Raw genomic sequence first — 55474 nt, 5'->3', positions numbered from 1 at the left:
CGTTCGGCCGGCGCAGGGCGGAAACCGATATCGACGCCTTCCTCGACCGGTTGCCGGAGCGGGCGCTTATCCTTGCCGGCTGCGGCATTTCCAATCACGACAATATCGGTTCGATGTTCCGCAACGCTGCCGCCTTCGGGGCCGACGCGGTACTGCTGGACGAAACCTGCTGTGATCCGCTGTATCGCAAGGCGCTGCGCGTGTCGGTGGGCTCGGTGCTGACTGTCCCATATTGCCGTCAACTGAGCGATGTCGATCTGCTCACGGCGCTGGCGGGGCGCGGTTTTTCGGTCTGGAGCCTGTCTCCTCGCGGTGAGGTTGATATTCGCGCCGTTCCCCCGGCTGACCGCATGGCGCTGGTGGTCGGTACCGAAGGGGAGGGGCTGCCGGAGAAGATCCTGTCGACCTTTGGCAGCCTGCGGATACCGCAGGCGCCGGGCCTCGACAGCTTGAACGTGGCAACGGCGAGCGGCATCGCGCTCTTTGCGCTGGCGTCCCTGGTCAAACGCCTCTGAATTTTCAGTATCGAGCCCTTATTGCTGTTTGGGCAGTAGCGCGGCAGCGCGTTCGGCAAGGCTGATGCGTCCGCCTTGCTCGGCAGCGCTCGCTTCTTTGGGCAGGAAGTCGAAGATTGGCGATTTCTCGCCTTCTCTCAATGCTGTTAGCGCCACCATGTTGGCAGCGATGGTGGCGATCTCCTCGCGCATGGCCTGGTCATGCGAGGGAGAGCGGGATTTGAGCAGGCGGTCGGAAAGAGCTGCGGCACGGTTGCGCGCCTCTTCCGTCATCTGAGCGATATCGTCTTCCACTTTGCGCTCCGTTACGGCTGCGTCGGCCCCATTGTCGGCAATCTCTACGACCTTCGGTCCGGCCGGTGGCTCCGAGCCCTTGGTCTGCTTGCCGGACGGGACAAGACCGGCGGCCCGCAGCACACGGCGGGCTTCCTGCGCCTCGGCGCTGCTCGTTTCCAGCTTCTCCTTCAGGCGCGCCACATCCTGAACGTGGCGTTCGATCGCAGTTTCCTTGTCGGCATTGTCGGCGATCTCGCGGTCCAGCCGCTCCTCAAGCCGCTGAGCCTTGTCGCTTTCCTGGCCTAGCCGCAATTCTGCATCTTTTGCACGCAGGCTTGCAAGGTTCAGGTCGTGGCGCAGCGTGTCGCGCTCGTCCCGCAACGTGTTGATACGGAGCTTCAGGCTTTCGATTTCAGTCTCCCGGGTCGCGAGATCGATCTTCATATTGTCTGCGTCGGAGGCCATCTTCGTCATGCGCTTGCGCAAAGTGTCGATGTCGGCATCCTTTTCGGCGCTGACCTGTTCAGCCGCATGGATGCCGGATTTCAGCTGGCTGATATAGCTTTCCTCGCGGCGCAGGCGCGAGCGCAGCTCACCGGCTTCGACCTCCATGTCGTCGATCCGCGTCCGCAATTCACTGTTTTCAGAGGCGTAGCGACCGGCTTCCTGCTGAAGCCTGCCGTTGTGAATCTGCAAGGCGACGCTCTTGTCGCGTTCCTGCGTCAGCGCTTGTTCGGTTTTGGCGTTTTCAGCGGCAAAGAGGGCACGCGCCATGTCCTTCTGCGCCCGCACCTCCTGCGGGCTCAGCGGCATGGTCGCTTTCAGCCGTTTTTCTGTGAACCAGACGATGCGGCGGTGAACCGCGGGCGCGATGAGGAAGACCAGAAAGGCGGCGGTCAGAAAGCCCAATCCAAACAACAGAGCGAATTCAATCACGGCGCAGCCAGCATCTAGGAGTTGTTTTCGGTCTCGACAAAGTGGTTAAGCAAATGATTAAGCATGGGGCCGGCACGCGGGCAAGCATTTAAATCGAATATGGTTTATCGGCGGGCCGGAGCGTTGTCACAAGAAAAGGCCCGCGATCTGCGCGGGCCAGGCAACGATCTAAGCGGGGATATCGTCCCGGAGATCAGAACGGATTCCACGTCGGGCTCGGCGTAACCTTGAGGTAGCCGAGGTTGACGCCGAGGCGGGCGCCGAGGCCGGTGCGGATCGGCACCAGCACGATGTCGTTGTTCTTCAGCACGGTCATGCCCACGCCGGCGACGACGAAGGCCTGGCCGCTGACGCCGCCAAAGCGGGTGTAGACGCTGTTGACGCTCGGCAGATCGTAGACCAGCATCATGACGCGGGTGCCCTGACCGCCGTAATCGAGGCCGAGCGAGGGACCCTGCCAATAAAGCGGGTGCTCGCCGGCATTCTTGGTGTTGAGCTGGCCTTCGCCATAGGTCAGTCCGGCGATGAAGGCACCAGAACCCTCCTGGCCGAGAATATAACCATTCGGCAGGCCATATTGCTGAAAGGCCCGTTCGACCACCTTGGCGAGGCCGCCGCTGGTCGAGCCGAAGAAGGAGTGGCCCGCGTCGACGATTTCCTGCATCGAATATTCGTTGCTGGCCGCAGCCGCTGCCTGACGAACCGGCAACGCGAAGCTTACCAATGCAACGAGGGCTAAGATCAGCCCGAGGCCGACCGTTCTCGTGCCGAGGCTTGGCATTCTCTTCGGGAGTTGATAGCGCATGACAGTTATCCGTTCATCATGGTCGGGACAATGGGGAGCGGATGCGCCGCGCATTCGCAAGAACGCGCCGAATACACCTCGCTCCTCAGTCCAGACCGTTCCGTCCATGTTCCGCACGGCGAATCGCGCACGAAAGGGTCTGGTGGTGATGAATGCATTTTGCGTCGATCATCTTAACAATCGGTTTACCAAATATGGTGTCTTTATGGCGTGCGGTACGCCGCCTGCGGCAATCCTCGGGCAATCTTGCCGTGGCAACGTAGAATCATACTGCGTTCCGCCTTTGTCAGCATTCAGGAGACAATGAATGTCGAAGAATCCGAACCTCGCCTTGACCGGACCTGATCTGGCCGCGCTGCTATGCAGCCGCGTTTGCCATGATGTGATCTCTCCGGTCGGTGCAATCAACAACGGCCTCGAACTGCTCGACGAGGGTGGCGCCGATGCCGATGCGATGGAGCTGATCCGCACCAGCGCCCTCAATGCCTCCGTCCGTCTCAAATTCGCACGTCTTGCCTTCGGCGCATCGGGCTCGGTCGGTGCCTCGATCGATACGGGCGAGGCCGAACGCGCCGCCAAGGATTTCGCTGCCGCCGAAAAGAAGACCGAAGTCAGCTGGATCGGCCCGCGCGCCATCATCGCTAAAAACCGCGTGAAATTGCTACTCAACCTCTTCCTCGTCGCCTATGGCTCGATTCCACGCGGCGGCAATATCGAAGTGACGCTGGAAAATCCCGATCTCGATGCGAAGTTCACGATTACGGCCAAGGGCCGCCTGATGCGCGTGCCGCCAAAATTCGCGGAGATCTGCTCGGGTACGCTGGAAGAGGCAGTCGATGCTCACTCTATCCAGCCCTATTACACGGTGCTTCTGGCCGATGAGAGCGGCATGGAACTTTCCTACAACGCCACGCCGGAAGAGCTGACTTTTATCGCCGCCATGCGCGGCGAATAGGCATTGGTTGCACGAGTTATGACGATGATCCCGCAGCCGGATGTCCTGCTGCGGGATTATCATTACGTGTATCGCTCATCTCTCGCAGTCTTTCGGTTGTCTGCGCAATTAAGAATACATTGGTAACGAATCCTTAGCCTCGTACGCCTATCGTCCCAATTTGAGGTGGTGCCCGATCGATGGCAACCGGGCGCGAAGGAGCTGACAATGCAGCGGTTCATGATTACGGATACGTCGGATGTCGTACGCAAGGTCGGTAAACGAATTCTGTCCGAGCTCGATTTTCTTGTCTGCGAAGCCGGCGATGCCCGCGAGGCGCTGACGCGCTGCCAGGCCGAACTCCCCGATTACCTGATCGTCGACGCCGGCATGGAAGGCGCCCTCGATCTGATCGCCAGCATCCGCGCCATGCCGAACGGCAAGGACGTGAAAATCTATTATTGTGTCGTCGAAGCGGACCTGCGCAAGCTGATGGCTGGCAAACGGGCCGGCGCGACTGATTTCCTGCTGAAGCCCTTCGACCGCAAGATCCTGACCGCCGTCTTCGGCAATCGCGCTGTTGCCGCCTGATCATATTCGCGGACTGCTGAGCGCATGACGGCCGCCTCTCTGGCGGCCTTATTTTTTTTATGTTTGAAATGGAAACACAAAAATCCCGCCTCGAAGGGCGGGATTTTGTCGGGTCGGCGATAAGGGATGGGCGGTTCAGGCGCTCTCGGCGAAATCGTTGCTGTCGGGTTCGCGCAGCACGTAACCACGGCCCCAGACGGTTTCGATATAGTTGGCGCCGCCGGCAGCATTGGCGAGCTTCTTGCGCAGTTTGCAGATGAAGACGTCGATGATCTTCAATTCCGGCTCGTCCATGCCGCCATACAGGTGGTTGAGGAACATTTCCTTGGTGAGTGTGGTGCCCTTGCGGAGCGAAAGCAGCTCCAGCATCTGGTATTCCTTGCCGGTCAGATGCACGCGCTGGCCACCGACTTCGACGGTCTTGGCGTCGAGATTGACGATCAGTTCGCCGGTCAGGATCACCGACTGAGCGTGCCCCTTGGAGCGGCGGACGATAGCGTGAATTCGCGCGACCAGCTCATCCTTGTGGAACGGCTTGGTCATATAGTCGTCGGCGCCGAAGCCGAGACCGCGAACCTTGTCTTCAATACCGGCCATGCCGGAGAGGATGAGGATCGGCGTCTTGACCTTCGAGAGGCGCAGCGTGCGAAGCACTTCGTAGCCGGACATGTCGGGAAGGTTAAGATCGAGCAGAATGATATCGTAGTCGTAGAGCTTTCCGAGATCGACGCCTTCTTCACCGAGATCGGTGGTATAAACGTTGAAACTTTCGGATTTGAGCATCAGTTCGATGCTCTGCGCTGTCGCGCTATCGTCTTCAATAAGTAAAACCCGCATAATTATCCCCTTTACCGCCGCCGAAAGGTCGTCAGCCCCCTTACGCGATACCGATCAAATCACTGCCTGATTTGGAAGCTGCCACGGAATGGTTAACAAATTCTGATTCACTCTGGCAAGACGTATCGAATTTATTAAATAATTTTTCCATTGCACTGTTTTCCAAAGACAATCGGCAAATATCATTCCTAAAGTGTTGCATTAAGAAGACACGCCAAGTGATTCATTCGACTCACCAATGCCGACATTTCGAATTCCGACTGTGACATTTACTGACCCTTAAATGATCGTCCCTATCATTAACGATGCCCGTAAACGAAAGGTTACCAGCGGTAGGTTTTTATTAAGATCGCTGGAAATTTTTTTAACCAAGCCGTTTCAAAGCGGTGCGGCGGGTCAACAAATAGAGAGCCGGGGTCTCGCATCACGGGAGTAATGCGTATGAAGTCACGTGAGAGCCTAACGCGCCTGAAGGAGTTTCAGGTGAACGAAAAACGTCGTCAGCTGCAGCAACTGCAGATGATGATGGCGGAATTCGACCGCATGACGAAGGATCTGGAAAACCAGATCGTGCTGGAAGAGAAAAAGTCCGGCATTTCCGATCCCAACCACTTCGCCTATCCGACCTTTGCCAAGGCCGCACGTCAGCGTGCGGACAACCTGCAGGTGTCGATCCGGGAGTTGCAGGTGCAGGAGGAGGCGCTGGAAACATCGCTGGAAGAAATGCAGGCCGAATACGCCAAAGCCGCAGCGCTCGAAGAGCGCGATGGTTCGGGCCCGGTGAGGGCACGCGCCTGAATTAACCATTCCGTCGCGCTTACTTGAGGCCGCGTAGTCCCGTTCCGAAACCGGAACGATTTTCGGGATTGTGCGAGAAGCGGCGGAACCGGCTCGAGAGCCGTGCATGACTGGCCATGGTGGGTGGCCGGCCATGCACGGCTTTTGGCGTTTTCAAATGGAGATACCAACCATCTCTGGCGGGGTGCCTACATGTTCACCACGTCGCGCCATTCCTCGTGACGCAGGGCCTGCGCCTTGAAAAACGGGCAGAGCGGGATGATCTTCCAACCGCCACGGCGAGCTTCCTCGACGGCGTGAAGGGCAAGAGCTTGGCCCACTCCCTTGCCGCGGAGCGCTTCCGGAACGCCGGTATGATCGATGATGATGAGCGTGGGGGAGGCGCGGGAAAAGGTCATTTCCGCCTCGTGGCCTTCGACGGTTGCGACATAGCGGCCGCCCGACGCATTGTCTTCGTTGCGGATATCCATGATTTTCCTTTTGACTTCCAATGTTTTCGGTTCGACGACGATTAACGATTTGTCTTGGGTCGATGCTAACAAACCTGTTGCCGGTGGCAAGCGGCGGACGCGTGCAGCCTTTCACCGTTCGAAAATCGATTTGGATTCCCGATCTTATGCGCTATGCGGCTGTGATAGCGGCGAAGCAACCAGTAGGGAGGTTTCAGGCACCAATGCGCAATTTGCAAGCCGTGCTTCTGGTTACTGTCCCGTTCCTGCTGGCTTTCGGCCTGGTATTGCCGCTGGTCCGCCTCGAAAAGTTTTATTTCTTTAGCGATACACCGTCTTTGCTCGGGATCATCAGTTCTCTCTGGCAGACCGAGAACTATCTTCTTGCCGCGATCGTCGCGCTGGTCTCGGTGGCGCTGCCGATCCTGAAGACCGTGAGCCTCGCGGTTGAAGCGATGGGGACGCGGAGAAAGAGCGAAGGCGGGTTCTTTTTCGACCATGTCGTGCCGCATTTGGCGCGGTGGTCGATGGCGGATGTTCTGCTGGTGGCAATCGTCATCGCCGCCGCCAAGACCAGCGGGCTCGCCACTGCCTTTACGCAGCCGGGCCTTTGGTTCTATGCGGGCTCCACCATGGTTTCGGGCCTTCTTCATATCCTGTTGAGGAAGGAAAAAGGCCCGAACTGAAGATCATCGAATGTCGCGTCTGGGTGCAGTCGTCAGTGACGATACTGCTGTATGCGGGTCGTCCGGAGGCCGGCGAGGCCATGGGTATTGATGGACGACTGCCAGGAGAGGAATTCTTCTACGGTGAGCGTATAACGCTCGCAAGCTTCTTCCAAGCTCAGCAGACCACCGCGCACGGCCGCGACAACCTCGGCCTTACGACGGATAACCCAGCGGCGCGTATTTGGCGGCGGCAGGTCGGCAATCGTAAGCGGGCTGCCATCGGGGCCGATGACATACTTTACTCGGGGACGTATCATTTCGGTCATTGGACTCTCTACACATACTCAAGACCACGAGAGTCACTCTAACTTGCCACATTTAAAAATTGCCTAAGCGCTTAGTAACACTTTGCTAAGAATTTTAAGGAACGCCGATAGAGGGTGATTTGCCTGTTTCACGGCATCGCCACAAGCCATACAATCCGCTGTTATTGCAGCGGAAAAAGCCGTTTTCATGTGATTTTTTGTCAGTGATAACTTACGCTTTTGAGCCGAAGGTCAGACGCCGACCAAGCTTTTCTTGCCGCCCCAGCAGATGAAATTGGGGTTGGCGAAATCGCAGTCATCGCTCTGATCGGTCTTGCCGTAGGAGAGCGGACGGCCATCGAGAGTGAGCGTCGAGCCACCTGCCGCGCGCAGTATCGCGTCGCCGGCGGCCGTGTCCCACTCCATCGTACGGGTGAAGCGCGGATAGACGTCGGCCTTGCCTTCGGCAAGGAGACAGAATTTCAGCGAAGAGCCGATCGAGGTGCAAGCGGAGACGGCATTGTCCGCCAGGAAACTATCCGTCTTTGGACTGCCGTGGCAGCGGCTTGCAAGCGCCAGCAAATTCTCAGGTCGCGCGCGCACCGCAATGACGGAACGGTCGGCAATGGTGAATTGATCAGTGATGACGAGCTTCCGCGCCTTGCCGGGCTCGCCGGTAAAGGCGATGCTGAGAGCGGGCGCGTAAACGATCCCGGCGACAGGAACGCCGTTCTGAATATAGGCGATGTTGACGGTGAACTCGTCGCGATGCTCTATGAATTCACGTGTGCCGTCGAGCGGATCAACGAGAAAGAAGGGGCGGCCGCCAATATCGGGAACCTTGCCGGCGGCCACCGATTCCTCGGCAATTGCGGGAATGTCCGGAAAGTCGCGCGCCAGATGTTCGAGAATAATGCGCTCGGCGCGCTCGTCGGCGATGGTGACGGGGCTCATGTCCTGCTTCAAGGCGACAGTATAGCCCGCACGGTAGACCTCCAATATGGCCTTACCTGCCTCAAGGGCCGCTTTTTCAAATGTCGCGAGCATTGGCCTCTTCGTCTTTCCCCAACTCGTCAGCGTATCGAGCTTGACGATATATTAGTTAAGAAGCCTCCACTATGAAGTTTAGACCTCGCTCCGATCACGTTTTTAGCGCCTAGCGCTTGCATCGTGACTTCGCAACACAGCTTTGCCTCCATGCGCCGATCTCGACAGTATCCGCGCGTGCCGCGTGTCCTTTGGGATACAGTCCTCCGCCATTGCAGCGCATTCGGGAAAGAACATGTTCTGTTTGCGAAGGTTTTCCGTCCTTTCCAGACTTGTCGTTTTTGTTGCATATGCGAATGTGTGGCCGCGTATAGACCGGGATTCATACATGCGTTATTCGGCATATCAGGTTCTGAAGCAGGCGCTTTCAGGAAACCGTCATTGGCAGTCTGTCTGGCGAACGCCGGAGCCGAAACCGCATTATGATGTGATCATCGTCGGCGGCGGCGGGCATGGACTGGCGACGGCTTATTATCTCGCCAAGGAGTTCGGCATCACCAATGTTGCCGTGTTGGAAAAGAGCTATCTCGGCTCCGGCAACGTCGGCCGTAACACCACGATCATCCGCTCCAATTATCTCCTGCCCGGCAACGAGCCATTCTACGAATTTTCGATGAAGCTTTGGGAAGGGCTGGAGCAGGACTTCAACTACAACGCCATGGTCTCCCAACGCGGCATCATCAATCTCTTTCATTCCGACGGACAGCGCGACGAGTATGCCCGGCGCGGCAACGCCATGCGCATGCACGGCGTCGATGCGGAACTCTTGAGCCGCGAGCAGGTTCGCAAGATGATGCCCTATCTCAATTTCGATCATGCGCGTTTTCCGATCTTCGGTGGGCTGCTTCAGGCGCGTGGCGGCACGGCGCGGCACGATGCTGTCGCCTGGGGTTATGCGCGCGGCGCCGACAGCCGCGGCGTGGATCTCATCCAGCAATGCGAGGTGATCGGCATCCGTCGGGAAGGTGGTGCCGTGACCGGTGTCGAGACCACGCGCGGCTTCATCGGCTGCGATAAGCTGGCGTTGGCGGCCGCAGGCCACACCTCGATCCTCGGCCGCATGGCGGATCTGGAACTGCCGATCGAAACCCACGTTCTGCAGGCGTTCGTCTCCGAAGGGCTGAAGCCGGTGATCGATCACGTCATCACCTACGGCGCCGGCCACTTTTATATATCGCAATCGGACAAGGGCGGCTTGGTCTTCGGCGCCGATATCGATTATTACAGCTCCTACGCCCAGCGCGGCAATCTCGCCACTGTCGAGCATACGATGGAGGAGGGGGTCTCGCTGATTCCCGGCCTGTCGCGAGTCCGCGTGCTGCGTAGCTGGGGCGGCGTGATGGATATGAGCATGGATGGCTCGCCGATCATCGACCGGACGCCGATCGACAATCTCTATCTGAACTGCGGCTGGAACTATGGCGGCTTCAAAGCGACGCCAGCCTCCGGCTTCTGCTTCGCGCACTTGATCGCCAAGGGCGAGAGCCACGATGTCAGCCGCTTCATGCGTCTGGACCGTTTCGCACGCGGTTTTGCGATCGACGAAGGCGGCAAGGGTCCGCAGCCGAATCTGCATTGAGGGCACGAAACCAATGGCAAGCTTGATCACCTGCCCGCATTGCGGCGCGCGCCCGAAAGAAGAATTCACCATTCGAGGCTCCGCATCCGTTGTCCGTCCGGCGCCATCCGCCCCGGATGAAGACTGGCATCGCTATGTCTATGTCCGCGACAACGAGCGCGGGCGCATTCTAGAATATTGGCATCATGCGGCCGGTTGCCGCCGCTGGCTGGTGGTCGACCGCAGCAATGTCACGCACGAGGTCTTCTCCGTCACCGATGCGGCTGGCAAGACGCGGGAGGCTGCGCAATGACAGCCTATCGTCTTTCCTCCGGTGGGCTCGTCAATCGCAGCCGACCGCTGTCGTTCAAGTTCGACGGCAAGGATATGAAGGGGATGGAGGGCGACACACTCGCCGCTGCCCTTCTCGCCAACGACCAATTGCTGGTCGGCCGCAGTTTCAAATATCACCGTCCGCGTGGCATCCTGACGGCGGGCTCCGCCGAACCGAACGCGCTCGTGACGATCGGCAAGGACGGACGCACGGAGCCGAACACCCGAGCCACTGTCGCCGAACTCTATCAGGGCATGAGCGCGGTCAGCCAAAACCGCTGGCCGTCGCTGAAGTATGACTTTGCCTCGATCAACGGCCTGTTTTCGCCCTTCTTCGGTGCAGGCTTCTACTACAAGACCTTCATGTGGCCGGCAGCTTTCTGGGAGAAGGTCTATGAACCGCTGATCCGCCGTGCCGCCGGTCTCGGCAAAGCGGCTATGCAGACCGATCCCGATCGTTATGAGAAGGCCTGGGCACATTGCGATCTGTTGGTGATTGGGTCAGGCCCGGCGGGGCTGATGGCGGCGCTGACCGCGGCGCGCGCCGGACTGCGTGTCATCCTCGCCGACGAAGGATTTCGCCTAGGCGGATCGCTGCTGTCGGAGAGGTTGTCAATCGGCGGCGTTTCGGCAGAGGCCTTTGTGCATGCAGCCCTCGATGAGCTTCAGGGCTTCGGGAATGTCACTTTGATGCCGCGCACCACGGTGTTCGGCTGGTATGACGACAATGTCTTCGGCGCGGTCGAAAAGGTACAGAAGCATGTGGCGATGCCGTCGCCCGATTTGCCGGTCGAGCGTCTGTGGCGCATCGCCGCCAAGCGCGCGATCCTGGCCACCGGCGCGGAAGAGCGGCCCCTGGTTTTCGGCGGCAATGACAAGCCCGGCGTGATGATGGCCGGCGCCATGCGCAGCTATCTCAACCGCTATGGCGTGGTGGCGGGGCAGAAAGTGGCGGTGTTTACCAATGGCGGATCCGGTTATCGCACGGCGCTGGATCTGGCGGCGGAAGGCGTCGAAGTATCGGCCATCGTCGATACCCGCGGCGCTTCCTCCGATGCGGCGCCGAAGGGCGTTCGTATCATTCATGGCGGTACGATACAGGCCACGAAGGGCCGGCATCGTATTCGCGGCGTGATTGCCGATCGCGGCGGCCTGGACGAGCTTATCGGCTGCGATGCGCTTGCCATGTCCGGCGGCTGGTCGCCGGTTATCCACCTCGCCTGTCAGCGCGGCGCAAAGCCCGTTTGGTCGGAAGAGAAACAGGCCTTCATGGCGTCGACGGTAGGCGGCGAACTGGAGATCGCCGGAGCGGCCGGCGGAATCGACAGCGTTTCGGGCTGTTTTGCCGATGGCGCCAGAAAAGCGCGACTGGTCGTCGAAAGCCTCGGGCACACGGCACATGACGCCGAGATGCCGGAGGTCGAAGGCGATTACGCTTCGTCCTTCGCGGCCATTTGGCATGTGCCGGGCGCCAAGGATAAAGCCTTCGTCGACTTCCAGAACGATGTCCACTCCAAGGATCTGGGGCTGGCTCTGCGCGAAGGCTTTGGTCATGCGGAGCACGCCAAGCGTTATACGACAAGCGGCATGGCGACGGATCAGGGCAAGCTCGGCAATGTCAACGCCGCCGGTATCATCGCCGGTATGCGCGGCGTCAGTCCCGCTGCCGTCGGCACGACGACGTTCCGGCCTTTCTACACGCCGGTCTCGTTCGGCGCCCTCGCAGGTACGGCGCGCGACAAGCATGCGCAGCCGGTGCGGGAATCGCCGCTGCATGGCTGGGCGAAGAAAAATGGCGCGACTTTTGTCGAAGCCAGCCTTTGGTATCGCTCGGCCTGGTTTGCGCGCCCTGGCGAGAAGACCTGGCGCGACAGCGTCGACCGCGAGGTGGTGAATGTCCGCAACAATGTCGGGCTTTGCGATGTCTCGACGCTTGGCAAGATAGAAGTGTTCGGCAAGGATGCCGCAGAATTTCTCAACCGGCTCTATTCCAATGCCTTCCTGAAACTGCCGATCGGCAAGGCGCGCTACGGGCTGATGTTGCGCGAGGACGGAATGGTGTTCGATGACGGCACGACTAGCCGCCTTTCGCCGAACCATTTCTTCCTGACCACCACGACCGCCATGGCAGGCGAAGTCATGACCCATATGGAATTCTGCGCCCAAACCCTTTGGCCGCAGCTCGACGTGCGGTTCGTTTCCTCGTCCGATCAATGGGCGCAGATGGCGGTTGCCGGGCCGAAGGCGCGGCTGGTTCTGGAGCAGATTGTCGAAGATGATATCTCCGACGAATTCTTCCCGTTCCTCTCTGCCTCGGAGGTGATGCTGAAGGGCGGGCTGAAGGCCAGACTGTTCCGCATCTCCTTTTCCGGCGAACTGGCCTATGAGCTCGCGGTGCCCGCCGGCCACGGCGAGGCGGTCGCGGACGCGATCATGGCGGCGGGCAAGGCGCATGGTATCTGTGCTTACGGCGTCGAGGCGCTGAATGTGCTCCGCATCGAGAAGGGTCATGTCACCCATAGCGAACTGGACGGCCGCACCACGCCAGACGATGTCGGCCTCGGCCGGATGATGGCGACGCAGAAGCCCGATTTCATCGGCAAGCGGCTCTCGACCCGCTTCGGCCTCACGGCGGCCGATCGCGTCCAGCTTGTCGGGCTGAAGCCGGTCGATGCCACCAAGGAGATCCGCGCGGGCGCTCATCTATTGAAGGAAGGCGCCAAGCCTTCGACACTCAATGACCAGGGCCATGTTTCTTCCGCCTGCTTCTCCCCGGTTCTCGGCCATTTCATCGCATTGGCTTTCCTCAAATCGGGCCGCGAACGGATTGGCGAACATCTGGTGGTCTGGGATGGGCTGCGTGGCGAAGAGGTGGTTGCGGAGGTCTGCAATCCGGTCTTCGTCGATCCTGACAACAAGAAACTTTTGGGGTGAGGATCGATGAGCGTCTCATATCAAAACCGGCATGTGCTGGAAGATCATATTTCCGGCTTCGAGGGTGAGCCAAATCCGAATCATCTTGCCGTGGTCCGTCGCCCCGTCATTTTCTCCGTGCTTGCTCATGCCGGACAGGAAGAATGGACACTGGCGGCGCTGAAGGCGATGTCGGACATTTCGGTGCGTCATGCCGGGCCGGACGAGTGGCTGGCGGTATCGGAAGTGCTGGGGGCCGAAAGCCTGGCGCGCGATCTTGCTATTCTGGACGCCGATCGCGTTTCCTTCGTCGAACAGAGCGATGGCCGGGTGATCTTGCGCATCTCGGGCCCGAGCGTTCGTCGCATCCTGGCGAAATGCGTCGCTGTGGACCTGCATCCGCAAGTCTTCGCCGAGGGACAGTCGGCCAATATGCTGTGCTGCCACGTCAGTGCCAATCTGGCCCGTACCGGTCCCGACCATTTCGAGATCATCGTCCCGCGGTCCTATGCCGGCAGCGTGTTCGAAGAGCTGATGGAGATGGGTCGGGAATTCGCGCTGACGACCGGGTTTGCCGACTAGACGCATAAGCCGGAAAGGGTCCAGGGTGGTTTTGCGAAGGGCTTGTGCGCTGGGAACGGAATGGCGCGATCCGAACAATTGCGATGGCGCAAACAGGCAGATCGGCTTCGCAGATCGGGCTATTTGGCCTTCCGGATAGTCTCTAGGCTGCCCCGCAAATACGGCCGGTTGCACGGGAAAACTCTCGCAGACTTCGCGCCGAACACAGGGGATTTTTAGATGAAAAGCCATGCCAAAGTCGTCGTCATCGGCGGCGGGGTCGTCGGATGTTCGGTGCTTTATCACCTGACGAAATTCGGCTGGACGGATGTCGTGCTGCTCGAACGTTCCGAGCTGACCTCCGGGTCGACCTGGCACGCGGCCGGCGGCATGCACACGATCAACGGCGATCCCAATGTCGCCAAGCTGCAGAAATACACGGTCGAACTCTATAAGGAGATCCAGGACTATTCCGGCCAGGATATCGGGCTGCATATGACATCCGGCCTGATGTTGGCGGCGACGCCGCAGCGTTTCGACTGGCTGAAATCGATCCTCGCCAAGGGCCGCTACAACGGCCTGGAGGCGACGTTGCTGACGCCGAAGGAAGCGCATGAGATGATGCCGCTCCTCGATCCCGACCAATTCGTCGGCGCGCTCTACGATCCCGTCGAAGGTCATCTCGATCCCTATGGCACCACCCATGCCTATGCCCGCTCGGCGAAGAAGAACGGCGCTGAGATCTATCTGCACACCAAGGTGGAAGAGCTGGTGAGCCGCGAGGACGGTTCCTGGCGCGTCATTACCAACCAGGGCGAGATCGTCGCCGAGCATGTCGTCAACGCCGCCGGTCTCTGGGCGCGCGAGGTCGGACGCATGGTCGGGCTGGAGCTGCCGGTGCTCGCCATGGAGCATATGTATCTGATCACCGAGGACATGCCGGAGGTTGCCGACTTCAACAAGGCGACCGGCAAGGAGCTGATGCACTGCGTCGATTTCGACGGAGAGATCTACCTGCGCCAGGAGCGGCAGGGCATGTTGATGGGCACCTACGAAAAGGCCTGCCGTCCCTGGTCGCCGGTGACGACGCCCTGGGATTTCGGCCATGAACTGCTGGCCGAGGACATCGAGCGCATCACGCCGGAGCTCGAAGTCGGCTTCCGGCATTTCCCGGCCTTCAACAAGGCCGGCATCAAGAAGATCATCAACGGCCCTTTCACCTTCTCGCCGGACGGCAATCCGCTGGTCGGGCCTGTGCGGGGGTTGACGAACTACTGGTCGGCCTGCGCCGTCATGGCCGGCTTCAGCCAGGGCGGCGGTGTGGGATTGGCGCTCGCCAACTGGATGATCCACGGCGATCCCGGCTTCGACGTCTTCGCCATGGACGTCTCGCGCTATGGCGACTACGCGACGCTTGCCTATACCAACGCCAAGGTTCGCGAGAACTACGCGCGTCGCTTCTCCATCCGCTATCCCAACGAGGAATTGCCGGCGGCACGGCCGCTGCTGACGACGCCGATCTACGACAAGCTCAAGGCCGCAGGTGGCATATTCGGCGCGTCCTACGGTCTGGAGCAGGCGCTGTGGTTCGCGCCTGCGGGCGAAGTGGATGAGTTCTCGTGGCGGCGCTCCAACGATTTCGATGTGGTCGGCGCAGAAGCCAAGGCGGTGCGTGACAGCGTCGGGCTGATGGAAACCTCCGGCTTTGCCAAATATTCGGTCAAGGGGCCGGGCGCGGAAGCTTTTCTCGACCGGCTGCTTGCCTGCCGTATTCCGCCCGTCGGTCGCATGACGCTGGCGCCGATGCTGAAGCATGACGGAAAGCTGATCGGCGATTTCACGCTCGCCAAATTGGGCGAGGGGGATTTTCTCGTCATTGGCTCCGGCATAGCCGAGGCCTATCATATGCGCTGGTTCGAGAGCCTGCTGCCGAAGGACGGTTCGGTCGATCTGAAGGCGCTCGGCCTGTCACTGCTTGGCCTTTCCGTTGCCGGACCGAATGCGCGCAAACTGGTCGAAAAGCTGACGCATCAGGATGTTTCCGCAGCCGCTTTCCCCTTCATGTCCATTCGTCGGATGGATCTCGGTATGGCGCCCGCCATCGTAGGTCGTGTCTCCTACACCGGTGATCTTGGTTATGAGATCTGGATGAAGCCGGAACACCAGCGCTACCTCTTCGATCTTCTGATGGAGGCGGGCGCCGAATTCGGTATCAGGCTCTTTGGTCTCAGGGCATTGAACGCGCTCCGCCTCGACAAATCCTACGGCAGCTGGGCGCGCGAGTATCGTCCGCTTTACGGGCCGCTGGAGGCCGGGCTCGGCCGGTTCGTCGCGACATCCAAGGCGGCCGATTTTATAGGGAAATCAGCGGCAGCCAAGGAGAAGGCGGAGGGTGGAGCCCTGAGGCTACGCAGCTTCATCGTCGCGGCCAGGGATGCCGATGTCATTGGCGACGAGCCGATCTATCACAACGGTGCTGTCTGCGGCTGGGTGACCTCGGGCGGCTATGCGCACGCCTCCGGGGTCTCGGTCGCCGTTGGTTACGTGCCGAAAGAGATTGCCGACGAAGCGCAGGGATGGTCGATCGAACTGCTCGGCGAAATATTGCCGGCAACGCTGCAGCCGCAGCCGTTGTTCGATGTCGAAGGTGCGCGCATGCGCTCCTGATGATCAAGCTTAGACGGCGAAGAACGGGCTCCACGGGAGCCCGTTTCTGACAAGATGTCTTCAGCCTGGAATATCCGTTCGGGCCATCTTGGCTATTTTTGAGCCAGGAGGTGCCGCTTTTCTGTCTTTTCTGGCCCGATTTGCGCCATTGCACGCCTATTTGAAAAGAATTTGTCAATTCCTCGCCTTTTTAGCTTCACATTTGCTTCGAAAACAGTATGGAATCGGCCTCACGGGTCCTCTCGAAGGAAACCCTAATCAATAAGAGATGCAGTCGACAGACTCTGCATCCAGGGGAAATGACATATGGATTATTTTATCCAGCAGCTCCTTAATGGGCTGACTCTCGGGTCTATTTACGGCCTGATCGCCATTGGCTACACCATGGTTTACGGCATCATCGGCATGATCAATTTTGCCCATGGCGACGTTTTCATGCTCGGCGGCTTCGCCGCTCTCATCACTTACCTGGTTCTCGTATCGCTTTTCGCCGGCCTGCCGGTGGCGATCATGCTGCTGGTCATGCTCATCGTCGCCATGCTGATGACGAGCTTGTGGAATTGGGTGATCGAACGTGTCGCCTATCGGCCGCTGCGCGGTTCGTTTCGCCTGGCGCCGCTGATCACCGCAATCGGCATGTCGATCGTTCTGTCGAACTTCATCCAAGTCGCACAGGGTCCGCGCAACAAGCCGATCCCGACATTGGTGGGTGACGTCTATAATATCGGCGGCGTATCGCTTTCCCTCAAACAGATCATCATCTTCATCGCCACCGTCGTTCTGCTTGCCGCTTTCTGGTACGTGGTCAATAAGACAGCACTTGGTCGCGCCCAGCGCGCCACGGAGCAGGATCGCAAGATGGCGGCGCTGCTCGGCATCAATGTCGACCGCACCATTTCCGTCACCTTCATCATGGGCGCAGCGCTCGCTGCTGTCGCCGGCACGATGTACCTGATGTATTATGGCGTCGCCAACTTCACCGATGGCTTCGTTCCCGGCGTCAAGGCGTTCACTGCGGCCGTTCTCGGCGGCATCGGCTCGCTGCCGGGTGCTGTTCTCGGTGGCCTGATGATCGGCTTCATCGAGTCGTTCTGGTCGGGCAATTTCGCTATCGCGTACAAGGATGTCGCGACCTACGGCATCCTGGCCTACGTGTTGATCTTCAAGCCGACTGGTATTCTCGGACGGCCGGAAGTCGAGAAGGTGTAACGCCATGGCAAGCTCAAACTTCGTTCCAGGCAAGACCGCGCCCGGCCTTGTCCAGAAAGGGATTACCGACGCCTTTTGGACGGCGGTCATCGCATTCGGCATGTTCGTGCTCTATATCGGCCTGAAGACCGATCAGAACATCGACAACAAGCTGATCATCGTTCAGCGCTGGGGCTTGCTGGCGTCCATCGTTGCCATCGCCGCGGCCGGACGGTTCGTCATGACCGTCTTCCTTCAGCCGGCGGTTGCGGCCAGGAAAGCCGCCAAAGCAAAGGCCCCGCCGGTCGAAGCCGAGCAAGGCTTCGTATCGAGGAACTTCAACAAGATCGCTTTGGCGTTCCTGCTCGTCTATCCGCTGCTGGCGCTGGCGCTTTTTGGTCCGCAGGGATCGCTGACCTATGTCGACAATTTCGGCATCCAGATCCTGATCTACGTGATGCTTGCCTGGGGCCTGAACATTGTCGTCGGTCTCGCCGGTCTGCTCGACCTGGGCTATGTCGCCTTCTACGCCGTCGGAGCCTATTCCTACGCGCTGTTGTCGACGCATTTCGGCCTGTCCTTCTGGATCCTGCTGCCGTTGTCGGGCATCTTTGCCGGATTGTGGGGTATGATCCTCGGCTTCCCTGTGTTGCGCCTGCGCGGCGACTATCTGGCGATCGTGACGCTCGCTTTCGGTGAAATCATCCGCATCGTGATCACCAACTGGACGGATGTGACCAAGGGCAGCTTCGGCATTTCCAACATCACCAAGGCGTCGTTGTTCGGTCTCTATACTTTCGATCTCAAGGATCCGCACAACATCATCCGGACCTTTGGCCTGCCGACCTCATCGGCCTGGTACAAGATCTTCCTGTTCTACGTCATCCTGGCGCTCTGCATGCTGACCGCCTATGTGACGATGCGGCTGCGCCGCATGCCTATCGGCCGAGCTTGGGAAGCGCTGCGTGAAGACGAAATCGCCTGCCGGTCGCTCGGCATCAACACAGTGACGACGAAGCTGACCGCTTTTGCCACCGGCGCGATGTTCGGCGGCTTTGCCGGCTCGTTCTTCGCCGCACGGCAAGGCTTCGTCTCTCCGGAATCCTTCGTGTTTCTCGAATCGGCGGTCATTCTGGCCATCGTCGTCCTCGGCGGCATGGGGTCGTTGAAGGGCATCGCATTCGCTGCGATCGCAATGGTCGGCGGCACGGAGCTGCTGCGCGACATGGGATTCCTCAAGTTGATCTTCGGTCCGGATTTTACGCCGGAACTCTACCGCATGCTGATCTTCGGCCTGGCCATGGTCGTGGTGATGATCCTGAAACCGCGCGGTTTCGTTGGAACCCGGGAGCCGACCGCCTTCCTCAAGGAGCGAAAAGCGGTGTCCGGCAGTTTTACCAAGGAGGGCCACGGCTGATGAACGCTGTCACCGCAACCCCTGACGACATCCTGCTCAAGGTCGATCATCTCTCGATGAGATTCGGCGGCCTGATGGCGATCAACGATTTCTCCTTCGAGGCCAAGCGCGGCGATATCACCGCGCTGATCGGTCCGAACGGCGCTGGCAAGACCACGGTCTTCAATTGCATCACCGGCTTCTACAAGCCGACGATGGGGATGATCACGCTCAACCAGAAAAGCGGCAAGCAATTCCTCCTGGAACGGCTGCCGGATTTCCGGATTACGCGCGAAGCCAAGGTGGCGCGCACCTTCCAGAACATCCGTCTATTCTCGGGCCTGACCGTGCTTGAAAACCTGTTGGTGGCCCAGCACAACAAGCTGATGCGCGCGTCCGGCTATACCGTGCTCGGTCTGCTCGGCATCGGCAAATATCGCGCTGAGGCCAAGAACGCCATCGAGCTGGCGCGCTTCTGGCTGGAAAAGGCCAATCTCATCGATCGCGCCGACGATCCGGCCGGCGATCTCCCCTATGGCGCGCAGCGCCGTCTGGAAATCGCCCGCGCCATGTGCACCGGCCCGGAACTCCTATGCCTGGACGAGCCGGCCGCGGGTCTCAATCCTCGCGAGTCGCTGGTGCTCAACGAATTCCTGCGCGGCATTCGCAAGGATGCCGAGACGTCGATCCTTCTGATCGAACACGACATGTCCGTGGTCATGGAAATTTCCGACCACGTCGTCGTGCTCGAATACGGACAGAAGATTGCCGATGGCACGCCCGATGAGGTCAAGAACGATCCAAGAGTGATCGCGGCTTATCTCGGCGTCGAAGATGTAGAAGTGGAAGAGGTGATTGCTGAAGTCGAGCACCTCCAAGAGGGCGAACGCTGATGACGGGGCAACCGCTTCTGAAAGTTGAGGGTGTCGAAACCTATTACGGCAATATCCGCGCACTCGCCGGCGTCAATGTCGAAGTCAACAGCGGTGAAATCGTCAGCCTGATCGGCGCCAACGGCGCCGGCAAGTCGACGTTGATGATGACCATCTGCGGCAGTCCGCAGGCCCGCAACGGATCGGTGATCTTCGACGGCCGCGACATTACCCACATGCCGACGCATGAGATTGCCCGGCTGCGTATTGCGCAGTCGCCCGAGGGGCGGCGCATCTTCCCGCGCATGACGGTCTATGAAAACCTGCAGATGGGTGCAAGCCTCGACAAACTCAAACATTTCAATGAGGACGTCGAAAAGATCTTCACCCTGTTTCCGCGCTTGAAGGAGCGTCAATCACAGCGCGGCGGTACGCTGTCGGGTGGCGAGCAGCAGATGCTGTCGATCGGCCGTGCGCTGATGGCGCGCCCGAAGCTGCTCCTGCTCGACGAGCCTTCGCTCGGCCTTGCGCCGCTGATCGTTAGGGGCATTTTCGAGGCCATCAAGGTTTTGAACAAGACCCAGGGGCTCACCGTCTTCCTGGTCGAGCAAAACGCCTTTGCTGCGCTCAAGCTCTCCGACCGCGCCTATGTGATGGTCAACGGCCGGGTGACGATGAGCGGCTCCGGCCAGGAACTGCTCGCCAATCCGGAAGTGCGTTCCGCCTATCTCGAAGGCGGCCACCATTGAGCCCCGTTCTGCGGAGAATTTGATATGCAGGGACTTTTCTTCGAAAGCGATAGCGGCGGACGCCTGGTCATTCGTGTGGTTATCGTTCTCCTGGGCTTCTGGACCGCATGGCGTGCCGGCCGCGCCGTGGCGAGTAACTGGAACTCCTATCCGCTGGCGGTCATCTACACACTTCTGGTCGGTCTGGGGCTGCAATTCCTGCACCACGCGCTGTTCAACGGCCCGGTGTTCGACCTCTACAACTATATCCTCGACGTGGTTCTACTCCTCATCTTCTCCACGGCCGGATACCGCTATCGCCGCACGGACCAGATGGTGAATAACTACTATTGGCTCTACGAAAAGACCTCACCCTTTTCATGGAAGAAGAAGAATTGACAGTGCGTTGAAACTAGGCACAGTCTGCATTCAAAGTCGGAGACGGTCCCATCTGAAAAGTGCTTGAACTACTTCTTGGGATCATCTCTTCCAGACTTCGGAATACAAGCTTACCGGCGCGATCATTGGTGGGTATTGCGCAGGGCAAATCAAACGGAACCCGCTAAAAAAACTGGGAGTAACAATATGAAGAAGTATCTTCTGTCGGCCGTGGCTCTGTCGGCAATGATCGCATTCAGCGGCGTTGCGAAGGCTGACATCATCATTGGCGTTGCAGGCCCGCTGACGGGTGCAAATGCTGCGTTTGGCGCGCAGCTCCAGAAGGGCGCTGAACAAGCTGTTGCCGACATCAACGCGGCTGGCGGCATCAACGGCGAAAAGATCAAGCTCGAACTCGGCGACGACGTTTCCGACGCCAAGCAGGGCGTTTCGGTTGCCAACAAGTTCGTTGCTGACGGCGTGAAGTTCGTTGTCGGCCACTTCAACTCGGGCGTTTCCATCCCGGCCTCGGAAGTCTACGCCGAAAACGGCATTCTCCAGATCACCCCGGCTTCCACCAACCCGGTGTTCACCGAGCGTGGCCTGTGGAACACCTTCCGTACCTGCGGTCGTGACGACCAGCAGGGTGCAGTCGCCGGCAAATACATCGCCGACAACTTCAAGGGTGCCAAGGTTGGCATCGTTCATGACAAGACCCCCTATGGCCAGGGCCTTGCCGACGAAACCAAGAAGAACCTCAACGCCGATGGCGTGAAGGAAGTTCTCTATGAAGGCATCACCCCCGGCGACAAGGACTACTCGGCGCTTATCGCCAAGATGAAGAACGCTGGTGTCGACTTTGTTTACTACGGAGGTCTGCACACCGAAGCCGGCCTGATCATGCGTCAGATGGCCGACCAGGGCGTCAAGGCTCACTTCATGTCCGGTGACGGTATCGTCTCGAACGAACTGGCTTCGATCGCGGGCGATGCCGTTGACGGCACGCTGATGACCTTCTCGCCGGATCCGCGCAAGAACCCGGCTTCCAAGGATCTGGTCGCCAAGTTCCGTGCTGCCGGCTACGAGCCGGAAGGCTACACCCTCTATTCGTATGCCGCCATGCAGGTCATCGCCGACGCCGCTAAGGCTGCCGGTTCCAACGACCCGATGGCTGTTGCCGACGCGATGAAGGCAAAGGGTCCGTTCAAGACCGCCATCGGTCAACTCGGCTTCAACGAAAAGGGCGACATCACTCGTCCGGACTACGTGATGTACAAGTGGTCCAAGGGTTCGGACGGCAAGTACAACTACGCCGAAATCGAAAAGTAATGTGCCACGCCGGTTTTCCGGCATTCGATCTGCGAAGCCCGGTCAATGACCGGGCTTCTTTCTGTTCAGGCCGTTGTGAACGGCATTTCCTTCGCGGCGTTCGTGCTTTAAGTCTGAGCCCATCTTGGCAGGAGGACGATGCAGCATGAGCAGACCCCGTATTCTCGTCACCCGGCGCTGGCCGGCCGCAGTGGAGGCCGTGCTTTCCGAGCGCTTCGACTCGACGTTCAATTCGGATGATACCGCGCTCGATGCCGCGCAGTTGCGCGAAGCCTTGCTGGCCTATGATGCGGTGTTGCCGACCGTTTCCGACAAGCTGCCGGCCGCGCTTCTCGAGGGCGATGCCATCAGGACAAAAATCCTTGGCAATTTTGGCGTGGGCTTCAATCATATCGACGTCGCTTGCGCCAAGGCCAAGGGCATAGTCGTCACGAATACGCCGGGCGTGCTGACCGACTGCACCGCTGACATCGCCATGTTGCTGCTTTTGTCCGTGGCGCGCCGCGGCGGGGAAGGGGAGCGCGAGCTGCGTGCTGGTGCATGGAGCGGTTGGCGGCCGACGCATATGATCGGCACGAAGGTTACCGGCAAAACCGTCGGCATCGTCGGTTTCGGCCGCATTGGCAGAGCATTCGCGCAGCGCTGTCATTTCGGCTTCGGCATGGATGTCGTCTTCTACAATCGCTCTGCTATCGATCCGATGGAGGCGACCCGCTACGGCGCGGTGCAGCTGCCGACGATCGAGGATGTGCTCGCGGTCTCCGATTTCGTCTCGCTGCATTGCCCTGGCGGCGCGGAGAACCGTCATCTGATGAATGCTGCCCGCTTCGCCGCTATAAAGCCCGGCGCCTTCCTGATCAACACCGCCCGCGGCGATGTCGTCGATGAGGCGGCACTAATTTCTGCGCTGGAGCAAGGCACGATCCGCGGCGCTGGCCTCGATGTCTACGAAGCGGAGCCAAATGTGCCGGAGAAGCTGAAGACCATGGAAAATGTCGTGCTGCTGCCGCATCTCGGCAGTGCGACCGAAGAGACGCGCACGGCGATGGGGATGAAGGTGGCCGACAATATCACTGCATTTTTCGATGGGCGCGAGCCGCCGGATCGGGTGGTCTAGTTTCCTTCTCCCCCGCAATCCGGGAGAAAGTGCCGCACTTTTCATCATCTGACGAAAAATGCATCGACGCCCACTACAGCTGGCCGGCGTTCCCGGCGGCTGCATAAGGCACAGGAATTGCTTGCCTTTATTCCTTGACGGGCTTCAATGACCTGCGCGACATAATGTGACGAGCGGAGCGGCGGGATGGCGATGGTGGCGGCGGCGAGCACGAGACCTCAGAGGGCGCGCGGGCGCGGCCATCTGGCGGCCAAAACTCTTGATGGGCGCACCCGCCTTGCCGAGCTTTTCCAGGAAGGTGCAGCGAAGATCCGCCTGCCCGACACGTTCGATAGTTCAATGGAAGCCGTCATCATCAACACCGCCGGCGGGCTGACCGGCGGCGACCGGATGGATTGGAGCATCGTCGCAGGGCCGGATACGCGCATCGACGCGACCACTCAGGCCTGTGAGAAGATCTACAAGGCATCCGCCGGTACCGCCGAAGTAACTACTTCCATCAAGGTCGATAGCGGCGCGCGGGTCGATTGGTTGCCGCAGGAAACCATTCTGTTTGACCGCGCTTCGCTGTCGCGCAGGCTTGATGTCGATCTCGATGAGACCGCCGAATTTCTGGCCGTCGAGACAGTCCTCTTGGGCCGCAAGGCCATGGGCGAAGCGATGGCGCTAGGATTGTTCCGCGACCGCTGGCGCATCCGTCGCGCTGAGCGGTTGATCCATGCCGAAGAGCTAAGGTTCGATGGCGATGTCGGAGCGTTGACGGGCGAGCATGCCGTTCTGAGCGGACAGGTCGCTTTCGCGACTCTGCTCTATGCCGGGCCGCTGGCGGAGACCTATCTCGACAGAGTGCGGCCCCTTATTGGGGAGCACATGGGCGGCGTCAGCCAATGGCGCGGCAAGCTGGTGTTACGGCTAGCGGCACCTGACGGCTTCGCGCTCAGAAAAATCCTCATCCCAGTCATTTCCGCCTTGCGCAACGGGATGCCTGTGCCGAAAGTCTGGAATCTGTAGTTCGAGCAAATAGCAATTACATAGGTAGGCGATGAACCTCACTCCGAGAGAAAAAGACAAGCTGTTGATTTCCATGGCGGCAATGGTTGCGCGGCGGCGACTGGAGCGCGGCGTCAAGCTCAACCATCCGGAAGCCATCGCGCTGATCACCGATTTCGTCGTCGAAGGCGCCCGCGACGGCCGCCCGGTCGCCGAACTGATGGAAGCCGGCGCCCATGTCATCACCCGCGACCAGGTGATGGAGGGGATCGCCGAGATGATCCACGACGTGCAGGTCGAGGCGACGTTTCCGGATGGAACGAAGCTCGTGACCGTGCATGAGCCGATCCGCTGAACGACAGGCAGGGGAAAAGACCATGATCCCAGGTGAAATTCTGGCCGCGAGCGGCGACATCGAACTGAACGCGGGCGCGCCGACGGTAACGCTGGACGTCTCCAATACCGGCGACCGGCCAGTGCAGGTCGGCAGCCACTATCATTTTGCCGAGACGAATGGCGGTCTCGCCTTTGACCGCGACAAGGCGAAGGGCATGCGTCTCGATATCCCCGCGGGAACCGCAGTGCGTTTCGAGCCGGGCCAGACCCGGTCGGTGACACTGATCCCGCTCTCCGGCAAGCGCGAAGTCTACGGCTTCCGCCAGCAGATCATGGGCAAACTCTGACGCTTACAGGGAGAGACGGCATGTCTTTGAAGGTGCTTGCGTACAGCGCGTTTGTCGCGACCGTTTTGATGTGCGGCTCGGCCTATGCGCAAAATGATGCGGACCAGCCGAAGGTGGATTGCAATAAGGCAGAGACGCAGATGGATATGAATATCTGCGCGCAGCGCGACTACGACAAGGCCGATAAGGCTTTGAACGAGCAATATAAGAAGACACGCGCGGCCATGGTCGCCACCGATGCCGATCTCGAAGCCGACCAGAAGGGCGCCGAAAAGGCGTTGATCAAGGCACAACGCGCCTGGGTCGATTATCGCGATGGCCAATGCGACGCGGAAGGGTTCGAAGCGCGGGGCGGGTCGATGGAGCCGATGCTTGTATCCGGATGTAAGGCGACATTGACCAAGCAACGGACCAAAGAGCTGAAGACGCTGGCCGACGGGCCGGAGGGTGCACAGTGAGTGCAAAACGCAGGATCATGATCGTCGGCAATGGCGAGATCGCGGAAGGGGCGGCGAAGGAGATCGACGCCGCTGACCTGGTCGTGCGTTTCAACGATTGCCGCTCCATCCAGACAGGCGGCAGCCGCACCGATATCGTTGCGGTCTGCAATACCGGCCGGCCGGCGCGCGCGATGCTCGGTTCTGCCGAATGGCGCAACAGCCCGCCGATCGCGGCCGCATCGGAAATCTGGAGCGTGCGCGACCCCGGCAAGTTCGCCGCACTACGCGCTCCGCTGTCGCAATCGCATCCGGAACTTAACGATTTCTGCGACGATTACACCGATCAATTCACCGCCTTCTGCAAGGCCACCGGCAAGCGCCATGTGGTCATCGATCAGTCTGTTCACGAGAGTGTCGACGAGGCTCTCAGGCCGCATGAACCCGGCCTTTATGTCGTGCCGAGCAGCGGCATGATCGTGATCGCCGATTTGCTTTTGCGTTACCCCAACGACGACATCGCCATCACCGGCTTCAGCCATACCGGCTGGGACGGCCACCCGTTTGCGGCGGAGAAGCGCTTGGTCGATCTTTATGTTTCTCTTGGTCGCCTGCGGCGCATCGCCGGCAAGACTTCCATCGTTCCCTCCCAAGGAGCCTGATTTATGCCCTACAAGATCTCGCGCGCCGCGTATGCCAACATGTTCGGGCCGACCATTGGTGACAAGGTGCGGCTTGCCGACACCGAGCTTTTCATCGAGGTGGAGAAGGATTTCACCACCTATGGCGAGGAGGTGAAGTTCGGCGGTGGCAAGGTCATACGTGACGGCATGGGCCAGAGCCAGGTGACGCGGGCCGATGGGGCCGTCGATACAGTCATTACCAACGCGCTGATCGTCGATACATGGGGGATCGTCAAAGCCGATATCGGACTCAAGGAGGGCCGTATCGTCGCTATCGGCAAGGCTGGCAATCCGGATACACAGCCGGGTGTCAACATCATCGTTGGGCCGGGCACGGAGGCGATCGCGGGTGAGGGCAAGATCGTCACCGCCGGCGGCATGGATAGCCATATCCACTTCATCTGCCCGCAGCAGATCGAAGAGGCGCTGATGAGTGGCCTGACGACAATGCTTGGCGGCGGCACGGGCCCGGCGCATGGGACGCTCGCGACCACCTGCACACCCGGCCCATGGCACATCGCCCGCATGATCGAGGCTGCCGATGCCTTTCCCATGAACCTCGCCTTTGCCGGCAAGGGCAATGCCTCGCTGCCCGGCGCGCTCGAGGAGATGGTGCTTGCGGGCGCTACCTCATTGAAGCTGCACGAGGATTGGGGGACGACGCCCGGCGCAATCGACTGCTGCCTGACGGTCGCCGATGAATATGACGTGCAGGTTATGATCCACACGGATACGTTGAATGAAAGTGGTTTCGTCGAGGATACAATCAGCGCCATCAAGGGCCGCACCATCCATGCCTTTCATACCGAAGGGGCCGGCGGCGGCCATGCGCCTGATATCATTAAGATCTGCGGCCAGCCGAATGTCATACCGTCCTCGACCAACCCGACGCGTCCCTATACGGTTAACACGATCGCCGAGCATCTCGACATGCTGATGGTCTGCCATCACCTGTCGCCGTCGATCCCAGAAGACATCGCCTTCGCCGAAAGCCGCATCCGTAAGGAGACGATTGCGGCGGAGGACATTCTTCACGATATCGGCGCCTTCTCGATCATTTCGTCCGACAGCCAAGCCATGGGCCGCGTCGGCGAAGTCGCGATCCGCACCTGGCAGACCGCTGACAAGATGAAGCGCCAGCGCGGCCGTCTTGCCCAGGAAACCGGCGACAACGACAATTTCCGCGTCAAGCGCTACATCGCGAAATACACCATCAACCCGGCGATCGCCCATGGCCTCAGCCATGAAATCGGCTCGATCGAAGTCGGCAAGCGCGCTGACCTGGTGATCTGGAACCCGGCCTTTTTCGGCGTCAAGCCGGACATGATCCTGCTCGGCGGCTCGATCGCGGCCGCGCCCATGGGCGACCCGAACGCCTCGATCCCGACGCCCCAGCCGGTGCACTACCGCCCGATGTTTGCCTCTTTTGGCAAGAGCCTGACGAACTCTTCGGTCACCTTCGTGTCGCAGGCGTCGCTTGCTGCAGGCCTCGCCGGCAGGCTCGGTGTCGCCAAGAGCCTTGTGGCCGTCAAGAACACCCGCGGCGGCATCTCCAAGGCTTCGATGGTCCACAACAGCCTGACGCCGCATATCGAGGTCGATCCGGAGACCTACGAGGTGCGTGCCGACGGCGAACTTCTGACCTGCGAGCCGGCGACGGTATTGCCGATGGCGCAGCGCTATTTCCTGTTTTAACAGGCACTGCGACATTTCAACGCCTGTAGATCGCGAGAACCCCTGGATTTCAGGGGTTTTTCGTTGGTTAACCGAACTAATAGAGCATAATCAGAGGCTTGCGCCGGCAGTTGTTCCTGTCACAACCAGATGTCCGGCCATGGGTGATTTGGGTTCCAATTTCTAATAGTTCATAAGTTGGGAAAAGCCGCGCATTTTAATTATTGCATTAAAGACCTGGAAGAGCCTTCGCCCCTATCTCACCTCATCGAATTGATGGGCTGAGGAAGGTGATTCGCATGAAATGGTGGATTTCGCTGCAGGCCGAGCTCGGTAATTTTCAGCAGCGTCGCACGATATATATTTTCGCGTTAAAGATGAGTTTTATTGCGGTCATCCTGTCCGTCGCCATTATTCTCGTCATGCTGCCGGTCCTGCGGTGGCTTGGACTGTTGCCCTTACCCCTGCTGGAAGCGATCCGCCTCTGTATCTTGCTCGCCTGGTTCATCGGCGGCATCGTCTCCGGCGCATTGGCGCTGCTCGCCGGCTACGCCATTCATAAGCTCGCTGTTTCCCGCGCCGAATTCGAACGGCTGAGCCGCACGGACATGCTGTCCGGGTTGCTGAACCGTCGCGCCTTCACCGAAGCATTGGAGGAGGCGAAGGACGACGCCTCGCTGGTGATCTTCGACGTCGATCGGTTCAAGACCATCAACGACCGTTATGGGCACGCCTCGGGCGATTCCGTTATCGTTGCGGTGTCGGAAATCTTCTCCAGCAATTTTGAGGGCGGGGATGTGATCGCCCGTCTCGGCGGCGAGGAGTTCGGCGCCATCGTCCATGGCCGTGACATGGCCGACCGTGTCGCCCGCATTGAGGCTGTGAAAAAGATGATTGCCGATCACACCATTGCCGTCGACGGGGGTGCGGTGAAGATCACGATTTCCGCAGGGATTGCCGATATATGGGGCGAACGCAAGAAGGAGGCGGTCTATGCCGCTGCGGACAAGGCGCTTTATCTTGCCAAGGCGCTTGGCCGCAATCGTGTCGTTCATGAAAGCGAATGGCTGAACCATATCTGGCATCGCAGCCAAGTCGAAGAGGACCCAGTGACGGCGCCTTACCTTGCGGAGCAGTATCGATACGGCCATGGGATATAGAGCGGTTCAGCTTTTCACGGAAACTTAGAACCGCTCTATCTTTTTTGTATTTTCGCAATTCCGAACGGAAAACCGCTACGCACTTTTCCTGGAATTGCTCTGGCTCGGCGAAACCGGCGCTGGTTCTTGCGCGAAAAGCCGCTATTTTGCATGCTTCGACAAAGCTTTGAATTGGACAGGTCATGCAACGTGTCACTTCCTATCTACCCGCCGGCACGCCATCCTCCGATCCGATCGATCGCGTCGTGTTGCCGCATGATCTCCGGCATCTGCGCCGCAAGCTGCTGCATCTCGAAAATGGCGAAATGGTCATGCTGGATCTCAAGGAGCCGGTTCTGTTTGCCAGCGGCGATCTGCTGGTGCGCGAAGACGGCGAGCTGATCGAGATAGTTGCCGCTGCGGAAAAGCTGTTCGAGATCAAGCCGCGCGATCGCCGGCATCTCATCGAGCTCGCCTGGCACCTCGGCAACCGGCATCTTCCGGCACAGATCGAGGAAGATCGCATCCTGATCCTGCGCGATCACGTCATCCGATCGATGCTCGAAGGTCTCGGCGCGACAGTCACGGAGGTCAGCGAAGCTTTCCAGCCTGCACGCGGCGCTTACCATGCGCATGGCGGTCATTCGCACGGTAACGATCACGGGCATAGCCACGATCATGGGCATGAGCATCACGATCATTCGCACGACTGAGCGTCGATGACCGGAGGTTCCGCAACGGGAGATGGTGATATTCAGGCGCTCTTGCGGCTGATGACCTGGCTGTCGCCGGCTTTCCCCGTCGGTTCCTTCGCCTATTCGGGCGGCCTCGAAAGTGCTGTCCATGATGGCCTGGTCCAGGATGCCACAGGCCTTCGGGATTGGATCAGGGCGTTGATCCGCCATGGTTCGGCCTGGAACGATGCCGTCTTGCTTGCGGAAGCACATGGCGCGGGCGAGGATGCCGCGCGACTGGCTGAGGTGGCCGAGCTTGCCGAAGCGCTGGCTGGCTCGAAGGAGCGGCACCAGGAAACCATGCTGCTCGGCGAAGCCTTTCTCTCAGCGGCCGATGCCTGGCCGCATCCGGTCTTTTCCATTCTGCCTGCGAAGACGGCCTATCCGGTGGCTGTCGGCGCAGTGGCCGGCGCGCATGGCATATCCCGGGAAAAGGCGCTCGCGGCATTCCTGCATGCGCTGGCGTCACAGATGCTGTCGGCGGGCATTCGGCTCGGGGTGACCGGGCAGAAGCAGGGCGTCGCAATCCTGGCGGCGCTCGAGGATGTCATCGCCGAGGCAGCAACGCGAGCCGCGCAGTCGAGCCTCGACGATCTCGGTGCGGCGACCGTGCAAGCCGATATAGCGAGCTTGCGTCATGAGAAACAGGGTATCCGGCTGTTTCGCTCTTGAGGGAAGGGCTCACAAATGTTGCGCTCAGAAGCGGATTCTGCGTCATTCGCCGCTGTGCGAGATGCGCGTGCTCGGCTATTCTATGACTTTACCGGAGTTTCGGGCATGAAATCGAGAAATGGACCTCTGCGAGTCGGCATTGGCGGGCCTGTCGGCTCGGGCAAGACGGCGCTGACGGAGAAGCTGTGCAAGGCAATGCGCGATGATTATTCCGTCGCGGTGGTGACCAACGATATCTACACGACCGAGGATGCCGAGGCGCTGGTGCGCATGCAGGCACTGACGTCGGACCGCATCGTCGGCGTCGAAACCGGCGGCTGCCCGCATACGGCCATTCGCGAGGATGCGACGATCAACCTGCAGGCCATTGCCGGCCTCAACGAGCGACTTCCCGATCTCGATGTCGTCTTCATCGAATCCGGCGGCGACAATCTGGCGGCGACCTTTTCGCCGGATCTCGCCGATATCACCATCTATGTGATTTCGGTTTGCCAGGGCGAGGAAATCCCCCGCAAAGGCGGTCCCGGCATCACCAAGTCCGATCTTCTTGTCATCAACAAGAAGGACCTCGCACCCTTCGTCGACGTCGATCTTGACGTCATGGACCGGGATGCGGCCCGCATGCGCCACGCCCGTCCCTTCGTGTTCTCGGACATGAAACGCGGCGATGGTGTTGGAACGATCGTCGACTTCCTAAAGGAACAGGGCGGCCTGTAAGCCGCCCTGCTACTATCATTCCGTCTACCGGGCTGCCGCGTTCTATTCGGCGGCGAAGGGCGGCAGCTTCAAGATATTCGTCTTGGTCTTTGCGCCGCGCTGTGGGGCGCCCTTGTTTTCCACCGCCTCGAGGCGTTCTTCCAGCGCAGTCAGCGACTTGCGGTTTTCGTCGACGGCGGCTGCCAGTTTTTCCTTGCTCAGAACCTCGTCGTCCACATCCTTCTTGCCGACGAGACGGCCGAAGAGCCAGGCAAGCAGGCGCGACAGGTCGTCCATGATCAGGAAGAAGGACGGCACGACCACCAGGCTGAGGACGGTCGAGACGATGATGCCGCCGATCACCGCGATCGCCATCGGCGCGCGGAAGGAGCCGCCTTCGCCGACGCCGAGCGCGGATGGCAACATGCCGGCCGACATGGCGATCGAGGTCATGATGATCGGCCGCGCACGCTTGCGGCCGGCCTCGATCACGGCTTCCAAACGCGGCATGCCGTGATGCATCATCTCGATGGCGAAATCCACGAGCAGAATGGCGTTCTTGGTGACGATACCCATCAACATCAGGATACCAATCATGACGGGCATGGACAGGGCGTTGCCCGTGATCATCAGCGCCAGGGCCACGCCACCGATCGCCAGAGGCAGCGAGAGCAGAATGGTGAAGGGCTGGATCACATCCTTGAACAGCAGCACCAGCACGGTCAGCACCAGCAGCAGGCCCAGCAGCATGGCGTTGCCGAAGCTCTGCTGCATTTCCTTCTGGATCTTGGTGTCGCCGCTTTCAGCCAGATGGACGCTGGCCGGGATCTTGGCATTGTTGACGATGCTGAGGAAATGGCTCGAAGCCGTGTCCAGCGCCACGCCCTGCGGCAGATCGGCGCCGATCGCGACGACGCGGAAACGGTTGTTGCGCTTGATCGAAGACAGGCCTTCCGAATAGTCGATATCGGCCACACTCGACATCGGCACTGTCGCGCCGGTGGCCGTCTTGATGCGCAATGCCCGGATCGCTGCAAGATCGCGGCGCATTCCGATTGAAGCCTGCACCCGGATGGGGATCTGGCGGTCATCAAGCGAAATCTTGGCAAGCGATGCATCGATATCGCCGATGGTCGCGACGCGCACCGTGTCCGAAATCATCTGCGGCGTAATGCCGAGGCGGGCCGCCTCATCCTTGCGAGGATAGATCTGCAGCTCAGGCCGGGGTAGGGCGCCGTCGGCGCTGACGTTGGCAAGTGCCGGGTCGGTGCGCAGCTTCGCTTCGAGGATGCCGACTGCTTCGTTCAGTTCCTTCTCGTTGCGGGAGAGGAAGTTATAGGTCAGGTCTCGGTCACCGCGGTCGTTGAGCTTGGTGATGCGAACGTCGGGGATCGAACGCAGCTTAGCGAAGACTTCCTTTTCGACCTCCCATTGCGGCTTCACGCGGCCATGGACGGTAACCTTCGGCAGGTAGGGGCCGATAACGGGCAGCGAACCCATCACATCGTTGACCAGCTTCTTGACGAGCGATTGGTCGAGCTTGCCAAGCGTCAGGGTTACCGTGGCGCGGCGCAGTTCCAGATCGCCCTTGGGCGAGGCGCCGCCGAGGACGAACACATTCTCGACACCATCGATATCCTTGACGCGCCTGTAGATCTCGTTGGTCGCCTGTTCGGTGTCATCGAGCCGGGCATTCGGCGGCAGTTCGGCCGACAGCACGATACGCGAGGAATCATCCGGCGGGATGAAGCTGCCGGGCACGAACATGATCAGCGCGAAGACGGAGGCGACGGAGAATGCAAAAGCCGCAAGCAATGTCGGATAGCGCGTATACCATCTCTTCGTCGTTATCCGCACCAGCCAGCTATAGCCGCGCATGAACCGGCCGTCATTGTCGTGATGGTCGTCGATGGCGTCTTCGGCACGCATGAAATAGGCGGCCATCATCGGCGTGATCAGGCGTGCGACCAGCAGCGAGAAGAACACCGAGAAGGCGACAGTGAGGCCGAACTGGATGAAATATTGGCCCGGAATTCCCGGCATGAAGGAGACCGGTACGAAGACGGCGATGATGGTGAAGGTCGTCGCGATGACGGCGAGGCCGATTTCATCCGCGGCATCGATCGCCGCGCGATAGGGCGTCTTACCCATCTTGATATGGCGGGCAATGTTCTCGATCTCGACGATGGCGTCGTCGACGAGAATACCGGTCGCCAGCGTTAGCGCCAGGAAGCTGACCAGGTTCAGCGAGAAGCCGAACTGGTTCATGACCCAGAAGGTCGGGATTGCTGAAAGCGGCAGGGCAACGGCCGAAATCAGCGTCGCTCGCCAATTCTTGAGGAACAGGAAGACGACGATGACCGCCAGCAACGCGCCTTCCAGCAGCGTGTGCATCGCCGCTTCGTAGTTGCCGTAGGTGTAGTAGACCGAATCGTCGATCATCTCGATCGTGACGTTCGGGTTTTCCGCGCGCACCTTATCCAGGGTCGCGGCCACGGTGTTGGCGACGGTGACTTCGCTGGCGCCCTTGGCGCGGAACACACCGAAGGTCACGACGGGTGTGCTGTTGAAGCGCGAGAAGGACTTCGGCTCCTGATAGGTGTCCTTGATGACACCGAGATCGGAGAGTTTGACGAAGCGGCCGTTGGTCAGCGCAATTGTCGTGTCGGCGAGTTGGGCGACATCGCGGGCGTCGCCAAGGACGCGGATCGCCTGTTCGCTGCCGGCCACCTGGCCGCGTCCGGAACCGAGGTCGATGTTGGTGCCGCGCAGCTGCTGGCTGACCGACAGCGCCGTAATGCCATAGGCGTTCAGCTTGTTCGGGTCGAGTTCGATGCGCACTTCGCGGTCGGCGCCGCCATAGCGGTCGACGCGGCCGATACCGGCCTGACCCTGCAGCGCGCGCTTGACGGTGTCGTCAACGAACCAGGACAGCTCCTCGAGCGACATGTTCGGGGAGGAAACGGCAAAGCTCTGGATCGCCTGGCCTTCGACATCCACCTTGGAGACGATCGGCTCGTCGATTGTCGACGGTAGATTGCCACGGATGCGGTCGATCGCATCCTTGGTATCCTGGACGGCCTGTTCCGTCGGCACTTCCAGGCGGAAGATAACGACGGTCTGCGACTGGCCGTCCGTCACGGTCGATTGAATCTCGTCGATGCCGTTGATGCTGGCGACAGCGTCTTCGACTTCCTTCGTCACCTGCATTTCGAGTTCGGCAGGCGAGGCGCCGCTCTGCGTCACGGTGACATTGACGACCGGCACGTCGATATTCGGAAAACGGGTGATCGGCAGATTGAAGAAGGCGTGGGCGCCCACCACCATCAGCAGGAAAAATGCCAGAAGCGACGCGATCGGATTTCGGATGGACCAGGCGGAAAAGTTCATCTTGCCGTTCTCGCTCAGTTGGACGCTTGCGGAGCTTCTTTGACAGGTGTGATGTGATCGCCGTCGCGAACATAGGCCCCGGCTTTGGCAACGACTTCGTCACCAGCCTTCAGGCCGTTGACGATTTCGACATATGCGCCGTCCTGAATGCCGGTTTGGACGTTGACGAATTTGACGACCCCATTTTCTACCTTGCGGGCGGAAGAGCCGTTTTCATCGGTGTTGACCGCGGTCAGCGGCAGGGTGACGCCCTGTGTCTCGCGGACGATGATTTCAGCGCTGCCATACATGCCGGCGCGAGCCTTTTGGTCGTCATCGATGGAGATGTGGACCGCGCCGAGGCGGGTGACCGCATCGACGATTGGCGCAACCAGGCGCACGGAGCCGGTCAGCTTTTCGCGGCCGCCGGAAAGCGAAATCAGCGCCTTCTGGCCAAGGGTAATCTTGGTAATGTCGCTCTCGGAGACATCGACCACCAGCTCCAGATCGCTGTCGCGGATGATGGTGAAGAGCGGATCTCCACTGCCGTTGGCGATGGCGCCGATGCGGGCATTGCGCGAGGCTACGGTGCCTGCGACAGGTGTCCTGACGCCGGTGCGAGCGAGCTTCAGGTCGGTATCGGCGATCTGGCTGTCGATGACCTTGAGATCGGCTTCGGCAACTGCGATTGCCTGTTCGGCCGAGGCCACGCGCGCCTTGTTGGCTGCAGCCGCCGCATTCGCCTGCTCGACCGATGAGGTCGAGACAGTCCCCTTGGCGCCCATGGCAACGGCACGGACGCGCTGCAATTCCGCCTCTTCCGCATTGGCGTGGGCCTCGGTGAGCTGTGCGCGCAACTGGGCAAGCGTTGCTTCGCCCTTGGCCCTTGTTGCCTCCATCTGGCTCTTCTGCAGAACCAGTGCATCATCGTTCAGCGTGGCAAGCGTGCTGTTTGCCTCGACCTTGTCGCCGACATCGGCATTCAGCGTGCGGATCGACAGACCGTCTACCTGCGGCTGAATATAAACCTCTTCCACGGCTTTCACCGTGCCGGTGGCAACGACCTTGTCGGTCAGCTTGCGCGGCACGGCCTGCGTGACGACGATTGCGGGCAGGTTCTGCTTCGGTGCGGTGACGGTGGTGGGCTCTTCGGCAAAGGCTGCCGGTGCCGTCAGGAGAACAAGCAACATCGCGGTCGTGCTTAGAAATCTATGCGGCGTAAAGGCCATGCGTCCAATTCCAGTTCGGTATTTCGTGTAAACGGGATCTCGCTGTTTTCCGTCGCGAGTACGGGGGATCGATGCGTGCGGGCCGGCTCTTTCCGGCGGATCAATATCCGTCTGTCATGCCTGCAAATCCCTCATCCTCAATTTGTCCCATTAGGTGGGAATGATTTCCAAATTCTGCAAGATCACGAGAAAATGATTTCTGTCGTTGCGCGATTTTAATGTGCATTGCACCACGAATCAATCACGCGCCCGTGATGACGACATTCAGATGCTTGATCGACGCATGGCTTTTCAGGCAAACGCGGTAACAAAGCCAGCCTTTTATCGCCGCTGTTACAAAATGAAAAAAACGCGCGAAGTGTGAACCTCGCGCGTTTCGGCCGTTTTTGGCGTCGGGCCTATTTCAGTGCGGCGTCGGTGATCTCGTGCGTATAAGCGCCTGTCGGCTTCTTGTTGATGATCTTCTGGTCGAGAAGGGCCTCCACCGTGCGATCATAAAGTTTCTCGTCAAGCTTGCCGGTGCCGATCAGCTTGGCGACTTCGCCCATCATGCGCTTCTGATGGTTTTCGTCCTGGCCGCCATTGTCCATGACGATTTCGGCGGCTTCATCCGGATGCTCGGCGGCGTATTTCCAACCCTTCATCGACGCGCGGACGAACTTGACCATGTTTTCCTTGAACTTCGGGTCCTTCAGCTTCGTCTCGTTGACATAGAGGCCGTCCTCCAGAAGGTCATTGCCGAGCTTGGTGTAGTTGAAGACAATCAGGTCTTCCGGCTTGAAGCCGGCATCGACCGCCTGCCAATATTCGTTGTAGGTCATCACCGAGATGCAGTCGGCCTGCTTCTGAACGAGCGGCTGAACGTCGAAGCTCTGCTTCAGGACGGTGACGCCATCCTTGCCGCCGTCGGTCTTCAGGCCGATCTTATGCATCCAGGCGAAGAAGGGATATTCGTTGCCGAAGAACCAGACGCCGAGCGTATGGCCCTTGAAGTCGGCTTCGGTCTTCACCGGGCCGTCCTTCGGGCAGATCAGCTCCAGGCCGGACTTGTCGTAGGGCTGGGCGATGTTGATCAGCGGCACGCCCTTTTCGCGGGCGACCAGGGCGCCGCCCATCCAGTCGACTATGACATCGGCGCCGCCGCCGGCGATTACCTGTTCGGGCGCGATATCCGGACCGCCCGGCTTGATGTCGACGTCGAGGCCTTCTTCCTTGTAGAAGCCCTTGTCCTTGGCGACGAAGTAGCCGCCGAACTGACCTTGCGCCACCCATTTCAATTGCAGCGTCACTTTGTCGGCAGCCATGGCTGCCTGTGCTGCGGCCAGCGCCATTGCGCTTGCCATCAATGCGACCACCAGTTTTTTCATATTTTTTATCCTTTTCCCTCTGAAGTTATGCCTTGATCCTTTGGCCGGATCTTAGGCTACGTCTGTCCACCACGGATAGACGGATGCCAGAACGTCGTCATCCTCTCCAGAATGGCGACGATACCGTAGAAGACGGACCCCGCAACCGCTGCGACTGCGATTTCCGCCCAGACCATGTCGACATTCATCCGACCGATTTCGGTCGAGATGCGAAAGCCCATGCCCGACATGGGTGTGCCAAAGAATTCCGCCACGATGGCACCGATCAGGGCCAAGGTCGAGTTGATCTTTAGCGCATTGAAAATGAAGGGAGCGGCGGCCGGCAGGCGAAGCTTGAGCAGCGTCTGCGAATAGCTCGACGCATAAGTGCGCATCAGATCGCGCTCCATGTTGCCGGCGGCGGCGAGGCCGGCGACCGTGTTCACCAGCATCGGGAAGAAGGTCATGATGACGACGACGGCGGCCTTCGATTGCCAGTCGAAGCCAAACCACATGACCATGATCGGGGCGACGCCGATGATCGGCAAAGCCGAGACCAGATTTCCGATCGGTAGCAGGCCGTGACGGAGAAAAGTGACGCGATCGGCAAGAATGGCGACGATGAAGCCGCTCGCGCAGCCGATGATGTAGCCGATCAGCACCGATCTGAAGATCGTCTGCTGCACATCGGTCCAGAGGATCGGGATGGAGCCGGCGATCCGCGCCCCGATGGCACCCGGCGGCGGCAGCAGGATAAATGGGATGCCGGCACCACGGGTGGCGGCTTCCCAGATGATCAATATCCAGGTGCCGAAGATCGCCGGGATCAGGAGCCGCAGGCCATAGTTGCCGGTGGGCGAGCGCGGCCGGATTGTGGACAGCACGGTGACGCAACGCCAGGCGAGCAGCCAGGCGGCGGCTATCAGCAGGAAGAAGGAGAGGCGCGCCTTGCCTTCGTTGCCGGTGATCCCTGAGAGCAGCAACCATGCGGCCCCATGTGCGCCAATGAAGAGGACAGTGGCCGACAACACCGGCTGCAAGTTGCCGAAGGAAATCACGGCGGCAGCAGCGACCAGCAACAGGATGAGGATCGTTGCGCCACTGGCAAATGGAGCAACCGCGTCGTCCGCAAGCAACGGCAGCATGGTGATTGAAGCAAGGCAGAGGAGGACGGCGAGCAGGCCCTGCCAGGAAAGATGAATGCTCTTCATGCTGGCCGGCCTCCCATCGAGCGATCGACGATGCGAGCCACGATGCTGACAATGGCGACAAGGGCTGCCGCCAGTATCGAGCCGGCGACGAGCGCCGCCCAGATGTCGATCGTCTGGCTGTAGTACGAGCCTGCGAGCAGTTTTGCGCCGATGCCGGCGACGGCGCCGGTCGGCAATTCGGCGACGATGGCGCCGACAAGGCTCGCGGCGATCGCAACCTTCATCGAGGTGAAAAGGAAGGGGATCGAAGCGGGCACGCGCAGCTTCCAGAAGGTCTGTGTCGCGCTGGCATTATAGGTGCGCATCAAGTCGAGATGCATCACTTCCGGCGAGCGCAGGCCCTTCACCATGCCGACGGCGACGGGAAAGAAGGAAAGATAGGTCGAGATCAACGCCTTGGGGATCAGGCCGGTAATATTGACCGCCGCGAGGACAACGATGACCATCGGCGCGATGGCCAGGATCGGCACGGTCTGCGAGGCGATGATCCAGGGCATCAGGCTACGGTCGAGCGCGATGACATGCACAATGCCGACGGCGATGAGGATACCGAGCACGGTGCCGAAGGCGAAGCCGACTGCGGTGGAGGACAGCGTGACCCAGGCATTGTAAACGAGGCTGCGATTGCTGGTCGGGGGTCTCAGAAAGGTGTTTTCGAAGACGTTCTGCGCCACCTGATGCGGCGCTGGCAGGATCGGCTTCGGCTGCGCAAGCGTCCTGCCGATGAATTCCATCGTGCCGGAGGTGACATTGGCGCGCCGATCCAGATCGCGCTGGAAGGGCGTGTTCAGAATGATGGCGAAGGCGTACCACAAGACGAGGATCGCCAGCACGATGGTCGTAACTGGCACGAATTTGTGCTTGAAGAATTGCTCCTTCTCCATGGTCATGCCCCTCTTTCCACTGGAAACAGCATCAGCGCCATCGCGACAATGCCGAGCCCGACGCCGGCGAGCTGCGGCAGGCTGAGCCGCTCGCCGAAGACGATGAAGGCGACGATGTTGACGACCACCAGCTGGGCGATGGCGGAGGCGGAAATCGCCAGCCCCAGCCCGCCCTCGCGCATGAGACGAACCATCATCAGATTGCCGACGCAATAGAGGCAGAGCGCCAGGATGAGGATCAATATGTTGTTGTTGGCGATGTAGGCCCGCGAGGCGGTGGCGCCACCGATGAAGATCGCCATGGCGCCGGTGAGCCAGAGGAGGAATTGGGGGTTCATCGTGTGATCCTATTCCTCATAGCTGTGTCCCGCCCTCAGTCCCTCGCGGACACGATGGGCGATCTCCAGGAACTCGGGGGTTTCGCGAATGCCCAGCGGGCGTTCGAGCGGAAGGCTGGATTCGATGACGTCCGTGACGCGGCCCGGGCGCGGCGACATGACGACGATCTTCGTGGAGAGATAAACCGCCTCCGGGATAGAATGCGTCACGAAACAGATGGTCTTGTTCGTTCGCTTCCAGAGTTTCAACAGCTCTTCATTGAGGTGATCGCGGACGATCTCGTCGAGTGCGCCGAAAGGCTCGTCCATCAACAGCAGGTCGGCGTCAAAGCCGAGGGCGCGGGCGATCGAGGCGCGCTGCTGCATGCCGCCGGAGAGCTGCCAGGGGTATTTGTGCGCAAAGCCGGTGAGGTTGACCAGATCCAGCGTCTGAGCGATGCGCTTGGTCTGATCGGCTTTGGCATAGCCCATGATTTCCAGGGGCAGAGCGATATTCTTTTCGATCGTGCGCCAGGGATAAAGAGCAGGCGCCTGAAACACGTAGCCATAGGCACGGTTGGTGCGGGCCTGTTCCGGCGTCATGCCGTTGACGGTGATGTCGCCGGAGGTCTTGTGCTCGAGATCGGCGATGACGCGCAGAAACGTGGTCTTGCCGCAGCCCGACGGGCCGATGAAGGAAACGAAATCGCCCTTCCGCACGTCGAGATCGACATTGCTCAGCGCATGCACCGGCCCGTCATTTGTCTCATAGGTGAGGCAGAGGTTCCGCGCGGAGACGACGGAGGGAGCGGATGACGTCATTAACACCTACCAGTCATGTTTTCGCCGCGCAGGCGAGGCGGATTGCGTGTTATTCTACTTGGCATCGCGCTGGTTTTAGTACCTGAGGATACCGCAGAACTATAGAATATTATGGAGGAATGGCATGAGCGTTTCATCGAAGCCCACCTGCCGCGTTGTGCAGCCCGGCAGCACCTATGCCGGGAAACAAGGCTTCAACTATTTCGAGGGAATTGCCGCCGAGACAGTCGGCTCGACCGGCATCTGCATGCATCTTCTGACGATCCCGCCCGGCGGACGTGCCAAGGCGCACATGCATGTGTCGCATGAGACGGCGATCTATGCGCTGGCCGGCGAGACGCATTGCTGGTTCGGCGATCAATTGGAAGAGCATGTTATCGTTCGCGCCGGCGAGATGTTTTACATTCCGGCCGGCGTGCCGCATTTGCCGGCCAATCTCAGTGACCAGCCGGCGACAGCCATCATTGCCCGCACCGATCCGAACGAACAGGAAAGTGTTGTTTTGCTGCCGGATCTGGAGCGGCATGTGCCGTTGTGAGCTAATGGACCGGAATGCCGTTGCCAAGCGTTACACCCCGCTCGCCGGGATACCGCTGCGCTGAACCTTGCGCGGCGCGGTGACATCTTTCCAGGTCGAGAGCGCGCGGTTGACGGCGGTGAACGGCTCACGCTTGACGAATTCGCCATGGCCTTGCTGCGTCTTGACCGTGCTTTCTTCGATGGCAACCACGCCGCGGGTCAGCGTATAGCGCGGCAGACCAGTCACCACCTTGCCCTCGAAGACATTGTAGTCGATCGACGACTGCTGCGTCTTGGCGGCGATGGTCTTCGAACGCTTCGGATCCCAGACGACGAGATCGGCGTCGGCGCCGACGAGGATCGCGCCCTTCTTCGGATAGACGTTGAGGATCTTCGCGATATTGGTCGAAGTCACCGCCACGAACTCGTTCATCGTCAGACGACCGGTGTTGACACCGTGGGTCCAGAGCATCGGCATGCGGTCTTCGAGGCCGCCGGTGCCGTTGGGAATCTTGGTGAAATCGCCGAGGCCGAAACGCTTCTGTTCGGTCGTGAAGGCGCAATGATCGGTCGCGACCACCTGCAGCGAACCGGAGGCAAGGCCGGCCCACAGGCTGTCCTGATGCTGCTTGTTGCGGAACGGCGGCGACATGACGCGGCGGGCGGCATGGTCCCAATCGGGATTGGAATATTCGCTTTCATCGAGCGTCAGGTGCTGGATCAATGGCTCGCCATAGACGCGCATGCCCTTCTGACGTGCCCGGCGAATGGCTTCATGCGCCTGTTCGCAGGAGGTGTGCACGATATAGACCGGGCTGCCGGCCATGTCGGCGATCATGATGGCGCGGTTCGTCGCTTCGCCTTCGACCTCTGCCGGGCGGGAATAGGCGTGCGCTTCCGGACCATTATTGCCTTCCGCGAGCAGTTTCGCTTGCATCTGTGCCACCACGTCGCCGTTCTCGGCGTGAACGAGGGGGAGGGCACCGAGCTCGGCACAGCGTTGGAAGGACGAGAACATCTCGTCGTCATCCACCATCAGCGCGCCCTTATAGGCCATGAAATGCTTGAAGGTGTTGATACCTTTCTCGCGGACGACGGCTTCCATCTCGTTGAAGACCTGCTCGCCCCACCAGGTAATCGCCATGTGGAAGGAGTAATCGCAGTTTGCCCGCGTCGACTTGTTGTCCCACATGGTCAGCGCTTCGAGCAGCGATTGGCCGGGCGAAGGCAGAGCGAAATCCACCACCATCGTCGTGCCGCCCGCGAGAGCCGCCCGCGTGCCACTCTCGAAATCGTCGGAGGAATAGGTGCCCATGAACGGCATTTCGAGATGCGTATGCGGGTCAATGCCGCCGGGCATGACATAGCAGCCGGATGCGTCGAGAACTTCATTGCCGGAAAGGTTCTGCCCGATCTCGACAACCTTGCCGCCGTCGATCTTGACATCGGCCTTATAGGTCAGATCCGCCGTGACGATGGTTCCACCCTTGATGACTGTGCTCATGGTGTCTGCTCCCGATATGTGAATTTCTGGTGCCGCGTGAAGAGGGGTGTCACGCCACGATCTCCGCAGTCTCCAGGACTGCATGGAACAGGACATCCGCGCCCGCGGTCGCCCATTCCTTGGAAATTTCTTCCGCCTCGTTGTGCGACAAGCCGCCGACGCAGGGGCACATGACCATGGTGGCCGGCGCCACCTTGGCGGCCCAGCAGGCGTCGTGACCGGCGCCGGAGATGATGTTCATGTGGCTGTAGCCGAGCTTCTCGGCAGCGTTGCGAACGGCTGTCACAAGCTTCGGGTCGAAGGTCACCGGCGCGAAATGACCGATAGCCTCGACGGAGCAGCCGACGCCGAGGGCGTCGCAGATGACAGGCGCTTCCGCCTCGATCTTGGCGCGCATGCGATCGAGCTTTTCCTTGTCGGGCGTGCGGATGTCGACCGTGAAGACCACCTTGCCGGGCAGCACGTTGCGTGAATTCGGCGAGAAGAAGACTTGGCCGACGCCGCCGACGGCGCCCGGCTGGTTTTCCATAGCCACGCCCTGCACCATTTCGATGATCCGCGACATGGCAAGCCCGGCATTGACGCGCATGTTCATCGGCGTCGAGCCGGTATGCGCTTCCTTGCCGGTCAGCGTGAATTCCAGCCACCACAGGCCCTGACAGTGCGTGACGACGCCGATGGTCTTGTCCTCGGCTTCGAGGATCGGGCCCTGCTCGATGTGATATTCGAAATAGGCGTGCATCTTGCGCGCGCCTACCTCTTCGTCGCCGAGCCAGCCGATGCGCTTCAGCTCCTCGCCAAAGGTCTTGCCCTCCGGGTCCTTGCGGCCATAGGCATAGTCCAGAGAATGCATGCCGGCGAAGACGCCGGAGGCGAGCATGGCGGGTGCGAAACGCGCGCCCTCTTCATTGGTCCAGTTGGTGACCACGATCGGATGTTTGGTCTTGATGCCGAGGTCGTTCATCGTGCGCACGACTTCGAGCGCACTAAGCACGCCGAGCACGCCATCATATTTGCCGCCCGTCGGTTGGGTGTCGAGATGCGAGCCGACATAGACCGGCAGCGCGTTCGGATCGGCGCCGGCGCGGGTGGCGAACATCGTGCCCATCTTGTCGACGCCGATTTTCAGTCCGGCGTTTTCGCACCACGTCTTGAAAAGGCTGCGGCCTTCGGCGTCGGCGTCGGTCAGCGTCTGGCGATTGTTGCCGCCGGCAATGCCGGGGCCGATCTTAGCCATGTCCATCAGTGCGTCCCAAAGGCGATCGCCATTGATACGCATGTTTTCTCCTGGCGCTGCCACCATGATGCAATCCTCACCTGTTTATCCCGGGTCATGCAAGGCGCATGCCCAATTGTTCCCGTTGGTCGTTGCCCAGAGCGCTTGTTTGTTTTTCTCGCCCCGGGAAATCGCCGGTTGCCTTTATAAGACATCTGACGGATAATTTGACCGATTGGTAAACATTACAACTTCCGTGGCGGCGCTCAAGACGAAAAGCACGAAAATTCCCGACAAAATTATAGGCAATTGCTCAAATCTAAAGCGTCGGCGGGATGAATGAGGGCTTGGCCGAAGAGCTTGGATTTCAAGGAGAAACAAAGCAGATATGGCCATCCCCAGAGCCGCCAAGACGCAACGCCGCACCCGCATTCAGGAAGAAAAAGAGGAAGTGATACTCGAAGCCGCGCTGGACGTATTTTCAGTGCATGGCTTTCGCGGCTCGACCATCGACCAGATCGCGGAAGTCGCCGGCATGTCGAAACCCAATCTGCTCTATTATTTCCGCACGAAGGAGGCCATGCACCGCGCGCTGATCGACCGGGTGCTGTTTACCTGGCTGGAGCCGCTGCGTGCATTCGACGCCAATGGCAACCCCGAAAGCGAGATCCGCTCCTACATCCGCCGCAAGCTCGAAATGGCCCGCGATTTCCCGCGGGAAAGCCGCCTGTTCGCCAATGAGATGCTGCAGGGCGCGCCGCATGTCGAGGACGAGCTTCGAGGGCCGCTGAAGAGCCTTGTCGACGAAAAGGCCGAGGTCATCCGCGCCTGGGCGAAGGCCGGCAAGATCGCCAAGTGCGATCCCTATCACCTGATCTTCTCCATTTGGTCGACGACGCAGCATTATGCGGACTTCGACGTACAGGTGCGCGCCGTGCTCGGGCAGGAACATTCAGGCGAGGGGCGTTTCGAGGATGCGGCGCGCTATCTGGAAAAGCTTTTCGTCGATGGGCTCGGCATTCGGCAGTCGTAGGCGGCCGCGCAGATCATTTGGCCTGGAAATTAGGAATGTATCAGGAAGTTCTGCTCTATATGGTTGTGCAAATAATAGTTTAGATCTTGATTTTTGTCGGTCAATGGCCTATGAAATTGATGTGGACCAAAGACGATATTGCCTTTTATTTCGTGCACGAAGCCACATATCAGCCGGTATATACGGTCGAGATTCATACGCCGGACGGCGTGATTTCGGTAATGGCGGAGCCCGAGATGGTCGGCGACGCCCTCTATCTTCGCGGATTCCATATCCAGGGTGAGGATATTTCGATGAACGACCTTGGGGCGCATCGGCTCAGGAATTTGGCGGATATCGCCATGGAGGATATGGATTGTCATGAACTCGTCGTTGAAGGAGCGGTTCGAACGACTGGGGCCGGTCGAGGGCGTAAACCGCGGCCAGTCCGGTTCGCCCGCCGCAATATCCCTTCGCCTTGACTCACCAGTGAAAGGCTTTCGGTCCATATCCGCGGTTCGTGCATTGGTGAAAGGCGGAATGTCCTTGCTTGCGGCAAAGAAAGCGGTCGAGCGGGCGATGGAGAAAGGGCAGGTGACTATTCTCGTGCCACATGTCGAAAGCCATGCCGATCTTGCACGCGAGTTGGAGGATACCGGCCTCGTCGTCAACGCGGTAGCCTTCCGTCCGATCGATGTCAGGGAAATTCGCCGGAAGCTGCAGCTTACTCAGGAGCAATTTGCACTTCGCTACGGGATCGACCTGGAAACGCTTCGCAACTGGGAGCAGGGCAAGCGCTCACCCGACAAGACCGCACAGAGCTATCTCCGCGCCATCGAACGGATGCCGGAAGAAATACAGGTTGCCCAGGAAGATAATATTCTCAAGTTTTGGTGACCACGCGCCCGCCCGGAACACTCCGGGCAGGGTGTTGTTCAATACTGTGCTGCTCTTACTCCGCCGCCTGCCGGGCCATCGGATTGTTTGGATGGGTCGTCCAGTTGGCATAGTTCGGGTCGACGGTTTTGCCGGTGCGCTTGTCGAGGGCGCCTGCCGGCAAGGCTTCCATGGTGATGCAGTTTTCGACCGGACAGACGCTGACGCAGAGGTTGCAGCCGACGCATTCCTCATCGATCACCTCGAAATGCCTGATGCCGTCCACCATGTTGGTGATCGCCTGGTGCGAGGTGTCTTCACAGGCGATGTAGCAGCGACCGCATTTGATGCAGGCGTCCTGATCGATCTTTGCCTTGGCGATGTAGTTGAGGTTGAGATACTGCCAGTCGGAAACGTTCGGCACTGCACGTCCGATGATGTCATCGAGATTGCGGTGGCCCTTTTCGTCCATCCAGTCGGAGAGGCCTGATATCATCTCCTGAACGATCTTGAAGCCGTAGGTCATTGCTGCGGTGCACACCTGCACGTTGCCGGCGCCGAGGGCCAGGAATTCCGCCGCGTCACGCCAGGTGGTGATACCGCCGATGCCGGAGATCGGCAGGCCGTTGGTTTCGTGATCGCGCGCGATCTCGGCCACCATGTTGAGCGCGATCGGCTTGACCGCCGGGCCGCAATAGCCGCCGTGGCTGCCCTTGCCGCCGATCGTCGGGTTCGGTGCGAAATTGTCGAGATCGACAGAGACGATCGAGTTGATGGTGTTGATCAGCGATACGGCGTCGGTGCCGCCAGCCTTGGCGGCGCGAGCGGGTTTGCGGATGTCGGTGATGTTCGGCGTCAGCTTGGTGATGACGGGCATGCGGGTATATTGCTTGCACCAGCGCACCACCATCTCGATATATTCCGGCACCTGGCCGACCGCGGAACCCATGCCGCGTTCGGACATGCCGTGTGGACAGCCGAAATTGAGCTCGATGCCGTCAGCGTTGGTTTCCTCCACCAGCGGCAGGATCGCCTTCCATGCGTCTTCGACGCAGGGAACCATGATCGAAGCGATGAGGGCGCGATCCGGCCAGTTCATCTTCACCTGCTTCATTTCGCGCAGATTGGTGAAGAGGTCGCGATCGGTGATCAGCTCGATATTGTTGAGGCCGAGCAGACGGCGGTCAGCCCCCCAGATTGCGCCATAACGCGGGCCATTGACGTTGACGACGGGCGGGCCTTCCTCGCCGAGTGTCTTCCAGACGACACCGCCCCAGCCCGCCTTGAAGGCGCGTTCGACGTTGTAGGCCTTGTCGGTCGGCGGCGCCGAAGCGAGCCAGAACGGGTTCGGAGATTTGATGCCGACGAAATTATTGCGGAGATCAGCCATATCAATTCCTCCTTCAAGCGACGGCAACAGTCGGCTGCGCGGCGGAGCCGAGCGCGCGGTTGATGGATTCGGCCGCGTCACGGCCCTGTGCAACGGCAGAGACCGTTAGGTCGTCGCCGCCGAGAACGCAGTCGCCACCGGCCCAGACGCCGCCGAGCGAGGTCCGGCCATCGCCGTCGATGGCGATGCGGCCGGATTCCATGCGCAATGCGCCGAGGCCGGAGGCTTCGAACGTCTGGCCGATCGCCTTGAAGACCTGGTCGGCGGCGATGACGCCGGTATCGCCGGTGCCGGTCAATTTGCCGTCGCGCAACTCGGTATATTCCACCTCGATGCCGGCAACCTTGCCGTTCTTGTCGAGAATGCGTTTAGGCGCCAGCCAGTGGCGAATGATGACGCCTTTGGAGGCCGCGAGATCCTGCTCGTAGTCCGAGGCGTTCATATGTTCCTTGCCGCGGCGATAGCAAATCGTTACTTCTTCGGCGCCGAGCAGCTTTGCCTGCACGGCGGCGTCGATTGCGGTCATGCCGCCGCCGAGAACAACGACGCGGCGACCGACAGCGATGTCGGACTTGTCCTTCGCCTGGCGCAGATCGGCGATGTAGGCAACGGCATCAGCGACACCGTCGAGATCCTCACCTTCGATATGCAGCGCGTTGACGCCGGCGAGGCCGAGGCCGAGGAAGACCGCATCATACTGCGACGAAAGATCGGCAAGGCTGAAATCGCGGCCGAGCGCCTGACCATGCTTCACGTCGATGCCGCCGATCGACAGCACGTAGTCGACCTCTTTCTGCGCGAAATCGTCGACCGTCTTGTAGGTGGCGATACCGTATTCGTTGAGGCCACCGGCTTTTTCACGGGCGTCGAAGATGGTGACATCGTGGCCTTTCACCGCAAGACGGTGGGCGCAGGCGAGGCCGGCAGGGCCGGCGCCGACGACGGCGATCTTCTTGCCGGTCGAGGCAGCGCGGGCATAGAACTGCTTGTTCGCGTCCATTGCGGCGTCGGTCGCGTAGCGCTGCAGGCGGCCGATTTCGACGGGGCGCTCTTCGGCGGTGTTGCGGACGCAGGCCTGCTCGCAGAGCTGTTCGGTGGGACAGACGCGGGCGCACATGCCGCCGAGGATGTTCTGGTCGAAGATCGTCTTGGCCGAGCCGATGGGATTGCCGGTCGAGATCTGGCGGATGAACATCGGGATGTCGATTGAGGTCGGACAGGCCGTCATGCACGGCGCGTCGTAGCAGAAATAGCAGCGGTCGGAAGCGACCAGCGCCTCATGATCGTTAAGGCGCGGATGCAGATCGGAAAAGTTCGCGTCATATTCGGCCGGCGTCAGCCTGCCCTTATGAATTCCAGTTTCCAGTCGTCCCATTGAAGTTCCCTCATTATAGTAAACGGCTAGCGGAATGAACGGTAACTCAGGATAAAAAATTTATCAAACGGTAAAATTTTTGGATTTTTAGTTTTGCCGAAACAGAGACTGCTGTTGCGATTGCATAACGTCACGAGGGAAAGAGGGGCGCTCGCTAACGATATGTTTTTATGTTATGTTTTTTGAAATTGATCGATGAGCTTCTAGGAAATAAACTGGGAAATTCCTGGGTTTTGGATAGCTCATCAAAAGCCTGGTCGATCGCCGTCGGCGGCCTTTTTGACTTGTGCGATAGACGATAGAGAAAAAATCGAAATTTTTTTTAGAAAGATGGGAACCAAGGCCGAGCACCGTCGTTAAGAAGGTGTCTTGGTGATGATCGCATCAACCGATGCACGCCCCCAAAACTCATCACCGGGCATCTACTCACGGTCCCCTCCCGATGAGTGAAAAGCAGCCAGTGCGCCGCCCTCGCACTGGCTGTTTTCGTTTGCGGTCTTCATTCGGGAGTATCAGCGCCGCTTCAGAATCTCATATTCGGTTTCGGGAATCGTCAAGCGATAGCCGATGCTGTCATCGTCGATTGCGAACTGGGCGCGCCCGTTCATGGAGGTGGGGACGACCCGCTCCAACACGGTGCGGCTGAAGCTGTTGTCCTCGAATTCATGGTCGGAAGGGAAGTAGAAGTGTTCCGACCAGGCCACTTCGATCGCCTTCTTGCCGTTGAGTTCGGCCTCCTTGCAGTTCAGCGTGATACTGGTGGCACCGGCGGAGATGGCCCCGTGGGAGGCGGAATTGACGATCAGTTCGTGTAATGCGAGGCCGAGATGGACGGCGGCATTCGGAGTGAGATGCGCATTGATCCCGTAGATCGGCATCGGCGTCCCTGCATCGGGCCAATAGGGGGCGAACTGCTTTTCAGCGAGTTCGAACAGATAGGCGCCGCGCCAGCTCGAATCGGTGATCAAGTCCTGGGAGTTCGACAGCGACTGCAGGCGACCGCGGAATTTGATCAGGAAGTTATCGAGCGACACTGTGTGACGCGCCGTCTGCGTGGCAATGCCCTGGATGATTGCCAATAGATTCTTGGAGCGGTGCGACAGCTCGCGCAGCAGTGATTTCAATACTTTTTCGCGATGCCGGCTCTCCGTAATTTCGGAGATGACGGAAAGCAGACCCTGCGTCTTACGCCCGCCGACACGCTCGATCTTCAACTCGTAAATGCGCAACCCATCGCCCGTCACCAGCTCTACCTCCGCGGTGGCGGGCTTGCCGCTTTCCAGCACGCCGCGTTTGAGCTGCAACAGGTGTTCGCCGTTTTTCTCGCCGAAGAGATGGAGATCCGTGCCACCGATGGTCAGGGACGGTTTCAGGTGGTCGGGCAAGTTTTCCGCGTAGCGAATCGCAAGGTTTGCGTCCTGGAAGAGAATCGAAATACCAGCGCTGCCAAGCGCGCGCTCCATCATAGCGGCCTTGCCTTCAAAACTCAAAGGCGCACCCGATAATGGTTCAGTCGTATTCACCGGCTCGCCTTTCACTCGAATTTCGAGAAACCCGCCGACAGGGCATTCTCGACCGGAAGAACTCAGCCCGGTTTATACAGTCAATCGCTATAACAGTCGGTAAAGCGTCCCTAAGCCGCCGCAACGTGCAGCCGCGATCTTTGTTCCACAACAAGGTGTCAAATTGTATCAGGCGGCCACCTTTGTGGTTTCGTTAAAGAAAAGGGCCTGGCTGATCAGGGCTTTCACCATGTCGGGATTGAATGGCTTGGTCACAAGGAAGGTCGGCTCCGGCCGCTCGCCGGTCAGCAAGCGCTCCGGGAAGGCGGTGATGAAAATGACCGGAATGCTGGATGACTTGAGGATGTCGTTGACCGCGTCAATGCCGGAGCTGCCGTCGGCGAGCTGGATGTCGGCGAGCACCATGCTGGGGTTGGTGGCATTGTGAAGAGCAACCGCCTCCGCATGGGTGCGGGCGATGCCGGTGACCCGATGACCGAGGCTTTCCACCATCTGCTCGATGTCCATCGCGATCAGCGGTTCATCCTCGATGATCATGATATCGGTCGCGACCTGGCGCGAAATTTCCTGCGACGCCTTGTCGAGCAGGTTCATGGCCTCGGTTTCAGGGACGTCGAGAATATCGGCGATCTCGCCGAGGCGGAAATTTTCGACCGAGGCAAGAAGGAAGGCCTGGCGGGCGACCGGAGAAACCTTGGCGAGATTCACCGAGGCGCGCTGCTCCCAAGCATAGGGGGATGTCGGCTCGGGAATCTGAACTGCCGAGGAACCGAACAGCTTGGTGAAGAGTTTATAAAGGGCGACGCGGTCGTTGGAGGTGTCCGGGAAGATGGAAAGATCGGCAATGATCGCTTCCAAAACGGCTGCGACATAGGCGTCTCCCGATGTCTGTGTCCCTGTCAAGGCGCGGGAGTAGCGGCGCAGAAAGGGAAGATGCGGCGCAATGCGTGTGGAAAGTGTCATCAATGGCTCCCGCCCTTTACCAATTTCTAATTGAAACACAGCCTCCAAGACTGCAATGACATGCAAACGCCAACTCAGTAAAAAAGTTCCTGCGTACCGGAACTTTTTTTAAATAGGGGCATTACCCTGCCGACGAACAGTAGGTTTCAACCGCTCCGATTCGGGGCCGAAGCGGATGGGCGTGAGGCATACCGGCCTCCCAGACTAGAGTGTACAAGGATGCACTCCGATCCATGAACGCGAGAAAATGCGGAAGCGAGCTAAATGACTACCCAAAATCAAGAGGACGCGGACCGCAAACGGCCTGACGTGCGCGCGGTCGATATCCTCGATCCCAACAATCAGATCGGTAACCGGCTGCGGTCCTTCTACGCTGCGGTGCAGGATGAAGCTATCCCCGATCGTTTCCTTGACCTGCTTGAGAAGCTGGATCAGGCTGAGCGGTTAGCTTCCGCAAAACTCTCCGATTAAGGAGGAAGCGTCATGGAATCGCAACCGAGCTTCAAGCGAGAACTCCTGGCCGCTCTGCCGAGCCTGCGTGCCTTCGCCATATCGTTGACCGGCCGCCACGACCGCGCCGATGATCTTGTGCAGGACACGATCATGAAGGCTTGGGCTAAGCAGGATCATTTCGAGATGGGCACGAATATGAAGGCCTGGCTCTTCACCATCCTGCGCAACGAACTTTATAGCCAGATGCGCAAAAGTGGCCGCGAGGTGCAGGACAGCGACGGCCTGTTTACAGAATCGATGGCGACGCATCCCTCGCAATATGGCGCGCTCGACCTGCAGGATTTCCGCAAGGCGCTCGATCAGTTACCGGCCGATCAACGCGAAGCCATCATCCTCGTCGGCGCCTCCGGTTTTTCCTATGAGGAGGCTGCAGAGATCTGCGGCTGCGCCGTCGGTACCATCAAAAGCCGCGTCAACAGAGCCCGGCAGCGTCTGCAGGAATTGCTTCAGATTTCCGGCGAAGCGGACTTCGGTCCCGACGCCACCTCCGCGCCGCTGACGTCCAAGGCGTTTGCTTTCTAGACAAATGCAATCCGGGTCAGGCCGCCGCTCTCAATCATCCCGCTTCTTCGTTCCCAGCAAATTGCCCAATACCAGAGCAGTGGCGATTGCAGCGGTCAGCAACGGTTGAGACTTTGCGAGGCCGAGCGCAGCGACGGCCATGGATTCCAAGGCAACCCGGCGTTCATGGAGGCGGCGCTCCTCCTGCTTGTTGATGATCGCCATGATGACGAGAACGATCAGGCCGAGCAGCAGGGCGCCGGCAGCAATCAACAGCGCCGAAACGGCTGCTCCGTAGATGGTTGCCAGCCAAATGGCGGCGGCTACCAGCGCAAAGGCGTAGGCTGTCAAAATGAGGATCGCGGCGATGCCCACAAAAATACCGTTGCGCTTGGTGCGCGCAACGGTACGATTCAAAGTGCCTGACAGAAGCAGGCCGAGGAACGGAGCTAGCATTGAAGCTCCTCAACGGCGCGAAAGAAGCAGGGCAACTGCCAATCCGAAAGCTGCAGCAGCCCCGATGGTGGCAATGGGATGCTGGCGCACCGTCCTGCGCATTTCCCGCGTGCCCCTGACATAGCCGTGCTGCAGCTCACGCAGCAGTTCTTCGCCGCGAGCCGTGAGATCCTCGTAGCTAGTCTCGGCGCGCGCGCGCATCGTCTGGCTCTGCTTGGCGCTGTTTTCACCGACAACCTTGGCGAAAGCGGCAATTTCGTTGCGCAGATGTTCGATCTGCTCTTCGATGCTGGCTTCGATGTCGTGCAAGCTGCCGCCATTACGCTTGGCTCGCGCCGAATGGAGGATGGATGGTGCCATGGTCTTGCTCCCTTACGTCGTTGGCGTCTTTGTCCTGGCGCCTGAAAATTTGCGCCGGCGATAATCGAATGCTGCCAGCATATTGCGCTGTTAAGCGTGCAGAGCATTGATTTGCATCATTGGTCATCAACGCAGCGATGTAACGAAAAGTTCCGGGCCGTGCCCCGAAAGGGAAATCACTCCGCCAACGCACTGTGAGCGAGCACGAACGGGACGCCACCGAGCGGGACGCGGTTGACCCTGAGCGCGCAGCCGAAGACATTCTGCAGATGCCGATCGGTCAAAACGTTGGCCACAGGACCGGCTGCCTGCAACCGACCGTTCTTCAGCAAGACCATCTGATCGGCGAAGAGAGCGGTGAGATTGAGATCGTGCATCACGGCAATGACGCCGCCGCCGCGCCGGCAGAATTGCCGGGCGAGCGTCATGATGGTGAGCTGATGGCTGATGTCGAGGCTGGAGACGGGCTCGTCGAGAAGCAGCCAGCAAGGCTTGCCGTCGACGATGGGCTCGGGGATCTGGCATAGCACCCGGGCCAGTTGGACGCGTTGTTGCTCGCCGCCGGAAAGCTCCTGATAGAAGCGACCTTCGAAGCCAGCGAGATCGACGGACGACAGCGCCTCCGCGGCGATGCGATCGGCCTGTTCGGGATGACGGTTGCGCCCGGTCGTCAGCCCCATGCGGACGATTTCGCGGACGGTGAAGGGAAAGGAGATGGCGCTCGCCTGCGGCAGCACGCCGCGCATTTCGGCCAGTTGCCAGGCTTGAAGGCTGCCGATTGCCGTTGCGTTGAGAAGCACCGAGCCCCGATAGGCGAGTTCCCCCGAAATGGCCTTCATGATCGTCGTCTTGCCCGAGCCGTTCGGTCCGCAAATCGCTGTCAGCGCGCCGGCCGAGGCTGTGAAGGAGACATCGTGCACGACTGTCTTGCCCGCAAGCCGGACGGAAAGGTTCGAGACGTCAATCATCGATAACTCACAGGCTGAGGTGCGAGCGCTGCCGAAGCAACATCCACAGGAAGAACGGCCCGCCGACACCGGCGGTGATGATGCCGATCGGCAGTTCGGCCGGCGAGACGACGGTGCGCGCCACCGCGTCGGCGATGATCAGCAACGTGCCGCCGAACAGCGCTGAAGCGGGCAACAGGAAGCGATGGTCGGGACCGATCGCCATGCGCAGGATATGCGGCACAATGATGCCGACGAAGCCGATGCCGCCGCTAACCGCGACGGAGGCGCCGATCGCGGCGGCAACGCTGACGATGGCGACATTCTTCAATCGCTGCACAGTGATGCCCATGTGGAAGGCAGCGGCTTCGCCGAGCGTCAGCGCATTGAGGCCGCGCGCCATGAAGGGCAGCGGCAGCATGGAGAAGACGATGATCGGTCCGGCGGCGGCGATCTTGGTCCAGGTTGCCCCGGCGAGCGAGCCCATGCTCCAGAAGGTGAGGTCGCGCAGTTGCCGGTCATCGGCCATGTAGATCAGCACGCCGGTTGCGGCCAGTGCCAGGGAACCGAGCGCGATACCGGCGAGCAACATGGTCGCTATGGATGTTTGCCCATGTCGTGTCGCCACTCTGTAGAGGAGTATGGTCGTGACGAGGCCGCCGATGAAGGCGGCGATCGGCAAGGAGAAGATGCCGAAGACATGGGCGACAGGGGTAAGGATACCGCCGCTGAGGACGATCATCGCCACGGCGCCGAGACTGGAGCCGGCCGAAACGCCGATCAGGCCAGGATCGGCCAGCGGGTTGCGGAACAGGCCCTGCATGACCGCGCCGGAGACAGCAAGCCCGCCGCCGATCAGGAAGCCGAGGATGGCGCGCGGCAGGCGGATATCGAAGATGATGATGCGGTCGCGGCTGCTCAGAGCGTTGTCCGCGCCGCCGCTAATCATGCTGCCGATGACGTCGACGATCGAGGCATTCGACGCGCCGGTGGTGATCGAAAATGCGAAAGCGAGGAGAGCTGCGACCACGAGGCCGGCCAGGACGAAGAGCGCAAGCGTGGTGCGGTCGCCCTCACGATGGCGACGATCCGTGTGGTGCGACATGCGCTTCAGCCCCGGCATGACCTCGTTAAGCGCCACCTCAGCCCCCGTAGATTGCCGTGTTGAGCTCGCGCACGGCACTGGCGGTGCGCGGCCCAAAGCCGAGCAGATGCAGGCCGTCCATGCGGATGACCGCCTTGCGGCTGGCCGCGGGTGTCAGCGAAATGGCCGGTTGCTTCAGGAGGTCGTCATTCGTCATCGACAATGGACCCTCACGGTCCATGATCAGGATCGCGTCGGGCTTGGCCTCGATGATCGCTTCATCGCTCAGCGGCTTGTAGCCCGAGAAGCTGTCGACGGCATTGATGGCGCCGGCAAGCTTGATGATGCTGTCGGCGGCGGTGTCACTGCCGGAAGCGAGGATCTTGCCGTTCTGGTTGCTCAGGACGAACAGCACACGTTTGCGTTCGCCCTCCGGGCGTTTCCCGGCGTCTGCGATTGCAGCGTCAAGATCGGCGGCGACCTTATCTTCGAGCGCCTTCGCCTTGTCCGGAACGCCGAGCAGCGAGCCCACGACATCGATCTTCTTCAGGATGCCGTCACGATCATAGCTTTGCGGCACGGCCTCGAAAGGCACGCGGGCATTGCGCAGCACTGCCAGAGCCTCCGGCGGGCCGGAGCCGTCGACTGCGATGATCGCGGTCGGATTGACGGCCAGGATGCCCTCCGGCGAAAGTGCGCGCATATAGCCGACATCGGGCAGCTTGGCAGCGGTTTCCGGATACATGCTGGTGGAATCGCGGGCAATCAGCCGGTTTTCCTCGCCCAGCGCATAGATGATCTCGGTGACGTCGCCGCCGATCGAGACGAGACGCGAGGTATCGATTTTCGGGGCTTCCGCGGCATGGGCGTGCTTGACGGAATTATAGCCGCCGTTGATCGGGCTCGCGGGAATGAATGGCAAGGCCATCACCAGCACCGTCAGCGCGATTTCCCACGGCTTGATGCGCTTGAAGTTTTTCAACATCGTCATGGCCCGATCCTTACGCGGCGACGCTGGCGTCGGCCTTCGGCAGATTCTCGATAATGGTGCGCCAGCTACGGCGCTCGTCGAAGCCTTCCTTCCGCTTGCCGAAGAACTGGATGATCATCTCGCCTTTGGCATCGTAGGCCTCGAGCGAGGTCACATG

Annotated in this window: 57 protein-coding genes and 1 pseudogene (1 of these 58 cut by a window edge); 33 read left to right on the top strand and 25 right to left on the bottom strand. The window is 59.9% G+C overall.

Translation table 11 applies throughout. From position 1 onward, the window contains the following. Positions 1-515, top strand: the 3' portion of a protein-coding gene (locus PY649_RS17380) for a TrmH family RNA methyltransferase (protein ID WP_285869830.1). Its footprint begins 316 nt before the window's first position; only the last 515 of its 831 coding nucleotides appear in the window; its start codon lies off the left edge, out of view; it ends in the stop codon at positions 513-515. An 18-nt stretch (positions 516-533) separates the two neighbouring features. Here PY649_RS17380 and PY649_RS17375 read toward each other — a convergent pair whose 3' ends face one another. Together PY649_RS17375 and PY649_RS17370 are read right to left on the bottom strand one after the other, a co-directional pair. Beyond that, positions 534-1727: a hypothetical protein gene (locus tag PY649_RS17375; protein ID WP_285869829.1), complete on the bottom strand. Its 1194-nt coding sequence runs from the start codon at positions 1725-1727 to the stop codon at positions 534-536. A gap of 193 nt (positions 1728-1920) precedes the next feature. Continuing rightward, the gene (locus tag PY649_RS17370; protein WP_285869828.1) at positions 1921-2532 is read right to left on the bottom strand and encodes a DUF1134 domain-containing protein; all 612 of its coding nucleotides are present in this window, start codon (positions 2530-2532) and stop codon (positions 1921-1923) included. A gap of 307 nt (positions 2533-2839) precedes the next feature. On the opposite strand from PY649_RS17370, the gene chpT reads away from it, so the two are divergent. Next, positions 2840-3487, top strand: a complete 648-nt coding sequence (gene chpT, locus PY649_RS17365; protein ID WP_285869827.1) for a histidine phosphotransferase ChpT — start codon at positions 2840-2842, stop codon at positions 3485-3487. Between the two features lie 207 nt (positions 3488-3694). Continuing rightward, positions 3695-4057 (top strand): response regulator, encoded by a 363-nt coding sequence (locus tag PY649_RS17360; RefSeq protein WP_285869826.1) that lies wholly within the window; start codon positions 3695-3697, stop codon positions 4055-4057. A gap of 135 nt (positions 4058-4192) precedes the next feature. On the opposite strand, the gene ctrA is transcribed toward PY649_RS17360, so the two are convergent. Further along, positions 4193-4894, bottom strand: a complete 702-nt coding sequence (gene ctrA / locus PY649_RS17355) for a response regulator transcription factor CtrA (protein WP_285869825.1) — start codon at positions 4892-4894, stop codon at positions 4193-4195. Between the two features lie 441 nt (positions 4895-5335). On the opposite strand from ctrA, the gene PY649_RS17350 reads away from it, so the two are divergent. Then, complete coding sequence (locus PY649_RS17350; protein WP_285869824.1) at positions 5336-5692, top strand: flagellar export protein FliJ; 357 nt, start codon at positions 5336-5338, stop codon at positions 5690-5692. Positions 5693-5880: 188 nt separating this feature from the next. Here the strand turns inward: PY649_RS17350 and PY649_RS17345 are convergent, their stop codons facing one another. Beyond that, positions 5881-6162, bottom strand: coding sequence for a GNAT family N-acetyltransferase (locus tag PY649_RS17345; RefSeq protein WP_285869823.1), 282 nt, complete (start codon positions 6160-6162; stop codon positions 5881-5883). Positions 6163-6365: 203 nt separating this feature from the next. Between PY649_RS17345 and PY649_RS17340 the strand changes: the two genes are divergently transcribed. Next, positions 6366-6827 carry a paraquat-inducible protein A gene (locus tag PY649_RS17340; RefSeq protein WP_285869935.1) on the top strand — a complete coding sequence of 154 codons (462 nt, stop codon included), beginning with the start codon at positions 6366-6368 and terminating at the stop codon, positions 6825-6827. Between the two features lie 32 nt (positions 6828-6859). Here the strand turns inward: PY649_RS17340 and sciP are convergent, their stop codons facing one another. Beyond that, the gene (gene sciP / locus PY649_RS17335) at positions 6860-7135 is read right to left on the bottom strand and encodes a CtrA inhibitor SciP (RefSeq protein ID WP_004107124.1); all 276 of its coding nucleotides are present in this window, start codon (positions 7133-7135) and stop codon (positions 6860-6862) included. Positions 7136-7366: 231 nt separating this feature from the next. Continuing rightward, a complete protein-coding gene (cysQ, locus tag PY649_RS17330; protein WP_285869822.1) occupies positions 7367-8161 on the bottom strand; it encodes a 3'(2'),5'-bisphosphate nucleotidase CysQ in 795 nt (264 codons plus the stop codon). A 328-nt stretch (positions 8162-8489) separates the two neighbouring features. Here cysQ and PY649_RS17325 point away from each other — a divergent pair, with 328 nt between their 5' ends. The 22 genes from PY649_RS17325 (at position 8490) to ureG (ending at position 30930) form a co-directional block, all read left to right on the top strand. Next, positions 8490-9740 carry a sarcosine oxidase subunit beta family protein gene (locus PY649_RS17325; RefSeq protein WP_285869821.1) on the top strand — a complete coding sequence of 417 codons (1251 nt, stop codon included), beginning with the start codon at positions 8490-8492 and terminating at the stop codon, positions 9738-9740. Between the two features lie 13 nt (positions 9741-9753). After that, positions 9754-10032 carry a sarcosine oxidase subunit delta gene (locus tag PY649_RS17320; protein ID WP_285869820.1) on the top strand — a complete coding sequence of 93 codons (279 nt, stop codon included), beginning with the start codon at positions 9754-9756 and terminating at the stop codon, positions 10030-10032. After that, positions 10029-12986: a sarcosine oxidase subunit alpha family protein gene (locus PY649_RS17315; protein ID WP_285869819.1), complete on the top strand. Its 2958-nt coding sequence runs from the start codon at positions 10029-10031 to the stop codon at positions 12984-12986. The genes PY649_RS17320 and PY649_RS17315 overlap by 4 nt, the downstream gene beginning before the upstream one ends. Before the next feature lie 6 nt (positions 12987-12992). Next, positions 12993-13547 (top strand): sarcosine oxidase subunit gamma, encoded by a 555-nt coding sequence (locus tag PY649_RS17310; RefSeq protein WP_285869818.1) that lies wholly within the window; start codon positions 12993-12995, stop codon positions 13545-13547. Positions 13548-13766: 219 nt separating this feature from the next. Continuing rightward, the gene (locus PY649_RS17305; RefSeq protein ID WP_285869817.1) at positions 13767-16193 is read left to right on the top strand and encodes a GcvT family protein; all 2427 of its coding nucleotides are present in this window, start codon (positions 13767-13769) and stop codon (positions 16191-16193) included. Positions 16194-16499: 306 nt separating this feature from the next. Continuing rightward, the gene (locus PY649_RS17300) at positions 16500-17402 is read left to right on the top strand and encodes a branched-chain amino acid ABC transporter permease (protein WP_285869816.1); all 903 of its coding nucleotides are present in this window, start codon (positions 16500-16502) and stop codon (positions 17400-17402) included. 4 nt (positions 17403-17406) lie between these two features. Continuing rightward, a complete protein-coding gene (livM, locus tag PY649_RS17295) occupies positions 17407-18798 on the top strand; it encodes a high-affinity branched-chain amino acid ABC transporter permease LivM (RefSeq protein ID WP_285869815.1) in 1392 nt (463 codons plus the stop codon). Further along, positions 18798-19670: an ABC transporter ATP-binding protein gene (locus PY649_RS17290; protein ID WP_285869814.1), complete on the top strand. Its 873-nt coding sequence runs from the start codon at positions 18798-18800 to the stop codon at positions 19668-19670. The genes livM and PY649_RS17290 overlap by 1 nt, the downstream gene beginning before the upstream one ends. Continuing rightward, positions 19670-20398: an ABC transporter ATP-binding protein gene (locus tag PY649_RS17285; RefSeq protein WP_285869813.1), complete on the top strand. Its 729-nt coding sequence runs from the start codon at positions 19670-19672 to the stop codon at positions 20396-20398. The genes PY649_RS17290 and PY649_RS17285 overlap by 1 nt, the downstream gene beginning before the upstream one ends. A 24-nt stretch (positions 20399-20422) precedes the next feature. Then, positions 20423-20776 (top strand): DUF6867 family protein, encoded by a 354-nt coding sequence (locus tag PY649_RS17280; protein WP_285869812.1) that lies wholly within the window; start codon positions 20423-20425, stop codon positions 20774-20776. A gap of 186 nt (positions 20777-20962) precedes the next feature. Further along, positions 20963-22084 carry a branched-chain amino acid ABC transporter substrate-binding protein gene (locus tag PY649_RS17275; RefSeq protein ID WP_285869811.1) on the top strand — a complete coding sequence of 374 codons (1122 nt, stop codon included), beginning with the start codon at positions 20963-20965 and terminating at the stop codon, positions 22082-22084. 145 nt (positions 22085-22229) lie between these two features. Further along, positions 22230-23201: a 2-hydroxyacid dehydrogenase gene (locus PY649_RS17270; protein WP_285869810.1), complete on the top strand. Its 972-nt coding sequence runs from the start codon at positions 22230-22232 to the stop codon at positions 23199-23201. A gap of 192 nt (positions 23202-23393) precedes the next feature. Continuing rightward, entirely contained in the window at positions 23394-24212 is an 819-nt protein-coding gene (locus tag PY649_RS17265; protein ID WP_285869934.1) for an urease accessory protein UreD, read from the top strand. 31 nt (positions 24213-24243) lie between these two features. Then, complete coding sequence (locus PY649_RS17260) at positions 24244-24546, top strand: urease subunit gamma (protein WP_034503828.1); 303 nt, start codon at positions 24244-24246, stop codon at positions 24544-24546. Positions 24547-24568: 22 nt separating this feature from the next. Next, the gene (locus PY649_RS17255; protein ID WP_285869809.1) at positions 24569-24874 is read left to right on the top strand and encodes an urease subunit beta; all 306 of its coding nucleotides are present in this window, start codon (positions 24569-24571) and stop codon (positions 24872-24874) included. Between the two features lie 20 nt (positions 24875-24894). After that, positions 24895-25332, top strand: a complete 438-nt coding sequence (locus PY649_RS17250) for a lysozyme inhibitor LprI family protein (RefSeq protein ID WP_432761370.1) — start codon at positions 24895-24897, stop codon at positions 25330-25332. Positions 25333-25349: 17 nt separating this feature from the next. Further along, positions 25350-25973: a Urease operon accessory protein gene (locus tag PY649_RS17245; RefSeq protein ID WP_285869932.1), complete on the top strand. Its 624-nt coding sequence runs from the start codon at positions 25350-25352 to the stop codon at positions 25971-25973. Positions 25974-25976: 3 nt separating this feature from the next. Next, entirely contained in the window at positions 25977-27689 is a 1713-nt protein-coding gene (gene ureC / locus PY649_RS17240; RefSeq protein ID WP_285869808.1) for an urease subunit alpha, read from the top strand. Between the two features lie 278 nt (positions 27690-27967). After that, complete coding sequence (locus PY649_RS17235) at positions 27968-28828, top strand: GGDEF domain-containing protein (RefSeq protein ID WP_285869807.1); 861 nt, start codon at positions 27968-27970, stop codon at positions 28826-28828. 182 nt (positions 28829-29010) lie between these two features. After that, a complete protein-coding gene (gene ureE, locus PY649_RS17230; RefSeq protein ID WP_285869806.1) occupies positions 29011-29520 on the top strand; it encodes an urease accessory protein UreE in 510 nt (169 codons plus the stop codon). 6 nt (positions 29521-29526) lie between these two features. Continuing rightward, positions 29527-30213: an urease accessory protein UreF gene (locus tag PY649_RS17225; protein WP_285869804.1), complete on the top strand. Its 687-nt coding sequence runs from the start codon at positions 29527-29529 to the stop codon at positions 30211-30213. A gap of 105 nt (positions 30214-30318) precedes the next feature. Next, positions 30319-30930: an urease accessory protein UreG gene (gene ureG / locus PY649_RS17220; protein ID WP_285869802.1), complete on the top strand. Its 612-nt coding sequence runs from the start codon at positions 30319-30321 to the stop codon at positions 30928-30930. Between the two features lie 42 nt (positions 30931-30972). Here the strand turns inward: ureG and PY649_RS17215 are convergent, their stop codons facing one another. The 7 genes from PY649_RS17215 to PY649_RS17185 form a co-directional block, all read right to left on the bottom strand. Beyond that, on the bottom strand, positions 30973-34299 hold the full coding sequence (locus PY649_RS17215; protein ID WP_285869790.1) for an efflux RND transporter permease subunit: 3327 nt from the start codon (positions 34297-34299) through the stop codon (positions 30973-30975). 14 nt (positions 34300-34313) lie between these two features. Continuing rightward, complete coding sequence (locus PY649_RS17210; protein ID WP_432761369.1) at positions 34314-35507, bottom strand: efflux RND transporter periplasmic adaptor subunit; 1194 nt, start codon at positions 35505-35507, stop codon at positions 34314-34316. Between the two features lie 398 nt (positions 35508-35905). After that, positions 35906-36874: an ABC transporter substrate-binding protein gene (locus PY649_RS17205; protein WP_285869788.1), complete on the bottom strand. Its 969-nt coding sequence runs from the start codon at positions 36872-36874 to the stop codon at positions 35906-35908. A gap of 56 nt (positions 36875-36930) precedes the next feature. Then, the gene (locus PY649_RS17200) at positions 36931-38064 is read right to left on the bottom strand and encodes an ABC transporter permease (protein ID WP_285869787.1); all 1134 of its coding nucleotides are present in this window, start codon (positions 38062-38064) and stop codon (positions 36931-36933) included. Next, complete coding sequence (locus PY649_RS17195) at positions 38061-38948, bottom strand: ABC transporter permease (protein WP_285869931.1); 888 nt, start codon at positions 38946-38948, stop codon at positions 38061-38063. The genes PY649_RS17200 and PY649_RS17195 overlap by 4 nt, the downstream gene beginning before the upstream one ends. Positions 38949-38950: 2 nt before the next feature. Then, the gene (locus PY649_RS17190) at positions 38951-39286 is read right to left on the bottom strand and encodes a hypothetical protein (RefSeq protein ID WP_285869786.1); all 336 of its coding nucleotides are present in this window, start codon (positions 39284-39286) and stop codon (positions 38951-38953) included. Between the two features lie 9 nt (positions 39287-39295). Continuing rightward, positions 39296-40087 (bottom strand): ABC transporter ATP-binding protein, encoded by a 792-nt coding sequence (locus PY649_RS17185; RefSeq protein ID WP_285869785.1) that lies wholly within the window; start codon positions 40085-40087, stop codon positions 39296-39298. A 124-nt stretch (positions 40088-40211) separates the two neighbouring features. Between PY649_RS17185 and PY649_RS17180 the strand changes: the two genes are divergently transcribed. Further along, positions 40212-40625, top strand: a complete 414-nt coding sequence (locus PY649_RS17180) for a cupin domain-containing protein (RefSeq protein ID WP_285869784.1) — start codon at positions 40212-40214, stop codon at positions 40623-40625. Between the two features lie 30 nt (positions 40626-40655). Here the strand turns inward: PY649_RS17180 and hydA are convergent, their stop codons facing one another. Further along, complete coding sequence (hydA, locus tag PY649_RS17175) at positions 40656-42110, bottom strand: dihydropyrimidinase (protein WP_285869783.1); 1455 nt, start codon at positions 42108-42110, stop codon at positions 40656-40658. Positions 42111-42159: 49 nt separating this feature from the next. Further along, positions 42160-43413 (bottom strand): Zn-dependent hydrolase, encoded by a 1254-nt coding sequence (locus PY649_RS17170; RefSeq protein ID WP_285869781.1) that lies wholly within the window; start codon positions 43411-43413, stop codon positions 42160-42162. Positions 43414-43714: 301 nt separating this feature from the next. On the opposite strand from PY649_RS17170, the gene PY649_RS17165 reads away from it, so the two are divergent. The 3 genes from PY649_RS17165 (at position 43715) to PY649_RS17155 (ending at position 45235) form a co-directional block, all read left to right on the top strand. Continuing rightward, complete coding sequence (locus tag PY649_RS17165) at positions 43715-44359, top strand: TetR family transcriptional regulator C-terminal domain-containing protein (RefSeq protein WP_285869780.1); 645 nt, start codon at positions 43715-43717, stop codon at positions 44357-44359. 86 nt (positions 44360-44445) lie between these two features. Next, a complete protein-coding gene (locus PY649_RS17160) occupies positions 44446-44820 on the top strand; it encodes a hypothetical protein (protein WP_285869779.1) in 375 nt (124 codons plus the stop codon). A 58-nt stretch (positions 44821-44878) separates the two neighbouring features. Next, positions 44879-45235: a helix-turn-helix domain-containing protein gene (locus PY649_RS17155; protein ID WP_285869778.1), complete on the top strand. Its 357-nt coding sequence runs from the start codon at positions 44879-44881 to the stop codon at positions 45233-45235. 55 nt (positions 45236-45290) lie between these two features. Here the strand turns inward: PY649_RS17155 and preA are convergent, their stop codons facing one another. The 4 genes from preA to PY649_RS17135 all read right to left on the bottom strand — a co-directional run bounded on the left by preA (position 45291) and on the right by PY649_RS17135 (position 50465). After that, a complete protein-coding gene (gene preA / locus PY649_RS17150; protein WP_285869777.1) occupies positions 45291-46604 on the bottom strand; it encodes an NAD-dependent dihydropyrimidine dehydrogenase subunit PreA in 1314 nt (437 codons plus the stop codon). A gap of 13 nt (positions 46605-46617) precedes the next feature. Next, positions 46618-47979, bottom strand: a complete 1362-nt coding sequence (locus PY649_RS17145) for an NAD(P)-dependent oxidoreductase (RefSeq protein WP_285869776.1) — start codon at positions 47977-47979, stop codon at positions 46618-46620. A 512-nt stretch (positions 47980-48491) separates the two neighbouring features. After that, on the bottom strand, positions 48492-49445 hold the full coding sequence (locus tag PY649_RS17140) for a sensor histidine kinase (RefSeq protein ID WP_285869930.1): 954 nt from the start codon (positions 49443-49445) through the stop codon (positions 48492-48494). A gap of 225 nt (positions 49446-49670) precedes the next feature. After that, positions 49671-50465, bottom strand: a complete 795-nt coding sequence (locus PY649_RS17135; RefSeq protein WP_285869775.1) for a response regulator — start codon at positions 50463-50465, stop codon at positions 49671-49673. Positions 50466-50729: 264 nt separating this feature from the next. On the opposite strand from PY649_RS17135, the gene PY649_RS17130 reads away from it, so the two are divergent. After that, complete coding sequence (locus PY649_RS17130) at positions 50730-50936, top strand: NepR family anti-sigma factor (RefSeq protein WP_120705101.1); 207 nt, start codon at positions 50730-50732, stop codon at positions 50934-50936. A 12-nt stretch (positions 50937-50948) separates the two neighbouring features. After that, positions 50949-51500, top strand: coding sequence for an RNA polymerase sigma factor (locus PY649_RS17125; RefSeq protein WP_285869774.1), 552 nt, complete (start codon positions 50949-50951; stop codon positions 51498-51500). 30 nt (positions 51501-51530) lie between these two features. Here the strand turns inward: PY649_RS17125 and PY649_RS17120 are convergent, their stop codons facing one another. The 6 genes and pseudogenes from PY649_RS17120 to PY649_RS17095 form a co-directional block, all read right to left on the bottom strand. Next, positions 51531-51935, bottom strand: coding sequence for a hypothetical protein (locus tag PY649_RS17120; RefSeq protein ID WP_285869773.1), 405 nt, complete (start codon positions 51933-51935; stop codon positions 51531-51533). 9 nt (positions 51936-51944) lie between these two features. Beyond that, positions 51945-52295, bottom strand: a complete 351-nt coding sequence (locus tag PY649_RS17115) for a glycine zipper domain-containing protein (RefSeq protein ID WP_285869772.1) — start codon at positions 52293-52295, stop codon at positions 51945-51947. Positions 52296-52471: 176 nt separating this feature from the next. Then, positions 52472-53263 carry a heme ABC transporter ATP-binding protein gene (locus PY649_RS17110; RefSeq protein ID WP_285869771.1) on the bottom strand — a complete coding sequence of 264 codons (792 nt, stop codon included), beginning with the start codon at positions 53261-53263 and terminating at the stop codon, positions 52472-52474. A gap of 7 nt (positions 53264-53270) precedes the next feature. Further along, the gene (locus tag PY649_RS17105) at positions 53271-54365 is read right to left on the bottom strand and encodes a FecCD family ABC transporter permease (protein ID WP_285869929.1); all 1095 of its coding nucleotides are present in this window, start codon (positions 54363-54365) and stop codon (positions 53271-53273) included. Between the two features lie 19 nt (positions 54366-54384). Continuing rightward, positions 54385-55317, bottom strand: a complete 933-nt coding sequence (locus PY649_RS17100; protein ID WP_285869770.1) for a heme/hemin ABC transporter substrate-binding protein — start codon at positions 55315-55317, stop codon at positions 54385-54387. A gap of 10 nt (positions 55318-55327) precedes the next feature. Continuing rightward, positions 55328-55474, bottom strand: a pseudogene (locus PY649_RS17095) (hemin-degrading factor); the annotation flags it as partial.

This window comes from Rhizobium mayense (assembly GCF_030272705.1).
Taxonomy (GTDB): domain Bacteria; phylum Pseudomonadota; class Alphaproteobacteria; order Rhizobiales; family Rhizobiaceae; genus Rhizobium; species Rhizobium mayense.
The sequence above is the reverse complement of the archived record's forward strand: the minus strand, read 5'-3'. Positions and strand labels throughout refer to the sequence as shown.

What these genes read in the sequence shown, in the direction of transcription:
- PY649_RS17195 (WP_285869931.1), bottom strand. Translation starts at nt 38,948, where the DNA reads ATGGAGAAGGAGCAATTCTTCAAGCACAAATTCGTGCCAGTTACGACC.
- livM (WP_285869815.1), top strand. Translation starts at nt 17,407, where the DNA reads ATGGCAAGCTCAAACTTCGTTCCAGGCAAGACCGCGCCCGGCCTTGTC.
- PY649_RS17265 (WP_285869934.1), top strand. Translation starts at nt 23,394, where the DNA reads ATGGTGGCGGCGGCGAGCACGAGACCTCAGAGGGCGCGCGGGCGCGGC.
- PY649_RS17140 (WP_285869930.1), bottom strand. Translation starts at nt 49,445, where the DNA reads ATGATGGAGCGCGCGCTTGGCAGCGCTGGTATTTCGATTCTCTTCCAG.
- ctrA (WP_285869825.1), bottom strand. Translation starts at nt 4,894, where the DNA reads ATGCGGGTTTTACTTATTGAAGACGATAGCGCGACAGCGCAGAGCATC.
- PY649_RS17190 (WP_285869786.1), bottom strand. Translation starts at nt 39,286, where the DNA reads ATGAACCCCCAATTCCTCCTCTGGCTCACCGGCGCCATGGCGATCTTC.
- PY649_RS17315 (WP_285869819.1), top strand. Translation starts at nt 10,029, where the DNA reads ATGACAGCCTATCGTCTTTCCTCCGGTGGGCTCGTCAATCGCAGCCGA.
- PY649_RS17205 (WP_285869788.1), bottom strand. Translation starts at nt 36,874, where the DNA reads ATGAAAAAACTGGTGGTCGCATTGATGGCAAGCGCAATGGCGCTGGCC.
- PY649_RS17270 (WP_285869810.1), top strand. Translation starts at nt 22,230, where the DNA reads ATGAGCAGACCCCGTATTCTCGTCACCCGGCGCTGGCCGGCCGCAGTG.
- ureG (WP_285869802.1), top strand. Translation starts at nt 30,319, where the DNA reads ATGAAATCGAGAAATGGACCTCTGCGAGTCGGCATTGGCGGGCCTGTC.
- PY649_RS17185 (WP_285869785.1), bottom strand. Translation starts at nt 40,087, where the DNA reads ATGACGTCATCCGCTCCCTCCGTCGTCTCCGCGCGGAACCTCTGCCTC.
- preA (WP_285869777.1), bottom strand. Translation starts at nt 46,604, where the DNA reads ATGGCTGATCTCCGCAATAATTTCGTCGGCATCAAATCTCCGAACCCG.
- PY649_RS17100 (WP_285869770.1), bottom strand. Translation starts at nt 55,317, where the DNA reads ATGACGATGTTGAAAAACTTCAAGCGCATCAAGCCGTGGGAAATCGCG.
- PY649_RS17210 (WP_432761369.1), bottom strand. Translation starts at nt 35,507, where the DNA reads ATGGCCTTTACGCCGCATAGATTTCTAAGCACGACCGCGATGTTGCTT.
- ureC (WP_285869808.1), top strand. Translation starts at nt 25,977, where the DNA reads ATGCCCTACAAGATCTCGCGCGCCGCGTATGCCAACATGTTCGGGCCG.
- PY649_RS17225 (WP_285869804.1), top strand. Translation starts at nt 29,527, where the DNA reads ATGACCGGAGGTTCCGCAACGGGAGATGGTGATATTCAGGCGCTCTTG.
- cysQ (WP_285869822.1), bottom strand. Translation starts at nt 8,161, where the DNA reads ATGCTCGCGACATTTGAAAAAGCGGCCCTTGAGGCAGGTAAGGCCATA.
- PY649_RS17105 (WP_285869929.1), bottom strand. Translation starts at nt 54,365, where the DNA reads ATGCCGGGGCTGAAGCGCATGTCGCACCACACGGATCGTCGCCATCGT.
- PY649_RS17305 (WP_285869817.1), top strand. Translation starts at nt 13,767, where the DNA reads ATGAAAAGCCATGCCAAAGTCGTCGTCATCGGCGGCGGGGTCGTCGGA.
- PY649_RS17300 (WP_285869816.1), top strand. Translation starts at nt 16,500, where the DNA reads ATGGATTATTTTATCCAGCAGCTCCTTAATGGGCTGACTCTCGGGTCT.
- PY649_RS17340 (WP_285869935.1), top strand. Translation starts at nt 6,366, where the DNA reads ATGCGCAATTTGCAAGCCGTGCTTCTGGTTACTGTCCCGTTCCTGCTG.
- PY649_RS17250 (WP_432761370.1), top strand. Translation starts at nt 24,895, where the DNA reads ATGTCTTTGAAGGTGCTTGCGTACAGCGCGTTTGTCGCGACCGTTTTG.
- PY649_RS17165 (WP_285869780.1), top strand. Translation starts at nt 43,715, where the DNA reads ATGGCCATCCCCAGAGCCGCCAAGACGCAACGCCGCACCCGCATTCAG.
- PY649_RS17370 (WP_285869828.1), bottom strand. Translation starts at nt 2,532, where the DNA reads ATGCGCTATCAACTCCCGAAGAGAATGCCAAGCCTCGGCACGAGAACG.
- PY649_RS17145 (WP_285869776.1), bottom strand. Translation starts at nt 47,979, where the DNA reads ATGGGACGACTGGAAACTGGAATTCATAAGGGCAGGCTGACGCCGGCC.
- PY649_RS17170 (WP_285869781.1), bottom strand. Translation starts at nt 43,413, where the DNA reads ATGGTGGCAGCGCCAGGAGAAAACATGCGTATCAATGGCGATCGCCTT.
- PY649_RS17275 (WP_285869811.1), top strand. Translation starts at nt 20,963, where the DNA reads ATGAAGAAGTATCTTCTGTCGGCCGTGGCTCTGTCGGCAATGATCGCA.
- PY649_RS17245 (WP_285869932.1), top strand. Translation starts at nt 25,350, where the DNA reads ATGATCGTCGGCAATGGCGAGATCGCGGAAGGGGCGGCGAAGGAGATC.
- PY649_RS17260 (WP_034503828.1), top strand. Translation starts at nt 24,244, where the DNA reads ATGAACCTCACTCCGAGAGAAAAAGACAAGCTGTTGATTTCCATGGCG.
- PY649_RS17215 (WP_285869790.1), bottom strand. Translation starts at nt 34,299, where the DNA reads ATGAACTTTTCCGCCTGGTCCATCCGAAATCCGATCGCGTCGCTTCTG.
- PY649_RS17200 (WP_285869787.1), bottom strand. Translation starts at nt 38,064, where the DNA reads ATGAAGAGCATTCATCTTTCCTGGCAGGGCCTGCTCGCCGTCCTCCTC.
- ureE (WP_285869806.1), top strand. Translation starts at nt 29,011, where the DNA reads ATGCAACGTGTCACTTCCTATCTACCCGCCGGCACGCCATCCTCCGAT.
- PY649_RS17120 (WP_285869773.1), bottom strand. Translation starts at nt 51,935, where the DNA reads ATGCTAGCTCCGTTCCTCGGCCTGCTTCTGTCAGGCACTTTGAATCGT.
- PY649_RS17115 (WP_285869772.1), bottom strand. Translation starts at nt 52,295, where the DNA reads ATGGCACCATCCATCCTCCATTCGGCGCGAGCCAAGCGTAATGGCGGC.
- PY649_RS17110 (WP_285869771.1), bottom strand. Translation starts at nt 53,263, where the DNA reads ATGATTGACGTCTCGAACCTTTCCGTCCGGCTTGCGGGCAAGACAGTC.
- PY649_RS17325 (WP_285869821.1), top strand. Translation starts at nt 8,490, where the DNA reads ATGCGTTATTCGGCATATCAGGTTCTGAAGCAGGCGCTTTCAGGAAAC.
- sciP (WP_004107124.1), bottom strand. Translation starts at nt 7,135, where the DNA reads ATGACCGAAATGATACGTCCCCGAGTAAAGTATGTCATCGGCCCCGAT.
- PY649_RS17280 (WP_285869812.1), top strand. Translation starts at nt 20,423, where the DNA reads ATGCAGGGACTTTTCTTCGAAAGCGATAGCGGCGGACGCCTGGTCATT.
- PY649_RS17235 (WP_285869807.1), top strand. Translation starts at nt 27,968, where the DNA reads ATGAAATGGTGGATTTCGCTGCAGGCCGAGCTCGGTAATTTTCAGCAG.
- chpT (WP_285869827.1), top strand. Translation starts at nt 2,840, where the DNA reads ATGTCGAAGAATCCGAACCTCGCCTTGACCGGACCTGATCTGGCCGCG.
- PY649_RS17130 (WP_120705101.1), top strand. Translation starts at nt 50,730, where the DNA reads ATGACTACCCAAAATCAAGAGGACGCGGACCGCAAACGGCCTGACGTG.
- hydA (WP_285869783.1), bottom strand. Translation starts at nt 42,110, where the DNA reads ATGAGCACAGTCATCAAGGGTGGAACCATCGTCACGGCGGATCTGACC.
- PY649_RS17310 (WP_285869818.1), top strand. Translation starts at nt 12,993, where the DNA reads ATGAGCGTCTCATATCAAAACCGGCATGTGCTGGAAGATCATATTTCC.
- PY649_RS17290 (WP_285869814.1), top strand. Translation starts at nt 18,798, where the DNA reads ATGAACGCTGTCACCGCAACCCCTGACGACATCCTGCTCAAGGTCGAT.
- PY649_RS17285 (WP_285869813.1), top strand. Translation starts at nt 19,670, where the DNA reads ATGACGGGGCAACCGCTTCTGAAAGTTGAGGGTGTCGAAACCTATTAC.
- PY649_RS17135 (WP_285869775.1), bottom strand. Translation starts at nt 50,465, where the DNA reads ATGACACTTTCCACACGCATTGCGCCGCATCTTCCCTTTCTGCGCCGC.
- PY649_RS17350 (WP_285869824.1), top strand. Translation starts at nt 5,336, where the DNA reads ATGAAGTCACGTGAGAGCCTAACGCGCCTGAAGGAGTTTCAGGTGAAC.
- PY649_RS17360 (WP_285869826.1), top strand. Translation starts at nt 3,695, where the DNA reads ATGCAGCGGTTCATGATTACGGATACGTCGGATGTCGTACGCAAGGTC.
- PY649_RS17155 (WP_285869778.1), top strand. Translation starts at nt 44,879, where the DNA reads ATGTCCTTGCTTGCGGCAAAGAAAGCGGTCGAGCGGGCGATGGAGAAA.
- PY649_RS17255 (WP_285869809.1), top strand. Translation starts at nt 24,569, where the DNA reads ATGATCCCAGGTGAAATTCTGGCCGCGAGCGGCGACATCGAACTGAAC.
- PY649_RS17345 (WP_285869823.1), bottom strand. Translation starts at nt 6,162, where the DNA reads ATGGATATCCGCAACGAAGACAATGCGTCGGGCGGCCGCTATGTCGCA.
- PY649_RS17125 (WP_285869774.1), top strand. Translation starts at nt 50,949, where the DNA reads ATGGAATCGCAACCGAGCTTCAAGCGAGAACTCCTGGCCGCTCTGCCG.
- PY649_RS17180 (WP_285869784.1), top strand. Translation starts at nt 40,212, where the DNA reads ATGAGCGTTTCATCGAAGCCCACCTGCCGCGTTGTGCAGCCCGGCAGC.
- PY649_RS17320 (WP_285869820.1), top strand. Translation starts at nt 9,754, where the DNA reads ATGGCAAGCTTGATCACCTGCCCGCATTGCGGCGCGCGCCCGAAAGAA.